The organism is Microcoleus sp. D3_18a_C4 (genome assembly GCF_036702415.1).
Taxonomy (GTDB): Bacteria; Cyanobacteriota; Cyanobacteriia; order Cyanobacteriales; family Microcoleaceae; genus Microcoleus.
In genome coordinates this window covers 1-52,753 of sequence record NZ_JAUBTI010000034.1, presented here as the reverse complement: position 1 = coordinate 52,753, position 52,753 = coordinate 1, and the positions used below count along the sequence as shown (strand labels likewise).

General features: G+C 47.1%; 69 protein-coding genes and 1 pseudogene (1 of these 70 cut by a window edge). 26 read left to right on the top strand and 44 right to left on the bottom strand.

Annotated features, from left to right (window positions below):
• The 5 genes from QUB16_RS33615 to QUB16_RS16930 all read left to right on the top strand — a co-directional run.
• Positions 1-86 carry the final stretch of a hypothetical protein gene (locus QUB16_RS33615; RefSeq protein ID WP_445251129.1) on the top strand. 277 nt of this gene lie to the left of the window's left edge, so only the last 86 of its 363 coding nucleotides appear in the window; the start codon falls outside the window, past its left edge; its stop codon occupies positions 84-86.
• Between the two features lie 96 nt (positions 87-182).
• Positions 183-584, top strand: a complete 402-nt coding sequence (locus tag QUB16_RS33610; RefSeq protein ID WP_445251128.1) for a DUF4351 domain-containing protein — start codon at positions 183-185, stop codon at positions 582-584.
• 241 nt (positions 585-825) lie between these two features.
• Entirely contained in the window at positions 826-1,632 is an 807-nt protein-coding gene (locus QUB16_RS16940) for a pentapeptide repeat-containing protein (protein WP_333317756.1), read from the top strand.
• 99 nt (positions 1,633-1,731) lie between these two features.
• Positions 1,732-2,151, top strand: a complete 420-nt coding sequence (locus QUB16_RS16935; protein ID WP_333317754.1) for a XisH family protein — start codon at positions 1,732-1,734, stop codon at positions 2,149-2,151.
• Positions 2,139-2,483, top strand: coding sequence for a XisI protein (locus QUB16_RS16930; protein WP_333317752.1), 345 nt, complete (start codon positions 2,139-2,141; stop codon positions 2,481-2,483). Before QUB16_RS16935 ends, QUB16_RS16930 begins: the two co-directional genes overlap by 13 nt.
• Positions 2,484-2,859: 376 nt before the next feature.
• Here QUB16_RS16930 and QUB16_RS16925 read toward each other — a convergent pair whose 3' ends face one another.
• From QUB16_RS16925 to QUB16_RS16915, 3 genes are all read right to left on the bottom strand, one after another.
• Positions 2,860-3,225 (bottom strand): helix-turn-helix transcriptional regulator, encoded by a 366-nt coding sequence (locus QUB16_RS16925; protein ID WP_333101794.1) that lies wholly within the window; start codon positions 3,223-3,225, stop codon positions 2,860-2,862.
• Between the two features lie 44 nt (positions 3,226-3,269).
• Positions 3,270-3,560 (bottom strand): helix-turn-helix transcriptional regulator, encoded by a 291-nt coding sequence (locus QUB16_RS16920; protein ID WP_333101795.1) that lies wholly within the window; start codon positions 3,558-3,560, stop codon positions 3,270-3,272.
• 108 nt (positions 3,561-3,668) lie between these two features.
• A complete protein-coding gene (locus QUB16_RS16915; protein WP_006634971.1) occupies positions 3,669-4,034 on the bottom strand; it encodes a helix-turn-helix domain-containing protein in 366 nt (121 codons plus the stop codon).
• A 227-nt stretch (positions 4,035-4,261) separates the two neighbouring features.
• On the opposite strand from QUB16_RS16915, the gene QUB16_RS16910 reads away from it, so the two are divergent.
• Complete coding sequence (locus tag QUB16_RS16910) at positions 4,262-4,699, top strand: hypothetical protein (RefSeq protein WP_333317750.1); 438 nt, start codon at positions 4,262-4,264, stop codon at positions 4,697-4,699.
• A 15-nt stretch (positions 4,700-4,714) separates the two neighbouring features.
• Here the strand turns inward: QUB16_RS16910 and prfA are convergent, their stop codons facing one another.
• From prfA to rplC, 31 genes are all read right to left on the bottom strand, one after another.
• The gene (gene prfA, locus QUB16_RS16905) at positions 4,715-5,809 is read right to left on the bottom strand and encodes a peptide chain release factor 1 (RefSeq protein WP_333317748.1); all 1,095 of its coding nucleotides are present in this window, start codon (positions 5,807-5,809) and stop codon (positions 4,715-4,717) included.
• A gap of 360 nt (positions 5,810-6,169) precedes the next feature.
• Positions 6,170-6,478 carry a 50S ribosomal protein L31 gene (gene rpmE, locus QUB16_RS16900; protein ID WP_333057796.1) on the bottom strand — a complete coding sequence of 103 codons (309 nt, stop codon included), beginning with the start codon at positions 6,476-6,478 and terminating at the stop codon, positions 6,170-6,172.
• Between the two features lie 198 nt (positions 6,479-6,676).
• Positions 6,677-7,090 (bottom strand): 30S ribosomal protein S9, encoded by a 414-nt coding sequence (gene rpsI / locus QUB16_RS16895; RefSeq protein ID WP_006634975.1) that lies wholly within the window; start codon positions 7,088-7,090, stop codon positions 6,677-6,679.
• On the bottom strand, positions 7,090-7,545 hold the full coding sequence (gene rplM, locus QUB16_RS16890) for a 50S ribosomal protein L13 (RefSeq protein WP_015178725.1): 456 nt from the start codon (positions 7,543-7,545) through the stop codon (positions 7,090-7,092). The genes rpsI and rplM overlap by 1 nt, the downstream gene beginning before the upstream one ends.
• 139 nt (positions 7,546-7,684) lie before the next feature.
• Positions 7,685-8,527 (bottom strand): tRNA pseudouridine(38-40) synthase TruA, encoded by an 843-nt coding sequence (gene truA / locus QUB16_RS16885; RefSeq protein WP_190745434.1) that lies wholly within the window; start codon positions 8,525-8,527, stop codon positions 7,685-7,687.
• Positions 8,528-8,556: 29 nt separating this feature from the next.
• A complete protein-coding gene (gene rplQ / locus QUB16_RS16880) occupies positions 8,557-8,907 on the bottom strand; it encodes a 50S ribosomal protein L17 (protein ID WP_190657966.1) in 351 nt (116 codons plus the stop codon).
• A gap of 125 nt (positions 8,908-9,032) precedes the next feature.
• Positions 9,033-9,977, bottom strand: a complete 945-nt coding sequence (locus tag QUB16_RS16875; protein WP_332958426.1) for a DNA-directed RNA polymerase subunit alpha — start codon at positions 9,975-9,977, stop codon at positions 9,033-9,035.
• 174 nt (positions 9,978-10,151) lie between these two features.
• The gene (gene rpsK, locus QUB16_RS16870) at positions 10,152-10,550 is read right to left on the bottom strand and encodes a 30S ribosomal protein S11 (RefSeq protein WP_332978136.1); all 399 of its coding nucleotides are present in this window, start codon (positions 10,548-10,550) and stop codon (positions 10,152-10,154) included.
• A gap of 84 nt (positions 10,551-10,634) precedes the next feature.
• Positions 10,635-11,018: a 30S ribosomal protein S13 gene (rpsM, locus tag QUB16_RS16865; protein ID WP_006634981.1), complete on the bottom strand. Its 384-nt coding sequence runs from the start codon at positions 11,016-11,018 to the stop codon at positions 10,635-10,637.
• Positions 11,019-11,100: 82 nt separating this feature from the next.
• On the bottom strand, positions 11,101-11,214 hold the full coding sequence (gene rpmJ / locus QUB16_RS16860) for a 50S ribosomal protein L36 (protein ID WP_015178722.1): 114 nt from the start codon (positions 11,212-11,214) through the stop codon (positions 11,101-11,103).
• A gap of 373 nt (positions 11,215-11,587) precedes the next feature.
• Positions 11,588-11,812: a translation initiation factor IF-1 gene (gene infA, locus QUB16_RS16855; RefSeq protein ID WP_006276978.1), complete on the bottom strand. Its 225-nt coding sequence runs from the start codon at positions 11,810-11,812 to the stop codon at positions 11,588-11,590.
• Between the two features lie 292 nt (positions 11,813-12,104).
• Positions 12,105-12,689: an adenylate kinase gene (locus QUB16_RS16850; protein ID WP_333317746.1), complete on the bottom strand. Its 585-nt coding sequence runs from the start codon at positions 12,687-12,689 to the stop codon at positions 12,105-12,107.
• 5 nt (positions 12,690-12,694) lie between these two features.
• On the bottom strand, positions 12,695-13,999 hold the full coding sequence (gene secY, locus QUB16_RS16845) for a preprotein translocase subunit SecY (protein ID WP_333281692.1): 1,305 nt from the start codon (positions 13,997-13,999) through the stop codon (positions 12,695-12,697).
• A 103-nt stretch (positions 14,000-14,102) separates the two neighbouring features.
• Positions 14,103-14,549, bottom strand: coding sequence for a 50S ribosomal protein L15 (gene rplO, locus QUB16_RS16840; protein WP_006634984.1), 447 nt, complete (start codon positions 14,547-14,549; stop codon positions 14,103-14,105).
• 146 nt (positions 14,550-14,695) lie between these two features.
• On the bottom strand, positions 14,696-15,244 hold the full coding sequence (rpsE, locus tag QUB16_RS16835; protein WP_190745441.1) for a 30S ribosomal protein S5: 549 nt from the start codon (positions 15,242-15,244) through the stop codon (positions 14,696-14,698).
• Positions 15,245-15,406: 162 nt separating this feature from the next.
• The gene (gene rplR / locus QUB16_RS16830; protein WP_333317744.1) at positions 15,407-15,769 is read right to left on the bottom strand and encodes a 50S ribosomal protein L18; all 363 of its coding nucleotides are present in this window, start codon (positions 15,767-15,769) and stop codon (positions 15,407-15,409) included.
• Positions 15,770-16,085: 316 nt separating this feature from the next.
• The gene (gene rplF, locus QUB16_RS16825) at positions 16,086-16,634 is read right to left on the bottom strand and encodes a 50S ribosomal protein L6 (protein ID WP_333039622.1); all 549 of its coding nucleotides are present in this window, start codon (positions 16,632-16,634) and stop codon (positions 16,086-16,088) included.
• A gap of 122 nt (positions 16,635-16,756) precedes the next feature.
• Positions 16,757-17,161: a 30S ribosomal protein S8 gene (rpsH, locus tag QUB16_RS16820; protein ID WP_190657976.1), complete on the bottom strand. Its 405-nt coding sequence runs from the start codon at positions 17,159-17,161 to the stop codon at positions 16,757-16,759.
• A 22-nt stretch (positions 17,162-17,183) separates the two neighbouring features.
• Positions 17,184-17,729, bottom strand: coding sequence for a 50S ribosomal protein L5 (gene rplE, locus QUB16_RS16815; RefSeq protein WP_006634989.1), 546 nt, complete (start codon positions 17,727-17,729; stop codon positions 17,184-17,186).
• A gap of 160 nt (positions 17,730-17,889) precedes the next feature.
• Positions 17,890-18,252 carry a 50S ribosomal protein L24 gene (rplX, locus tag QUB16_RS16810; RefSeq protein ID WP_333317743.1) on the bottom strand — a complete coding sequence of 121 codons (363 nt, stop codon included), beginning with the start codon at positions 18,250-18,252 and terminating at the stop codon, positions 17,890-17,892.
• 1 nt (position 18,253) lies between these two features.
• A complete protein-coding gene (gene rplN / locus QUB16_RS16805; RefSeq protein WP_333101805.1) occupies positions 18,254-18,622 on the bottom strand; it encodes a 50S ribosomal protein L14 in 369 nt (122 codons plus the stop codon).
• An 88-nt stretch (positions 18,623-18,710) separates the two neighbouring features.
• Entirely contained in the window at positions 18,711-18,959 is a 249-nt protein-coding gene (rpsQ, locus tag QUB16_RS16800) for a 30S ribosomal protein S17 (RefSeq protein ID WP_006634992.1), read from the bottom strand.
• 68 nt (positions 18,960-19,027) lie between these two features.
• Entirely contained in the window at positions 19,028-19,309 is a 282-nt protein-coding gene (gene rpmC / locus QUB16_RS16795) for a 50S ribosomal protein L29 (protein WP_333317741.1), read from the bottom strand.
• Between the two features lie 160 nt (positions 19,310-19,469).
• The gene (gene rplP / locus QUB16_RS16790) at positions 19,470-19,889 is read right to left on the bottom strand and encodes a 50S ribosomal protein L16 (protein ID WP_333057788.1); all 420 of its coding nucleotides are present in this window, start codon (positions 19,887-19,889) and stop codon (positions 19,470-19,472) included.
• 115 nt (positions 19,890-20,004) lie between these two features.
• Complete coding sequence (gene rpsC / locus QUB16_RS16785; RefSeq protein ID WP_006634995.1) at positions 20,005-20,733, bottom strand: 30S ribosomal protein S3; 729 nt, start codon at positions 20,731-20,733, stop codon at positions 20,005-20,007.
• 114 nt (positions 20,734-20,847) lie between these two features.
• A complete protein-coding gene (gene rplV / locus QUB16_RS16780; RefSeq protein ID WP_015178707.1) occupies positions 20,848-21,207 on the bottom strand; it encodes a 50S ribosomal protein L22 in 360 nt (119 codons plus the stop codon).
• Positions 21,208-21,304: 97 nt separating this feature from the next.
• Positions 21,305-21,586: a 30S ribosomal protein S19 gene (gene rpsS, locus QUB16_RS16775; protein ID WP_041623488.1), complete on the bottom strand. Its 282-nt coding sequence runs from the start codon at positions 21,584-21,586 to the stop codon at positions 21,305-21,307.
• Between the two features lie 113 nt (positions 21,587-21,699).
• Complete coding sequence (gene rplB / locus QUB16_RS16770) at positions 21,700-22,563, bottom strand: 50S ribosomal protein L2 (RefSeq protein WP_333057787.1); 864 nt, start codon at positions 22,561-22,563, stop codon at positions 21,700-21,702.
• Positions 22,564-22,738: 175 nt separating this feature from the next.
• Complete coding sequence (locus QUB16_RS16765; RefSeq protein WP_006634999.1) at positions 22,739-23,047, bottom strand: 50S ribosomal protein L23; 309 nt, start codon at positions 23,045-23,047, stop codon at positions 22,739-22,741.
• Entirely contained in the window at positions 23,040-23,672 is a 633-nt protein-coding gene (gene rplD / locus QUB16_RS16760; RefSeq protein ID WP_190657994.1) for a 50S ribosomal protein L4, read from the bottom strand. The genes QUB16_RS16765 and rplD overlap by 8 nt, the downstream gene beginning before the upstream one ends.
• Positions 23,673-23,863: 191 nt before the next feature.
• Positions 23,864-24,499: a 50S ribosomal protein L3 gene (gene rplC, locus QUB16_RS16755; RefSeq protein WP_333039608.1), complete on the bottom strand. Its 636-nt coding sequence runs from the start codon at positions 24,497-24,499 to the stop codon at positions 23,864-23,866.
• A 431-nt stretch (positions 24,500-24,930) separates the two neighbouring features.
• On the opposite strand from rplC, the gene QUB16_RS16750 reads away from it, so the two are divergent.
• The 3 genes from QUB16_RS16750 to QUB16_RS16740 all read left to right on the top strand — a co-directional run bounded on the left by QUB16_RS16750 (position 24,931) and on the right by QUB16_RS16740 (position 26,710).
• Positions 24,931-25,407: an NAD(P)H-quinone oxidoreductase subunit N gene (locus QUB16_RS16750; RefSeq protein ID WP_333317739.1), complete on the top strand. Its 477-nt coding sequence runs from the start codon at positions 24,931-24,933 to the stop codon at positions 25,405-25,407.
• Positions 25,408-25,525: 118 nt separating this feature from the next.
• The gene (locus QUB16_RS16745; protein WP_333202674.1) at positions 25,526-26,131 is read left to right on the top strand and encodes a VWA domain-containing protein; all 606 of its coding nucleotides are present in this window, start codon (positions 25,526-25,528) and stop codon (positions 26,129-26,131) included.
• A 72-nt stretch (positions 26,132-26,203) separates the two neighbouring features.
• Positions 26,204-26,710 carry a salt stress protein, Slr1339 family gene (locus QUB16_RS16740; protein WP_333317737.1) on the top strand — a complete coding sequence of 169 codons (507 nt, stop codon included), beginning with the start codon at positions 26,204-26,206 and terminating at the stop codon, positions 26,708-26,710.
• 300 nt (positions 26,711-27,010) lie between these two features.
• On the opposite strand, the gene QUB16_RS16735 is transcribed toward QUB16_RS16740, so the two are convergent.
• The 3 genes from QUB16_RS16735 to QUB16_RS16725 form a co-directional block, all read right to left on the bottom strand.
• A complete protein-coding gene (locus QUB16_RS16735; RefSeq protein ID WP_333264082.1) occupies positions 27,011-27,553 on the bottom strand; it encodes a dCMP deaminase family protein in 543 nt (180 codons plus the stop codon).
• On the bottom strand, positions 27,550-29,100 hold the full coding sequence (locus QUB16_RS16730; RefSeq protein WP_333317735.1) for a thymidylate synthase: 1,551 nt from the start codon (positions 29,098-29,100) through the stop codon (positions 27,550-27,552). The genes QUB16_RS16735 and QUB16_RS16730 overlap by 4 nt, the downstream gene beginning before the upstream one ends.
• Positions 29,101-29,176: 76 nt before the next feature.
• A complete protein-coding gene (locus tag QUB16_RS16725; protein WP_333317734.1) occupies positions 29,177-29,800 on the bottom strand; it encodes a Uma2 family endonuclease in 624 nt (207 codons plus the stop codon).
• Positions 29,801-29,945: 145 nt separating this feature from the next.
• Between QUB16_RS16725 and QUB16_RS16720 the strand changes: the two are divergent.
• From QUB16_RS16720 to QUB16_RS16710, 3 genes and pseudogenes are all read left to right on the top strand, one after another.
• A pseudogene (locus tag QUB16_RS16720) lies at positions 29,946-30,516 on the top strand (HD domain-containing protein).
• 50 nt (positions 30,517-30,566) lie between these two features.
• Positions 30,567-31,700: an ABC transporter ATP-binding protein gene (locus QUB16_RS16715; protein ID WP_333317732.1), complete on the top strand. Its 1,134-nt coding sequence runs from the start codon at positions 30,567-30,569 to the stop codon at positions 31,698-31,700.
• 491 nt (positions 31,701-32,191) lie between these two features.
• Positions 32,192-32,596, top strand: coding sequence for a hypothetical protein (locus QUB16_RS16710; RefSeq protein ID WP_333317730.1), 405 nt, complete (start codon positions 32,192-32,194; stop codon positions 32,594-32,596).
• 63 nt (positions 32,597-32,659) lie between these two features.
• Here the strand turns inward: QUB16_RS16710 and QUB16_RS16705 are convergent, their stop codons facing one another.
• The 3 genes from QUB16_RS16705 to rbfA all read right to left on the bottom strand — a co-directional run bounded on the left by QUB16_RS16705 (position 32,660) and on the right by rbfA (position 35,454).
• Positions 32,660-32,893 (bottom strand): DUF4327 family protein, encoded by a 234-nt coding sequence (locus QUB16_RS16705; protein ID WP_333057778.1) that lies wholly within the window; start codon positions 32,891-32,893, stop codon positions 32,660-32,662.
• Positions 32,894-33,258: 365 nt separating this feature from the next.
• Positions 33,259-34,881 carry a glycoside hydrolase family 3 N-terminal domain-containing protein gene (locus QUB16_RS16700; RefSeq protein WP_333317728.1) on the bottom strand — a complete coding sequence of 541 codons (1,623 nt, stop codon included), beginning with the start codon at positions 34,879-34,881 and terminating at the stop codon, positions 33,259-33,261.
• A 162-nt stretch (positions 34,882-35,043) separates the two neighbouring features.
• Positions 35,044-35,454, bottom strand: coding sequence for a 30S ribosome-binding factor RbfA (gene rbfA, locus QUB16_RS16695; protein ID WP_333317726.1), 411 nt, complete (start codon positions 35,452-35,454; stop codon positions 35,044-35,046).
• A gap of 601 nt (positions 35,455-36,055) precedes the next feature.
• On the opposite strand from rbfA, the gene QUB16_RS16690 reads away from it, so the two are divergent.
• From QUB16_RS16690 to sipA, 5 genes are all read left to right on the top strand, one after another.
• Positions 36,056-36,481 carry an NUDIX domain-containing protein gene (locus QUB16_RS16690; RefSeq protein WP_333155747.1) on the top strand — a complete coding sequence of 142 codons (426 nt, stop codon included), beginning with the start codon at positions 36,056-36,058 and terminating at the stop codon, positions 36,479-36,481.
• 427 nt (positions 36,482-36,908) lie between these two features.
• A complete protein-coding gene (locus tag QUB16_RS16685; protein WP_333317724.1) occupies positions 36,909-37,034 on the top strand; it encodes a hypothetical protein in 126 nt (41 codons plus the stop codon).
• 117 nt (positions 37,035-37,151) lie between these two features.
• Positions 37,152-37,430, top strand: a complete 279-nt coding sequence (locus tag QUB16_RS16680; protein ID WP_333317722.1) for a GIY-YIG nuclease family protein — start codon at positions 37,152-37,154, stop codon at positions 37,428-37,430.
• A complete protein-coding gene (locus QUB16_RS16675) occupies positions 37,427-37,648 on the top strand; it encodes a hypothetical protein (protein WP_333317720.1) in 222 nt (73 codons plus the stop codon). The genes QUB16_RS16680 and QUB16_RS16675 overlap by 4 nt, the downstream gene beginning before the upstream one ends.
• A 70-nt stretch (positions 37,649-37,718) precedes the next feature.
• Entirely contained in the window at positions 37,719-37,958 is a 240-nt protein-coding gene (gene sipA, locus QUB16_RS16670) for a regulatory protein SipA (RefSeq protein WP_333101820.1), read from the top strand.
• A gap of 298 nt (positions 37,959-38,256) precedes the next feature.
• On the opposite strand, the gene QUB16_RS16665 is transcribed toward sipA, so the two are convergent.
• Positions 38,257-41,622 (bottom strand): EAL domain-containing protein, encoded by a 3,366-nt coding sequence (locus QUB16_RS16665; RefSeq protein WP_333317718.1) that lies wholly within the window; start codon positions 41,620-41,622, stop codon positions 38,257-38,259.
• A gap of 111 nt (positions 41,623-41,733) precedes the next feature.
• Here QUB16_RS16665 and QUB16_RS16660 point away from each other — a divergent pair, with 111 nt between their 5' ends.
• Together QUB16_RS16660 and QUB16_RS16655 are read left to right on the top strand one after the other, a co-directional pair.
• Positions 41,734-41,985, top strand: a complete 252-nt coding sequence (locus QUB16_RS16660) for a hypothetical protein (RefSeq protein WP_333317717.1) — start codon at positions 41,734-41,736, stop codon at positions 41,983-41,985.
• A 324-nt stretch (positions 41,986-42,309) separates the two neighbouring features.
• Positions 42,310-42,750 (top strand): pentapeptide repeat-containing protein, encoded by a 441-nt coding sequence (locus tag QUB16_RS16655; protein WP_333317715.1) that lies wholly within the window; start codon positions 42,310-42,312, stop codon positions 42,748-42,750.
• A gap of 301 nt (positions 42,751-43,051) precedes the next feature.
• On the opposite strand, the gene crtH is transcribed toward QUB16_RS16655, so the two are convergent.
• Positions 43,052-44,596, bottom strand: a complete 1,545-nt coding sequence (gene crtH, locus QUB16_RS16650) for a carotenoid isomerase (protein WP_333317713.1) — start codon at positions 44,594-44,596, stop codon at positions 43,052-43,054.
• Between the two features lie 278 nt (positions 44,597-44,874).
• Positions 44,875-45,048, bottom strand: a complete 174-nt coding sequence (locus QUB16_RS16645) for a hypothetical protein (RefSeq protein ID WP_333317712.1) — start codon at positions 45,046-45,048, stop codon at positions 44,875-44,877.
• A gap of 37 nt (positions 45,049-45,085) precedes the next feature.
• Here QUB16_RS16645 and upp point away from each other — a divergent pair, with 37 nt between their 5' ends.
• From upp to QUB16_RS16630, 3 genes are all read left to right on the top strand, one after another.
• Positions 45,086-45,736, top strand: a complete 651-nt coding sequence (gene upp / locus QUB16_RS16640) for a uracil phosphoribosyltransferase (RefSeq protein ID WP_333317710.1) — start codon at positions 45,086-45,088, stop codon at positions 45,734-45,736.
• Positions 45,737-45,965: 229 nt separating this feature from the next.
• Positions 45,966-46,433 (top strand): TMEM165/GDT1 family protein, encoded by a 468-nt coding sequence (locus QUB16_RS16635; protein WP_333317708.1) that lies wholly within the window; start codon positions 45,966-45,968, stop codon positions 46,431-46,433.
• Positions 46,434-46,493: 60 nt separating this feature from the next.
• Entirely contained in the window at positions 46,494-46,787 is a 294-nt protein-coding gene (locus QUB16_RS16630; protein ID WP_333082112.1) for a TMEM165/GDT1 family protein, read from the top strand.
• 434 nt (positions 46,788-47,221) lie between these two features.
• Here QUB16_RS16630 and QUB16_RS16625 read toward each other — a convergent pair whose 3' ends face one another.
• Positions 47,222-47,728, bottom strand: coding sequence for a hypothetical protein (locus tag QUB16_RS16625; protein ID WP_333155728.1), 507 nt, complete (start codon positions 47,726-47,728; stop codon positions 47,222-47,224).
• 328 nt (positions 47,729-48,056) lie between these two features.
• Here QUB16_RS16625 and QUB16_RS16620 point away from each other — a divergent pair, with 328 nt between their 5' ends.
• From QUB16_RS16620 to QUB16_RS16605, 4 genes are all read left to right on the top strand, one after another.
• Positions 48,057-48,368: a nucleotidyltransferase domain-containing protein gene (locus QUB16_RS16620; RefSeq protein ID WP_333317706.1), complete on the top strand. Its 312-nt coding sequence runs from the start codon at positions 48,057-48,059 to the stop codon at positions 48,366-48,368.
• Positions 48,349-48,735, top strand: coding sequence for a HEPN domain-containing protein (locus tag QUB16_RS16615; protein WP_333317704.1), 387 nt, complete (start codon positions 48,349-48,351; stop codon positions 48,733-48,735). Before QUB16_RS16620 ends, QUB16_RS16615 begins: the two co-directional genes overlap by 20 nt.
• Before the next feature lie 260 nt (positions 48,736-48,995).
• Complete coding sequence (locus QUB16_RS16610) at positions 48,996-50,249, top strand: MFS transporter (protein WP_333317702.1); 1,254 nt, start codon at positions 48,996-48,998, stop codon at positions 50,247-50,249.
• A 224-nt stretch (positions 50,250-50,473) separates the two neighbouring features.
• Positions 50,474-52,597 carry an iron uptake porin gene (locus QUB16_RS16605; protein ID WP_333317700.1) on the top strand — a complete coding sequence of 708 codons (2,124 nt, stop codon included), beginning with the start codon at positions 50,474-50,476 and terminating at the stop codon, positions 52,595-52,597.
• Positions 52,598-52,753: the final 156 nt, after the last annotated feature.

Sequence of the window (52,753 nt, the reverse complement as noted above, 5' to 3'; positions counted from 1 at the left end):
AAGTAGTAATCTTTTTGCAGCAAACAGCCTCAGAACAAGTTTTTGTATCCGAGTACACAGACGCGAACACCCGACACGGCTATTGAGTTATTCGCCTGTGGGAACAAGACCCTGCTTTACTGCTGTCCGTGCCCGGCTTGCTCCCACTCGCGACACTATCCCAAACCAACTCGCCGCGAACTTTGTTAGAGCAAATAGCTACTCAGATTGCTACAATAGAAGAACCTACCCAACAAGCGGATTTACTCGCTTGCACCCAAGTGCTCGCAGGTTTGAGATTTGAAAAAGACTTAATCAGACAACTATTTAGGAAGGAAACTATGCGCGGTTCTGTGATTTACCAAGAAATTCGCGAAGATGGCCTCCTTGAAGGAAGACAACTAGGCCTCCTTGAAGGAAGGAAAGATGAGGCGCTGTCGTTCCTCAGTCGCCAGTTGACTCGACGTATCGGTTCGATCGCATCTGAAACCCGCGAGCAAATTCAGACTTTATCCGTAGAAGAATTAGAGGATTTAGGAGAGGCGCTTTTGGACTTTTCCGAAGCCTCAGATTTAACCAATTGGTTGAATGAACATCAGCCTTAATTGCTAAGATATAGCCTCTTATATTAATTTAATGGGTCGTTGCACATATCTCGATCCCCCTAAATCCCCCTTAAAAAGGGGGACTTTGAGTGCTCTTGTCCCCCCCTTATTAAGGGGGGCTAGGGGGGATCTCCGGGTTTGAAAACACACCCTAGGGGGGATCGGGTTCTATGCAGCATCATAAAAAAATGGTATTATTGTCAAAACTTCACCAAATATATACTTTAAGGAAACTTAAGCCATGACCGTTGATGAAGCAATCGCGATCGCAGAAACAGTCCTCGATGGCGAAGGCTTAAACGACGTGCAAGAGCTCATCTTCAGACAATGCTGGGAAGGCAGACATTCCTATGAGGAAATTTCTCAACTCTCTCAATATAATGATGAATACATCAAAGCGCTGGCGGCTAAACTCTGGAAACAACTCTCAGAGGCTTTTGATGAAAAAGTAAAAAAAAATAATTTACGCTCTGTTTTTAAACGATACTTGCGGCGACATCAAGTGACATTACATCGAACTCAAGTTATCGGAGTTAATCTCAGCGGTGCTGACTTAAGCGGAGCCAGAATATCATTTGCCAACTTAAGTGAATCTGATTCATCAACAGATTTACAGGGTGCAACTATATCTGATTATAATACAGTATCAGATGGAATTATTAAGCCTGAAAACGCGCACAACCAGGGAATTTTATCTAGCATAAAATCAAGCATTTATCACTGGAACGATCTGCGCTTTCACAGCCAAGAACAAGTAAAAATTGCCGAAGCGCTCGATCGCACAAACACCCTATTCTTCCCCAACTCCAAAGCCCGCCTCACAACACCTGCAGGCCGACAAAACCAAGAACCAGATTTCCTCATATTTCACCAAGGCAAATGGGGTATTCTGGAAATATGGCATCCCGACACAGAAAAAGATGAAACGCGCGATCGCCTGTTTGCATCTCACGGTATCAGCATCATCCACTATTGCGACGCTAACAGATGCACAGAAGAACCCGATCGCATTGTCCGAGAATTTTTAGACATATTGAGTCAGGGATAGGGCGATCGCATTTAGTTAAAACGTAATTCCTGTCTCGATCGGCGATCGGGCCGCACGATTCAATGGTAAAATAGAAATAGTAAAGCGTTCTCAGTGGCTATGCCTGCCAAAGAGCGATTTCATGAAGCCGTAAAAGTCGCCCTCCAAAAAGATGGCTGGACAATTACCGATGATCCACTTACAATCCCGATCGAGCGCCTCAGCAACCTCTACATTGACTTTGGAGCAGAGAAGTTACTCATTGCCGAGCGCAAGGGTCAAAAAATCGCAGTTGAGGTCAAAAGCTTTCTTGGAGCCTCTACACTTTCGGAATTTCATACGGCCTTGGGTCAGTGTCTTAACTATCGCTACGCACTCGAAGATACCGATCCCGATCGAAAACTTTACCTTGCCGTTCCTGTCAGCATTTATGACGACTTTTTTGTTGTTCCCTTCATTCAATCCGTCATTCAAAGGAGTCAAACCCGTCTCATCGTCTACGATCCTACCACGGAGGAAATCAGAGAATGGCTAACCTAGATAGTTATCGCAATGCCGTACAACAAGCCTTACTCAACTATGCTCAGATGCGTTCTGGAACTTCTAGCAATTCAGAGTTAGAACTCCAAATTCTGTTCGATCCACAGCGCGACCATTACCAATTAGTGTATGTCGGCTGGTACAAAAGTAAGCGTGTCTACGGCCCGATTTTACATCTCGATATTAAAGATGAAAAAATCTGGCTACAACTCAACACAACGGCAGACGATATCACCCTGGATTTAATGGAATTAGGTATTGCTAAAGATGATATTGTTCTGGGGTTCCATGCACCCTATATGCGCCAATTTACAGAATTTGCCGTAGGTTAATGCCATTCTGTTGGATCGATTTCTTTTCGGCAGTTTGTATCTGCTGGTATCAGTATCATCCACTATTGTGACGCCCAAAGATGCTGCGAAGAACCAGATCGCATTGTCCAAGAGTTTTTAGACATATTGAGTCAGGGATAGGGCGAGTGGTTTTTTCATAAGGGCGATCGCATAGGGGCCCAGAAACCGGGTTTTTTACGATAAGACGCGTTGTATCCCGCAGATTCGGTAAAAAACCCGGTTTCTTTGCTTGGAGTGCGTAAGTGCATAAGGGCGATCGCACTCCGTAACAAAGTAGATTTTGCCTTGACAAATTACTCGATTTGTGATATGCACGAGTGGTGGAAATTTTTAAGGGCGATCGGACAAATACCGCTCAGCTATATTTCCCTGAAGACTCAGCAGCATTAGCCAGCCGCTCCACGCCCGCTCGGACAATTACCGCCAAATCTGCGATCGGCATACATTGAATTTTTTTAAGCAAGTCGTTGGTATTGACAGGTTCTGGCATTGGCTTGCCTTCGAGATGAGCCATTAACTCTTCCATCGTAAAGCCCGCTCTTGCCGCAATCTGAGTCAAATTTTTCGTATCCGGGAGCACCTGACCCTTTTCCCAATACTGAACAGCAGCCCCAGAGACGCCCAATAGCCTACCAAAAGCGCTAAAACTCAGGTCGCCACGGGCTAGCTTCACAACTTCGCTCAGTTTTTTCTTAGCTTCTGCGTCCACAGTATTAGTCACCAGATAACCACAATTCCTAGTTTACAGATAAATCTGCCTAATACTCATTCCCCAGCAGCCTCAGCCGACGCAGCGAATCTCTCCGCGACAGCTTTACCAATTAGCGCCACCTGACTCAGAGGCAAAAACTGAATTTTTTTGACAATATCTTGAATATCTAACGGATCTGACACTGGCTTCCCATCCAAAAATCTCAGAAGTTCTTCCAGCGAATAACCAGCTCTCGCTGCGAGCTTACCCAAGTTTTCCGTCTCTGGAACCGTATCGCCTCTTTCCCAAAGCTGAACAGCAGTAGCAGAAACGCCCAAAAGCTTGCCAAAGGCTCGCTGACTCATTGTCCCGCGAGCTGTTTTGATAATTTCACTAAGTTTTTGTCTATTTTGGATGTTCACGACTCGAAGGTTACTCAACCGTATCTACCAGTCTACTTACGAAGTGATACATCAACTATATTTCCCAGACGACTCAGCCGCCGCCGCGAGTCTATCCATCACGGCTCTACCAACCACGGCTAACTCACTAATTGGTATACATTGAATTTTTTTCAGCAGATCGTTAGTATCTACCGGTTCACGCATGGGTTTGCCTTCCAGATGAGCGAGCAGCTCTTCAAGTGTAAACCCCGCCCTCACAGCAATCTGAGCCAAATTTTCTGTATCTGGGATGCTCTGACCTTTTTCCCACAACTGAACCGCAGTCGCAGAGACGCCCAGAAGCTTGCCGAATGCCCGCTGACTCATCGAACCGCGAGCTAGTTTGACAATCTCGATCAATTTTTTCTTAGCTTCTGCGTTCACAACTGCCGTCACTACTTAATCCCACATAACTCAGTTTACTTCCCAACTCCTAAATTTTCCACTTGCAATTCATAATTACACTTGACACAGGAAAGGATTGCAAGTAAACTAATAATTACAACTTAAGTTTTGATAGACCCAACGAGTCGCTAAACAAATGGTTCTGAGCGAGGAACCCAACATAAGGGGACAGCCCGATCAAACTTTAAAACCGAAGACAGACATCAGGGAAAGTAAAAATGACCAAGAGACGCAATCTAAAAACTCACAAGCCCAGCAACACCCGTCAAAGCCTCACAGCCTCCGGTTGGCTAAAACCCCAGCGCTGGCAAATCTCCAAAACGGAAGCTGCCGAAGCCCTGAAAATGCCCGTCAACCGCATAGTCAAAGTGTACCCCAAACAACATCAAGTAATAGTCGTTTACCTGAACAAGAAAGGACAAAAATGCAGTTCCTTTTTCAGCTACAGACTATTTGCCAGATGGCAACAAGAGGCGATCGCAGCAATTGCCAGTTGTCGAAACCAGCAAATCCTAGCACCCCTAGAAGTCATTGTACAATACGACCTCGAACATTTCAAATATCCAGTGGCGATCGCCGATGCAATTTGGGAAGCCCTACTCAACCATATCTCCCGCGTAACAAGGGAACTGAGGCTGAGCAAACAATGCGCCTAGTCCCCCATCACTCCATCAATTAGTAGAAGCAGCCAACTCAGCCAAACGTTCCTGCTGATCCTGAGAAATGCAAGTTTGAATAATCCCCTCAATATCCCCTTCCAAAACACTATTGAGCGAGAAATTTTCCCCCAAACGGTGGTCAGTAGCCCGATTGTCCTTATAGTTGTAGGTGCGAATCTTCTCCGATCGCGAACCAGTACCAACCTGAGCCAAACGCCGCGACTTCACCTCATCCTGCTGCTCCCGCAACTTCATCTCATAGAGCTTAGCCCGCAAAATCTGCATCGCCCGCTCCTTATTCTGCAACTGACTGCGCTCCTCAGTACAGAAAATCCGAATTCCCGTCGGCTTGTGAAACAAATCCGCAGCAGTTTCCACCTTGTTCACGTTTTGACCGCCAGCGCCGCCCGATCGAGCCGTACTCATCTCAATATCCTTCGGATCGATGTGAATCTCCACATCATCAACCTCCGGCATCACAGCCACCGTCGCCGTCGAAGTATGCACCCTGCCGCCAGCCTCAGTCACAGGCACTCGCTGCACCCGGTGTACCCCAGCCTCAAACTTCAGCTTGCTGTAAACGCTGTCGCCTGTAATTTCCAGAATCACCTCTTTAAAGCCGCCCATTTCCGCCAGCGACTCGCTCACCAACTTCACCACCCAGCCTTGAGTTTGAGCGTAGCGCGAATACAGCCGCAGCAAATCTCCCGCCCAAATACTAGCCTCATCTCCCCCAGTACCCGCCCGAATTTCCAGCATAATATTCTTGTCATCGTTCGGGTCGCGGGGGAGCAGCAAAACCTTCAAACGACTTTCCAAATTCTCCAGCTTCGCCTCAAGTTCCTCAACTTCCAGCGCAGCCATTTGCTGCATTTCTCGATCGCCCGCAGCTTCCTTGAGAACCTGTCGCGCGCCCACCAAATCTTCCTGAGTGGTTTTCCACAGAGCAAAAGTATCGACCACTTCCTCCAAGGACGATCGAGCTTTCGCTACCCGTTGAAACTCTTGATTGTCCCTAGCCACATCCGGGTCAGCCATGCGGCGAGTCAACTCATTAAAAGTTTGCTCTACCGACTTCAATTTATCCAGCAAATAAGATTCAGCCATTGTCAGTTGTCCTTTGTCAATCGATTTTAGATTTTAGATTTTAGATTTTAGATTTTAGATTTGAAGAACAGTTGGGATAGAATCTCGATCGAACTCTACTTGATCGAAATCTACTGCCTGCTTAGCAAGTCTTCAATCTAAACTCTCCAATCCGAGGGCGGATCGATTTTAGATTTTAGATTTTAGATTTTAGATTTTAGAACTCAAGAGCAGTTAGGATAGAATGTCGATCGAGCTCTACGCGATCGAACTCAACTGCCTGCCTAGCGAAGTCTTCAATCTAAAATCTAAAATCCGAGGGCGGTAAGTTGCCAGTAGAAAGAACTACTCTCAACAAACTGCGGACAAATGACAATCCGGCTACTTCTTCTTTTTGCCTTTACCAGCAGCCTTAGCAGCATCTGCTTTCGGATCTTCCATTTTCAGCGGTCCAGAGGAAGCATCTGCCTTCGGCATTTCTACCTCGGTCATGCCGTATTTCCGCATAAAGCGCTCCACACGACCTTCAGTATCAATAATCTTCTGAGTGCCAGTATAGAAAGGATGATTTCCCGACCAGACATCAACTTGAAGCTTTGGTCTTGTTGAACCCACAGTCATCACAAGTTCGCCGTTGCAATAAACCTGAGATTCGGGATACCACTCAGGGTGAATGCCTTCTTTTGCCATTGTTTTTTACTCTCTAATTTTTGACTTTACAACCATTTTAGCTGCCGCAGGACTTGTACACCAACAACAGCACGAATTTTGCCTTATATCTGTTGGAACCAGGAATCAGGAATCGGAAATAAACTTCAAAAAAAGGCAGATAAAATCTGGATAGATAATTTTTGCCTTTTCCTGGTTCCTTCTTCCTTCTTCCCTGGATTACCGCTTCGAGTATTGAGGAGCTTTGCGAGCTTTCCGCAAACCGTACTTTTTCCGTTCTTTGGCCCGCGGGTCGCGAGTCAAATAGCCCTCAGTCTTCAGAGGCTTGCGGTTGTCCGGGTCTAATTGACAAAGTGCTCTAGCGACACCCAAGCGAATCGAGTCAGCCTGACCTGTCAAGCCACCGCCTTCGACTTTTACCAAAATGTCGTACTCATTTTCCAGACCCAAAGTTTCCAGAGGGGCCTTAGCGAGAGCCAAATAAGTAGGGTTGAATTGCAGGTACAAATCCCCCTCTTTACCATTGACAGTCAGTATGCCAGTGCCGGGAACCAAGCGCACCCGCGCTACGGAACGCTTGCGGCGGCCGGTACCCCAGTACACAGCGCGACCGGATGTATCTGTTGCTTGCATTACTCATTTCCTCCCGGAATCGTGTGAACAATTAATTCTTCTGGTTTTTGAGCTTGGTGCGGGTGGTTGGGGCCAGCGTACACCTTCAGTTTAGTAAACAGTTGTCTGCCCAGAGAAGTGTGAGGCAGCATTCCTCGTATAGCTTCTTCGACAATTCTTTCGGGCAAACGTGCTTGCAATTTGGCAAAAGTTTCTGTTTTCATCCCGCCCGGTCTTCCAGAATGGCGGCGGTAGATTTTCTGGGTGCGTTTTTTGCCAGTAACAGCGATTTTGTCCGCATTGATGACAATTACGAAGTCGCCGGTATCCATAGAAGGAGTGTAAGTCGGTTTGTGTTTCCCCCGGAGGTACATGGCAACTTCAGTTGCCAGACGGCCCAGCCGCTGGTCGGCGGCATCGACCACGTACCACTTGTGCTCTAGGGAGTCTTGAGTAGGGACGTAAGTTTTGTTCATTGTTTGTTGTTAGTTGTCTATTAACTGTTAACTGTTGTTAGTTGTCAGTTGTCAGTTGTCAGTTGTCAGTTTTTAATTGTTAGTTGTCCTTAGTTTTTTATTAGTAGTTACCTAATGACTAATGACTAATGACTAATGACTAATGACTAATGACTAATTTTGGCTGAGTGTCGTACCAGACATCTGGGGGAAAGGGAAATTCTGAATAGCCAACCCGCAGCAGGCACAAACCTTGAGCGGGAGCGGCATATTTTACCATTTCTCGGCGTTCGTTGACCCAGATATCTGTGAAATTGTCGATCGGCCTTTCCCCGCGACCCACCTGCACCAGCAACCCCACCAGCAGCCGCATCATCCCGTACAGAAACCCGCTTGCCTGAACCTCTATATAGATAAGAGGCCCAGAACGCTGACACTCGGCCGCTTGCACGTCCACCCAGGAATGGGGGCGGGCTGATCCCGCGCGGTGGAAAGCTGCCAGATGATGCCGCCCGATTAGCGGTGTCAAAGCTGTCTGAATCAAAGATTCATCCACAGGGGCGTGATAGCAGTGCCAAGCAAAAGGACGCACAAACAAATTAGGGGTCGGATCTGTATAAAGGGTGTAGCGATAGCGCCGCCAACTGGCTGAGAACCGAGCGTGCCAGGTAGGTTCCACCTTTGCCGAAGCTCGAATTAAAATATCTTTTGCCAGTCGAGAGTTGAGAACGCTTGCCCAGCGGTGAGCCGGAATTGGGCCGTGGGCGTCAAAATGGGCTACTTGAGCAGCGGCGTGAACTCCCGCATCAGTTCTCCCGGCAGCGTGCAGCGTTACCGGGCGTTCCAGAACAGTCGATATTGCTGTTTCAATTTCTTCTTGTACTGTACGCTGGTTCGGCTGTCGCTGCCAACCGTGAAAGTTAGTGCCGAGGTATTGGATCACCAGAGCAACGCGCTGTATCGATTGGGGATTTTCGATTGGGGATTTTGGATTGTCAGTCATAAATCACAAATCTCCAACCCAAAATTGAATTAAACCAGTTCAACGATCGCCATTTCGGAATTGTCTCCTTGGCGGGGGACTGTTCGCACTACGCGGGTGTAGCCCCCGTTGCGCGAGCCGTACCGTTCTTGGGCTGCTTCAAACAAAGCGTGTACTAACTGTTTGTCGTAGATAAAGCCCATAGCTTGCCGGCGAGCGGCCAATGAGCCATCTTTTGCCAGGGTAATCATTCTGTCCGCCTCTGGGCGCAGCGCTTTGGCGCGGGCGAGAGTGGTAGTAATTTTACCGTGGCGGATTAATTCGGTGGTCAGCGAGCGCAGCAGGGCGCGGCGCTGGTCAGCCGGTTTGTTGAGTTGGGGAACGCGACAGCGGTGACGCATGGCAGTTGGTAATTGGTAATTGGTAATTGGGCGCCGGGATAGTCCGCGAGTTTTGAGGGGTGAATTCTTTAACTTAAAAACTCACCTACTTAAAATTCAGAACTTTTTTACCCGTTACCCGTTGATTAACTTTTAGCTGATTTTTCCTGTGGCAAGGTAATGCCCAAGCGTTTTTGTAAAGCTTCAATCACTTCTTCTGCGGACTTCTGCCCGAAATTCTTGATTTCGAGCAAGTCTTCTTGGGTATAATCCAATAAGTCTGCAACTGAGTTGATCTGAGCCCGCTTGAGACAGTTGTAAGCCCGGACGGACAACTGCAATTCTTCGATCGGAATTTGGCTAGTAGGATCGGCTTCACCTGGATACTCTGGTTTGAGAGAATCTTGGGTGATGTCTTTGAGAGGTGCAAATAAATCTACCAGGATGTGGGCAGATTGACTCAAAGCTTCTTGAGGAGTCACGCTGCCATCAGTCCAGATTTCCATAATCAGCCGGTCTTTCTCGACCGTCCCGCCTACGCGAGCATCTTCAACGCTGTAGTTGACTCTGCGAATCGGCATAAAGATGGCGTCAATTTGGAGAAAATCCAAAGCCGACCCATCATCTCGACTGCGGTCTACTGCTCGGTATCCGATGCCTTTTTCAATTCTGAATTCCATTTCCAGAACTGAGCCGGGGGAGAGAGTTGCAATGTACTGGGATCGATCGATCAATTCCACCTCTGAGGGCAAATCGAATCGATCGGCCGTTACTGTGACAGGCCCCTCAATCCGCAACCTGCCGATTTGCGGCTGCTGAGAATGAGTTTTGAGGACGACCTCTTTCATGTTCAGGAGAATTTCTAGAACATCCTCACGTACCCCTTCGATCGTGGCAAACTCGTGATTGACGCCCGCGATTCGGACTGAAGTTACTGCTGTTCCTTCCAAATTTGACAGCAGAACTCGCCGAAGCGCATTCCCAACAGTTGTTCCCTGACCGCGATCGAGCGGTTCCAGGACGAATTTTCCGTACTGACTCCGGTCTTTGTCAGTGTTAGACTCTATACATTCAATTTGAAACTGCGCCACGGAGTGACCTCCCTTTTCCACTGTGGATTTTTGATTTTGGATTTTAGATTGCAGAGCATACCCCTGAATGGATTTCGGATTTTGGATGGACGGGGCAACAGTTAGAACCATTAGTTTTTGACTTTAAGCAGTTAGCCATTATCCAAAATCTAAAATCTAAAATCTCAAATCGTTTTAGACTCTACGCCGCTTGGGAGGGCGACAGCCGTTGTGAGGAATTGGGGTAACATCTCTAATCAGGGTGATTTCCAGTCCCGCCCCTTGCAGCGCCCGAATAGCCGTTTCTCGACCTGCTCCGGGTCCGCTCACCATTACTTCTATTTGGCGCATTCCTTGGTCGTTGGCTCTGCGGGCAGCACTTTCTGCTGCTGTTTGAGCTGCAAAGGGAGTGCCCTTTTTAGCTCCTTTAAAACCGCTGGAACCTGCGGATGCCCAGGATATTACTTCGCCGTTGAGGTCGGTAATAGTTACAATCGTGTTGTTAAAGGTAGACTGGATGTAGCCTACCCCATTGGGTACATTCCGTTTCTGCTTTTTTGCACCAGATTTCTTGCCTGTTTGTGGTCGCGCCATATTAGTCTCTTTAACGTTTCTCTCAACTAATGTCCCGAAGCGCTAGGAGCCAGCAGCCCCCAGCGTATTTTTCCCAAAAAGATGTTACTTCTTGGAAGGAGCCTTTTTCTTGCCCGCAACTGTTCGGCGGACGCCACGACGGGTTCTGGCGTTGGTACGGGTTCGTTGTCCCCGCACCGGCAGACCCAAACGGTGACGCCGACCGCGATAAGTTCCGATGTCCATCAGGCGCTTGATGTTCATTGACTCCCAGCGCCGGAGGTCTCCTTCGATTTGGTATGTGGTTTCTACATGAGCCCGCAGAGCTGTCACGTCGGCCTCTGTTAAATCCTTGACGCGAGTGTCAGGATTTACGCCTGTTGCAGCGATAATTTTTTGGGCCCGCGACAAGCCTATTCCGTAAATGTATGTCAGACCTATTTCGACGCGCTTATCGCGTGGAAGGTCTACCCCGGCAATCCGTGCCACACTTTTGTCTCCCTAGTTTTCCTGTTTGGCTACAATGTTCAATTAGGATGCACCTGCGTGCATTGCCCAATCTTGCTTTTTTCTAACCTTGGCGCTGTTTGTGTTTCGGGTTAGTGCATATCACCATCACTCGACCGCGACGGCGGATGACGCGACATTTTTCACAAATTTTTTTGACAGATGCTCGAACTTTCATCTTTCTTCCTGCCTGGAGAACCCCGCTCTAGCGGAGAACAGGCACGCTGGGACTGCCCGTAGAGCGGTGGGAGGAGAGGCTGGGCAAGGTGTAGACCTCTCCTCGATTAAATTGTATAAAGTGCGGGTTGTTTCATGAAGGAGCCCGCTTGCACCCACTCCCATTGCTGGGGTAAAGTTCGCCTGCACAAAACAAAAATGTTGGCGAGCGATACTTTTACGGCGTAGCAATGACTTAACCCGGTACACCGGTGGGTTGTTGACGCCCTTCTCGGCAACACTACAAACGTAGCATTATAGCATAAATTTGAAGCTTTTTACCAAATTCTCTCTAATTAAACTTAGAATTAGTTTTTAGAAAGTTTTATCTAAGCCTATTTTTTCCGAAGGCGATAAGTAATCCTGCCTTTGGTCAAGTCGTAGGGAGTCAATTCGACTTTGACGCGATCGCCAGGCAGAATTTTGATGTAGTTGCGGCGGATCTTGCCGGAAATGTGAGCCAGCACGTTAAACCCATTATCTAGGTCAACGCGAAACATCGCATTGGGCAGGGATTCCGTCACTGTCCCTTCCATTTCAATTAAATCTTGCTTAGACAATTTGGTATTTACCTCAACTCTACATTTGATTAACTAGGAGTGTCCCGGCGTTGGCCTCAAAACCTATTTACTGGTAGGAGTCAAACGGGAACGGGGGCAAGAATTCGGGCGACTCGATCGACTTTAATACTCAACCAACCGCTTGTTTTAGCTTTACTTGAGTAAAGTTGTGGCAATTAGTATCGAGTTCAATCCGGTCTCTAGCAACCCTCACAAAACCTGATAGCACAAAAAGCTCCTAGTTAACATATCTTAGCAAAAGCTTGTGAGTAACAAGCTGTATTGAGAGGGTTCAAGAGTCGATCGAGAGAGATTGTTGCAGTTGAGCGGTGACTAATTCCATTGCTCGATCGCCATCAACCGCAACTAACTGTTGGCGGCCGCTGTAAAAATCAATCAAAGGCTCAGTTTGCTCGCGATAAACTTGCAACCGGCGGCGGATCGTCTCCTCATTGTCATCCTGCCGGCCCCGCGAGAGCAGGCGAGACACCAAAATGTCGTCAGGCACGTCAAGATTAACAGCTTTGAGACCAAATTTCGGGTTCGGTGTACTCCCCTCGGCACCGAATCGCTCGTCCAGCAGTTTGTCTAAAAAAGTTGCCTGGGCGACTGTGCGGGGAAAGCCGTCAAGAATCCAGCCCGCATTAGCGTCCGGTTCATTCAAGCGTTCCTGCACGATATCCATCAGCAATTGGTCGGGAACCAACTCACCCCTGTCCATGTAAGCTTGCGCCTTTAGACCCAAGGCAGTTTTCGCCACCACGCAGGCGCGCAGGATGTCGCCCGTAGAAATGTGGGGTATTTTCCAGAGAGCGGCTAATATCTGAGCCTGAGTTCCCTTCCCCGCCCCTGGAGGCCCCATGAAAATAAATTGCATTGCGATTACTTCACCATTCCTTCATATCGTTGGGAGATGACGTAAGTTTGAATTTGCTTAGCAGTTTCGATCGCCACACCTACTAGAATCAGTAGGGAAGTTGCGCCAAAACCTCTAAAAGTTTGCACGCCGATCGCGCTTTCTACAGCAGTTGGTACAATGGCCACCAGACCGAGAAAAATAGCTCCCAAGAAAGTCAAACGGTTCAAAACCTTCTCCACATAATCACTCGTTTTCTGACCCGGACGAATTCCAGGAATGCTGGCGCCCATTTTTTTCAAGTTCTGAGACATATCTACGGGGTTGACAATCAACGAAGCGTAGAAATAGCTGAAGAACAGAATCAAAGTCAGATAAAACAGCGCGTAAGCCCAAGGCGCCGGCCCGTTCGGACTCAAAACATTAGCAACTTGAACCAAAAACGGGTTATTGAGAGACTGAGCGAGGAAAGAAGGCACAATCAACACCGAAGATGCAAAAATAATCGGCATCACTCCGCCTTGATTCAAGCGCAGGGGCAGATAACTCCGGCTCTCCCGATAAACTTTGCGGCCGACTTGGCGGCGGGCCGAAATAATCGGAATGCGGCGAGTACCTTCCTGAACAAAAACAATCCCGACAATCGTCACCAAAAAGACCAGCAGCAGAACGACTACACGGCCGACCACTTGCGTGTCCCCACTTTGAGCCAATTCAAAAGTTTGTCCCAAAGAGCGCGGCAATACCGACACAATATTGATAAAAATCAGCAGCGACGCTCCGTTCCCGATACCTCGCTCCGTCACCACCTCCGATATCCACATCACAAACATTGAGCCGGCTGTCAGAGCCAAAGCAGTTTGTGCTATGAATAAAGGCGATGGAGATTGAGCAAAAGGGCTGACCCAAATCGCAATGCCAATACTTTGCAGAATTGCCCAGCCCAAAGAAACGTAGCGAGTAATTTGAGAAATCTTGCGCCGCCCTGCTTCTCCTTCATTTTTCTGCAAGTCTTCTAAGCTTGGCAGAGCCGCAGTTAGAAGTTGCACAATAATTGAAGCATTAATGTAGGGCAAAATCCCCAGCGCGAAAATCCCCAAAGCTGACAAGCCGCCTCCTGAGAACAAATCCAAAAAGCCAATTAAAGGGCTATTTTGGACGTTTTGGGCAAAGGCGACTCGATCGATGCCGGGGACTGGCAAGTGGACACCCAGGCGTACTAAAATCAGTAAGCCAATGGTTACGAGGATGCGGCCTCGTAAACCAGCAGCTTGAGCCATCTGCATGAACGTCTCTTGTGCAGTTGGCGCTTTCTCTCTACTAACGTCCATAGTTACGATTTGGGATTTTAGATTTGGGATTTTCGACTAAATCATTTTCTGATAGCAAGAAGAGAGGATTTGAGATTTGGACATACTCTCAAACCTCAAATCTTCACGCAACTAATTCGCAACTTCCGCCTGCGGCTTCAATTTTTGTGCGAGCACCTGCGGTAAAAGCCGAGGCGCGCACTTGCAAAGGTACATTGAGTTCACCATCTCCTAAGATTTTCAGCGGCCCATCGTCTGTGGTGACAATTTTTGCTTGGATCAAAGAGGTGAGAGTAACTTCGGTGTTTGCTGGCAGCGATGCTAATTTACTTACATTAATGGTAGTGTACTCTTTCCGGTTCACTAGAGGGAAGCTTTTCAACTTGGGGAGACGGCGGTAGAGAGGATTTTGACCTCCTTCAAAACCCGGTCTAGTGCCGCTACCGGCTCTAGATTTTTGACCGCGCATCCCTTTGCCGGAGCTCGCGCCTTGACCGGCAGAAATACCTCTGCCCAAGCGTCGGGGGCGCTTTTGGGAGCCTGCTTTGGGTCGGGCGTCTTGCAATCTCATAGTTTTAGTAATTGGTAATTGGTAATTGGTATTTAGAGAGGGGGTACGCAGTAGTTTTGAGTGCGTGAGTTTTAAGTTGCGGATTTTTTTATTTTCACCGCAAGCACTTAACACTCAAAACTTACAGTTTCCCATTCTCGCGTGCCCTAACCGTAGAGGTTTTCTACTGGAATTCCGCGCTCTTGAGCAACTTCGGACAAGGTGCGGAGGGTGGAGAGGGCATTGACTGCGGCTCGGGCGTTGTTTAAGGGATTTCCAGAACCTAGCTGTTTGGCTAAGATGTTGCGGACTCCTGCTAGTTCGAGAACAGTTCGCACTGCTCCCCCTGCAATTACCCCGGTTCCCGGAGCGGCCGGCCGCATCATGACTTTAGCTCCGCCACCGTCACCGTTGATGGGGTGAGGGATGGAGTTAGATTTGGTGAGGGGGACTTCAATTAGGTGCTTTTTGCCGTCAGCGACGCCTTTTTTAACGGCACCGATTACGTCGCTAGCTTTGCCGACTCCTACTCCAACTTGACCGCGTTCGTTGCCGATAATGACTATGGCGCGGAAGCTGAGTTTTTTACCGCCTTTGACTACTTTGGTAACGCGCCGAATCTGAACAACCCGTTCTTGCCATTCGGATTCTTTTTCGCGCCCTTTGTTGTTGCTGCTGCTTTTTTTCTTGTTGCGCTGTTCTTTTTGTTCTGCCATAGTTTTGTCCTGTGGGAATTAGTAATTGGTGAAAGGCGATCGGCAAGTGGTAATTGTTTGAGTAAAAAGTAAAAATAGAAGAAATCTGGATTTGGCCTTTTAACTTTCAACTTTTGACTTTTTACTTTTTAATTACTCATTACCCGCTACCCATTACCCCCTCTAGAAGTCTAACCCCGCTTCGCGAGCTGCTTCTGCGAGGGCTTTAACACGACCGTGATAGAGGTTGCCTCCCCGATCGAATACGACTTTGACTATGCCAGCGCTGGAACAGCGTTTGGCAATCAACTGACCGACTTGCACGCTCGCGGAGCAGTTGCCACCAGAACTGAGAGATGACTTCAATTCGGGATCGAGGGTTGACGCAGCAGCCAAAGTGTGCTGTGCCGTGTCGTCGATTACTTGAGCGTAGATGTGCTGATCTGAGCGAAATACCGCTAGTCTGGGACGTTCGGAGGTGCCGAACACCTTGCGCCGCACCCGGCGGTGTCTGCGCTGGACTGATTCTTTGCGAGTAAGCTTCATATAAATACTCGGTAAATGGGAAACGAGCGAGTCTTTAGACCTGAGAGAGAAATGACACTTCGGATTTGCTCCTCGGAGCCTCCCTTGCGGGGTGATGTTAGCTTCGCCAATGTTTTAAGAGCTTTTTAGACTTGCAACACTATCTCAGTGACCTTAAGACTGTTTAGTTGCAAATGACAGAGCAGGGAACTAGCTACGCATTCTCCCGGTGTCGTGACTCCAAAAACGTAGACCTCGAAAGTCTTAGGCCCGTCAGTATGGCTTGCGGGAATTGCCCCTACAAGCGAGCGTGTCTTTAGACCTGGGTTACTGACGGTTACTTCTTACCTGTTTTGCCTGTTTTACCAGCTTTGCGACGGACAACTTCGCCACTGTAGCGAATGCCTTTGCCCTTATAGACTTCGGGCGGACGCACCGCGCGGATGCGGGCTGCTGTATTGCCTACGAGTTCTTTGTCAATGCCGGAGACAATGACGTTGGTGTTGCCTTCAACTGCCATTGTGATGCCTTCTGGAGGGGGCATTTCAACGGGTTTGCTGTAACCGACGTTTAAAATCAGGTTCCGTCCTTGAACCTGTGCCCGATAACCTGTGCCGATGATTTCGAGACGCCGCTGAAAACCTTGAGATACACCTTCGACCATGTTGGCGACTAGGGTGCGGCACAAGCCGTGCAGTTGTCTGGCGACGCGAGATTCGTCTCGGCGGGTAACGAGTAAAGTCTCGCCTTCAATTCCCATGAGGATTTCGGCTGGAATAACTCGGGAAAGTTCACCTTTAGGGCCTTTGACGGCTACTTTTTGACCGTCTAGGGTGACGGTGACTTTCGTGGGGATGCTAATCGGACGCTTGCCAATTCGCGACATAGTTTTTTGTCCTTTGTTTTTAGTTATTAGTCCTTGATTATTAGTGCTTAGTTATTAGTCCTTAGTGATTGATTTTTGAGTCTGTTGCCAACGACCAGTGACTAATGACTAATGACTAATGACTACCAAACATAACAAAGCACTTCACCGCCCAAACCTTGGCGTCGAGCTTCTCGATCGGTCATAATGCCGCTGGAGGTAGAAATAATGGCTATGCCAATTCCGCCTAACACTCTGGGCAATTCTTTACGGTTCGAGTAAACGCGCAGTCCTGGTTTGCTGACTCGCTTAAGTGCCGTGATAATGGGCTTGCGAGTTTTACCTTTGTACTTTAGAGAAAGCACTAAATGTCGCTTGACCCCTTCTGCTTCTGCTTCTTCAAATTCGCCGATGAAGCCTTCACTTTTGAGGACTTGGGCGATGCTGCGGGTCATTTTTGTAGCTGGAATTTGCGTTGTTTGGTGGCGCGCCATGCAAGAATTGCGAATGCGCGTCAACATATCTGCTATGGTATCGTTAGCTGCCATCTTTTGCTTCTTACTCTAGTGCTTAGTTGTCCCGGAACGGCATTCCCATTTCTTTAAGCAAGGCGCGTCCTTCTTCGTCGGTGTTTGCTGTGGTGATAATTGAAATGTCCATGCCTCGAATTTGATCGATGCGGTCATATTCTATTTCTGGAAAAATTAGCTGTTCTCTCAGACCCAAGCTGTAATTGCCGCGCCCGTCAAAGCTTTTGGGGCTGATGCCGCGGAAGTCGCGGATGCGGGGGAGTGCGAGGTTGATCAGCCGATCGAGAAAATCGTACATCCGATCGCCGCGCAGCGTCACCATTACGCCGACGGGTACTCCTTTGCGGATTTTGAAGCCTGCGATCGCTTTTTTCGCCCGCGTCACCACTGGTTTTTGCCCGGTGATGATGCCAATTTCGTTGATCGACGAATCCAGTGCCTTAGCGTTTTGAGATGCTTCTCCCAAACCGCGGTTCACTGTGACTTTGACGAGTTTGGGAACCTGATGGATATTAGTATATTTAAACTGATCCATCAGTGTGGGAACGATTTTTCCTTGATAAAGAACCTTGAGTTTGTCCGGCATAGTTTTTGTGTTTCGTTAACTGTCCCTGGGCTTGGTCAGGGAATTATTAGTTGTCAGTTGACTGTTGTCAGTTGTCAGTTGTCAGTTGTCCGTTGACTGTTGTCAGGAAAGCATTTGTCTAATGACTAATGACTAATGACTAATGACTAATGACTAATGACTAATTATCGAGGATTTCTCCTGTTTTTTTGAGTTGTCGCAGTTTCCGGCCATCTTCGCTAAATGTATAGCAAACGCGGCTGGCTATTTTCTCTTTTTCGGAATAGTGCATGACATTTGAGCTGTGAATGGGAGCCTCAAACGTGACTATTTTGCCTGATTCTCCCTCTTGCTGGGGCTTGACGTGCTTGGTTCTGATATTTACACCTTTAACAATTACTTTGCTGACTTTAGGATATGTCTTTAAGATTTGTCCGACTTTTCCTTTCTCTTTGCCAGTAATTATTTGCACGGTGTCGCCTGCTTTGACGTGCATTCTGTAGCGCTGCAGTTCGCTAGTTGCTTTACCCTTTTTTCCGTACATTTTAAAGTACCTCCGGGGCTAAGGAAACGATTTTAGTAAAGTTTTTGTCGCGCAGTTCGCGGGCGACGGGGCCGAAGACGCGAGTGCCTTTGGGGTTGCCATCTACGTTGATAATAACGGCGGCGTTATCGTCAAAACGAATGCTCATGCCACTGTCGCGGCGCAAACCTTTGCGGGTTCTGACAACGACGGCCCGAACGACATCTGATTTTTTGACGGCCATATTGGGGATGGCGTCTTTGACGACGGCAATGATAACATCGCCGACTCCGCCGTAGCGACGGTTGCCGCCTCCCAATACGCGGATGCACATCAGTTTGCGGGCTCCGCTATTGTCGGCGACATTGAGGTATGTCTGGGGTTGAATCATGGTGATTGTTGACTGTTAACTGTTGACTGTTGACGGCTAATTGATTAATCAAGTACCGATCGGGCGATCGCGAGATCGCAATTAACTGTTAGCCGTTTTTTGTCCCGAAAATCTCAGCAACCGTCCAACGTTTGGTTTTGCTCAGGGGTCTAGTTTCAGTGATGCGGACGCGATCGCCCGATTTGCACTGATTTTCTTCGTCATGAGCTTTGTAGCGCTTGGTGCGGACTACGATTTTGCCGTATTTGGTGTGGGAGGAGCGGTTTTCGATTGCTACCACGACGGTTTTATCCATCTTGTCGCTGACTACTACGCCAACTCGTTCTTTAATTGCCATAGCTACCTATTTTTGTTGTGCAATTGACTTTTTTTTAGCTACTGTGCGAGCCGAGGCTAGGCTGCTGCTCACTCTGGGCTGACTTCTGGGCTGGGAGCAGAATCTGCAGTTTCTTTAGCTGCGGCTGATTTTTCGGCCGCTTCTTTCTCAGCAACGATTTGGCGCTCGCGTTCAACTGTCATCAATTGAGCTAGCCGGTGTTTGGCGTGCTTGAACAGGTGAGGCTTTTCCATGCGGCCGGTAGCTTGCTGGAGCCGCAATTCCATTAGTTGGCGCTTGACTGCTAAAATTTGCTCTGCTACTGCAGCATCGCTTAATTCTCTAGCTTCTTTAATCTTGGTCAAAGACATAATTGTGTGCTTTCTCGTTAGCGATCGGTAGGACAGAAGACATAATTGTCTCGCTTGGCTGAAGGTCGAAGGAAAGAAAAGTTATGAAAGCCAGATTTTAAAATGCTGTAGCCGTTTAAAATGCTGATTAATACAGACCTAATTCTACCTTCGCTCTTCGCTATGACTGGTCTTCTTCGCGAGTGATGAACTTGGTTTTAATTGGTAATTTGAAAGATGCCAAACGCATTGCTTCGCGGGCAGTTTCTTCACTTACGCCGCCAATTTCAAACATTACCCGGCCCGGTTTGACCACGGCAACCCAAAACTCAGGTGAGCCTTTACCGGAACCCATCCGGGTTTCTGCTGCGCGCTGGGTGACTGGTTTGTCGGGAAAAATGCGAATCCAGATTTTGCCGCCCCGGCGGATATAGCGGGTCATGGCGCGCCGTCCGGCTTCTATTTGGCGGGAAGTGATCCAGGCGGGTTCGACGGCTTGGAGCGCGAAGTCGCCAAAGCTAACTGTGTTGCCGCGGGTGGCAACACCGCTCATTCGCCCGCGCTGTTGTTTGCGGAATTTGGTTCTTTTAGGGCTTAACATGGCGAAAGGGAGTTGGGTAATTGGTAATTGGTAATTGGTAATTGGTGATTGCTAATTGCTAATTGGTTTGGAACAACTGACAATTAACAAGTGACAACTAACAGTTAACAATTAGCTAGCCTTCGTTCGATCGATCTTCAAAGTTCTGGCGGCGGCGCTTTTGTTTGGTACGGGGCACTGCTGCATTTGGTGCAGCCTCTTGTTCCTGTCCGGGAATAATTTCGCCTTTGAAAACCCAAACTTTAATGCCCAGAATACCGTAGATGGTTTGAGCAGTGCAGTAGGAGTAGTCGATGTCTGCCCGCAGCGTGTGCAAGGGGACTCTTCCTTCCCGTGTCCATTCGGTACGGGCAATTTCTGCACCGTTGAGGCGTCCGCTGACTTGAATTTTGATGCCTTGGATGCCGACTTTTTGGGCGCGGGTGATTGCTTGGCGGACTACTCGGCGGAAGGATACGCGCCGTTCTAGTTGCTGAGCGATGTATTCCGCGATCAGTGTGGCATCGGCATCTACTCGCTGGACTTCGACGACGTTGATGCGGATTTGGCGATTGCTACCGAGTTGCTGCTGCAAACCGACGCGCAAGGTTTCGATGCCTGCTCCGCCGCGGCCTACGACAACGCCTGGTCGGGCGGTGAAGACTTCTAGGTCGATTTGATCGGCTTTCCGCTCAATTTTGACCGAGGAAATCCCAGCATTGCTGAGGGTTTTACGAACGTACTTGCGAATTTTATAGTCTTCTTGCAAGAGTTCTGGATAGTTTTTGGGATCGGCAAACCAGCGAGAGCGGTGCTCTTGGGTAATGCCGAGGCGAAAACCAATTGGATGTATTTTTTGGCCCATAATAGTTGATGAGTTAATTGGTAATTGGTAATTGGTAATTGGTAATTGGTAATTGGTGATTACCCATTTTTTTCAACTTTAAGCTGTTTATTACCTCTTACGTTTTTCCCTGGTTTAGTTTTCTAAGAGCGGAGCTACTACTACGGTTATGTGACAGGTTGGCTTGCGGATTTGGTAGGCGCGACCTTGAGCGCGGGGTCTAAAGCGTTTGAGGACTGGGCCTTGGTCTGCGTAAGCTTGAGAAACTACCAGCTTGGATTTATCCAATCCTGCATTGTGTTCGGCGTTGGCTACTGCCGAGCGCAAAACTTTGACGATTGGTTCGCAGGCGCGGTAGGGCATGAATTCGAGTAAAATCAGCGCTTCTTGATAGCTTTTGCCGCGAATTTGGTCGAGGACTCGGCGCACTTTGAAGGGGGATGTTCTGATGTAACGGGCGATCGCCTTAATTTCGGATGTGGTATCTATAGCCATTTCGATTTCGGTAATTGGTAATTGGTAATTGGGCAAAAGGTAATTGGTAATTGGTAATTTTTTTTTCCGACTACCTATTACCTGTCACCTAATTCGGCTATCTTTTCGCCTTTTTATCACCACTTTTCGCGTGACCTCTAAAGGTGCGAGTGGGGGAAAATTCTCCGAGTTTGTGACCTACCATTTGGTCTGTGAGGTAGACGGGTACGTGCTGTCTGCCGTTGTGAACGGCGATCGTGTGACCTACCATTTGGGGCAGGATTGTGGAAGAGCGCGACCAAGTTTTAATTACTTGTTTTTGGCCGGCGGCGTTGAGTTTTTCGATTTTTGTCATCAGATGATCTGCGACAAACGGGCCTTTTTTTAGCGATCGAGACATGATTTTTTTAGTAATTCAGGAGTCATTAGTCAGAAGTCAGCAGTCATTGGTCATCAGTCCTCAGTCATTAGTTAGCAGTTAATAACTAAGCACTGAAGACTGCTGACTGATGACTAGCTTTGTCTGCCGCCCTTGCCGCGCTTGGAAGCTTTGCGGCGGCGCCGGACGATTAAAGCGTCGCTGCGCTTGTTTTTGCGTCGAGTTTTTGCACCCAATGCTGGTTTACCCCAAGGAGTGACAGGCCCCGGACGCCCGATGGGAGCTCTGCCTTCGCCACCGCCGTGCGGGTGGTCTACGGGGTTCATGACGCTACCGCGAACGGTGGGTCTGCGACCTTTCCAGCGGGTGCGGCCGGCTTTACCCAGGCTGATGTTTCTGGCGTCGGTGTTGCCGACTTGACCGATGGTGGCGTAGCAGTCGGCGCGGACTTTGCGCTGTTCCCCGGATGGCAGTTTGAGGGTGACGTAGCTACCTTCTTTTGCCATTAGCTGAGCGCTGGAGCCGGCGGAGCGAACGATTTGTCCGCCTTTTCCGGGTACTAGCTCGACGTTGTGGATGCTGGTACCGAGGGGAATGTTCTTCAGGGGGAGGGCGTTACCGATTTCGATCGGCGCGTCTGGGCCTGAGACAATTACTGTACCGACGTTTAAGTTGAGCGGGTGCAGGATGTACCGTTTTTCGCCGTCTTTGTAGAACAGGAGGGCGATGCGGGCGTTGCGATTGGGGTCGTATTCGATCGCCTTGACGGTAGCGGGAATGCTGTGTTTGTCGCGGCGGAAGTCGATGTCTCTATAAAGCCGTTTGTGACCGCCTCCCCGGTGGCGACAGGTGATGACGCCTCGGTTGTTGCGGCCTTGTTTGGTGTGCTTATTGCTGGTTAGAGACTTTTCTGGCTCTGATCTGGTAATTTCAGCAAAGTCCGAGACGGTTTGTTCTCGGGTGCTGGAGGTATAAGGTCGGTAAGAACGGATGCCCATAATCGATCTATTTTAGATTTTGGATTTTGGATTTTGGATTTGACGTTTATCGATTTTAGATTTTAGGTTGAAGATTGGCGATCTTTGGTTAACTTACGAGTCTTCTGGTTCGAGAATTCCCACCAGTTAACCGCAATTTAAAATCTAAAATCTAAAATCTAAAATCCAAAATCGTCTAGACTTCTGGGAATAGGAGTTTGCGGATCGAGTCTCCGTCGGTCAGAGTTACGGTTGCTCGCTTGTAACAAGGTTTAAAGCCGACGAATTTGCCAACTCGACGCTTTTTGCGCGGCGGGTTTTGGGTGTTGACGCCGATGACTTTGACCTTAAATAGTTCTTCGATTGCAGCTTTGATTTGAGGCTTGGTCGCTTTGGGGGCTACGTCGAATGTGAATTGATTTAATTCCATCATTCGGGTAGCTTTCTCGGTGAGAATCGGACGCTGGATCAAATCTGCGTAGTCGCGGGGGTCGATTTTACTCACCGTAAATCTCCTGAATTTTAGCTATGGCTGTAGATGTGACGATAATTTTGTCAGCCGCGAGAACGTCGTAAACATTCAGGGATGTTGCCAAGATGACGTTTACTAATTCGATGTTGCGTCCTGATAAGTAGACGTTTGGTTGCGGTTCTGGCAAGATTAACAGAACTTTTGTATCGGGTTCGATGCCCCAGCGGGCGATCGCACTCAGCAATTCTTTGCTTTTCGGTCTCGGAAATTGCTCTGCAAATTCTTCAACCACAATGATGTCTTCGGTGCGACTTTGGAATGCTGTCCGCAAAGCGAGACGGCGTTCCTTTTTGTTCATTTTGACTTCAAAGTCTCTCGGTTTTGGCCCGAAGATGACACCGCCGCCCCGCCACAGCGGAGAACGGATAGAACCTGCTCTGGCTCGACCCGTGCCTTTTTGACGCCAGGGTTTGCGGCCACCGCCTCTAACTTCCGATCGAGTTTTGGTGCAAGCATTTCCTTGACGAGCGTTATTTAGTTGCCGCGTCAATGCTCTGTGAACGATGTGAGAGGCATTTTCTTCTTTGGCTACGCGCAGTTCTAAAGTTGTTTCCCCAACTTCTTCGCCTTGCCAATTTCGCACTACACAGTTAACCATATCTTTTGTCCTTTGTCTGTTGTTAGTTGTCTGTTGATTAGTTGTCTGTTGTCTGTTGTCTGTTGTCTGTTGTCTGTTCTCAGGTCTTAGTTTTGGGTTCTTAGTTTTCAGCTTTTAGTTCTTAGTTATTGCTTGCTACTAACGACCAACCACTATCTACTGACTGCTGACTACTGACTAATGACTACTGACTAACGTCCTACTTTTTTCTCAGGCACAACATTGACTAAGGCGCCAGCTTTGCCGGGAACTGCTCCCTTAATTAGCAGCAAATTCTGCTCTGTATCCACCCGGACAATTGTTAGTTTGCGGACGGTGACTTGAACGTTGCCCATACGTCCTGCCATTCTTTTACCGGGATAAACGCGACCAGGAGTAGTTCCAGGCCCGATCGATCCAGGCTCGCGGTGGTTCTTGGAACCGTGAGACATGGGGCCTCGTTTAAAGTTGTGGCGCTTTTGAAAACCTGCAAAACCTTTACCGATGCTTGTACCGATGACATCTACTATTTGTCCCGGTGTAAAGGTATCTGCTTTTAGTTGTTGACCTAATTCAAATGAACTGGTGTCTTCCAATCGGTATTCCTGCAAGTGGCGCAATGGATTCGCCCCCGACTTGGCAAGGTGTCCTAGTTCTGGCTTGTTGAGAGCCTTTGGTTTGACTTCGTTGTATCCAACTTGAACGGCACCGTAGCCGTCAGTTTGTTTTGTTTTGATTTGAGTTACTGTACAAGGCCCTGCTTGTATGACGGTGACGGGGATGGCTCTCCCTTCGGCGTCAAACACTTGAGTCATGCCTAGTTTAGTGCCAAGAATGCCTACAGACACGGATTTTCTTCCTTTTATTTACGCAAGAGGTTTCGGATTGCGAAGTTTTCGTCAATCCGCTTGCTCTTGTGCAGAAACATTTATTTCAGTGTTCCTGCAATTAACTGTTATCAACCAACAGCCTTCCTCGGTGTTTAAAATTTGAGTTTTAAATTTGGGAGCGAGCTTGTGGAAGTCTTGCAAGGGTTGAGATTCGCGGCTTTTTACCGGCTTTATCTCCGAGTTTTGTCTCGGTCTTGCTTGTTTGCGCCAGGACTTGAGCAGCAAACTACTCAGTATCCTTTACGGCGACAATTCACAATAGTACATGAAGTGTTTGGCGTTTGTCAAGGCCGGGATGAGAATTTTTCGGCTCAACTTTAGGATTTATAATATTTCCAGCTCGCAAGCAGCGATCGACCAAATTTTGATACAGCAGGAAACACAAATTTATGGGACTGATTACGACGGGATCTGATCTGATTCGGGATTTGGAAAAGTCGGGGTCGCTGGCCCTGTACGTTCCTTTAGAAGGAGGATTTGAGGGGCGCTACCTCCGCAGGCTGAGGGCTGCGGGCTACGGTGGGTACACGATTTCGGCGCGGGGTTTGGGTGATTTGGCGATGTATTTGACGGGGATTCACGGGGTGCGGCCGCCGCATTTGGGCAAGAAAACTACTGGCAATGAAGCGGCTGTGGGTTATACGTACTACGTGCCGCCGATGTTGCAAACTCAATTAGACAATTTGCCACCTAAAGCAAAAGGACTGGTGCTGTGGATTATTGAAGGGCAGATTTTGTCGAGTCAGGAGATTGAGTATTTGACTGTTTTGCCGACGTTAGAACCGCGAGTTAAAATAGCAGTTGAGATGGGGGGCGATCGAGCTTTTAGCTGGAAGCCACTTAAAGATGCTTTAGTTGCAGCTTAAATTCCGGTATTTGCGATCGCAAATCAACTAAAAAACGCAGCGAGCAACTAAAGCTCAACAGCTTCTGCTCGCTGGTTTTGATATTTTTGGGAACTACTTAATTAACAGGAAAAATCTTATGCTTCAGAACCGCGATTATACCATCATTATTGACAAAAGCGGCAGTATGTACACCAAAGACCAGATGGGCGGTAAAAGTCGGTGGGCGCTCATGCAAGAATCGACGATCGCATTGGCTAATAAATGCGAAGAACTCGATCCTGATGGCATAACAGTTTATGTGTTTTCCGGTCGCTTCAAGCGCTACGATAACGTAACAGCAGCTAAAGTCGTGCAAATTTTCCAAGAAAACGAACCTTCGGGAACTACGAATTTAGCTGCTGTTCTGCAAGACGCCCTGAACAGTTATTTTCAGCGCAAAGCATCCGGTAAGACCAAGCAAAATGGGGAAACATTATTAGTGGTGACGGACGGGGAACCTGACGATCGCAAAGAAGTGATGAAAACCATTATAGAGGCTTCGCGGAAGCTCGATCGAGATGAAGAGCTGGCGATTTCTTTCATTCAAGTAGGGAATGCGCCGGAAGCTACTAAGTTTCTCAAGATATTGGATGACGAACTGCAAAGCGCCGGGGCTAAATTCGATATCGTTGATACTGTCACGATGGATGATATTGAAGGAATGACCCTGACAGAGGTATTGCTGAATGCAATAACTGATTGAGGAGGCGGGCGAAGTTCACGCGATTATATTTGGGCCAGTTTGCCCAGCAGCATTTTTTAGGGGGTTTAAGTTATGGAATCTATCGATCGCCTGTTAGGTGAACTTAAGGCAGAGTATCAAGCATCTCAAAAAAATGCTGAGTTGAAAAGTCAGACACCGGTGCAAGCACAAGCGCCTGTGCCGCAAGCTGCAGTGCCGTCAAATCCAACATTTAAAACATCAGATATAAATTTGTATGCTGGTTCTTTAGATAAGGATTTAGCTCAAATTAAGGCTGAGTACGAAGGGCAAAATAAAGCTCAGGAAGTGGCTTCACAGCAACCGCTTAAGGCTGAACACGAAGCACAAAATCAAGCTCAGGAAGTAGCTTTACAGCAACAGCAGCCAGCAGAAAAAGTCGCGGGGCCGCAGTTGGACGTACAAACGCACAGACAGAAAGTTAGGCAAGCTCAGGTTTGGCTGAAAAAGTTGGATAAAAATTCCGATGAGGGATATTGGTTCGATCAGTTTGCTTTTAAGTATTCTTCGAGGATAGATGCGGCGATCGACTATTTGCAAGCTGTGAATGAGTTTGATTGAATGTTGATTGTTGGCCTTTGGCGGTTGACGGTTGAGGATTTACTGTTAAACTATCATTCCACAATAGACCTCTTGCAAAAGTCCTTTTCATAAATTTATTGGACGGGCAAGATGCCCATCCCACAAGAAAAAATAACTCTTGTGGGATGGGCATCTTGCCCGTCCTAGTTATTTTTGCAAGAGGTTTAATGTAAAAAATATGAAGTAAAAGCAGAAGTAAAAGTAGTAGGTTGGGTTGAGGTTACGAACCCAACCTACATATTGGGGATTTCACTTAATTAAGAACCGCTGTAGCTATTTTCAACTAATAGCATCTTTGAGGACGGAAGTAGGATGCAATAAAAACAAAGCCGCCTTTTTTGCTGTATCTTCAGATAGCTGAATTTGTTTTAACTCAACAATACCTTCACTGATAAAAGTATCTCTCAAAGCAGCTTTTTCTCCGCTGTTAAAACTCGTTTCGTAAAACACTTCTCGAATTCCAGCCGCAATGACTAATTTCAAACAATAAATGCAGGGTTCTAAGGTGACATAAATACTAGCCCCAGCAGTAGATATACCGTGTTTAGCAGCTTTGGCGATCGCATTTGCTTCCGCGTGAACCGCCCTTGATGGCAAAGTTTTACTGGCGTCGCAACTACTCAAACCAGGATAGCAGAAGCCTTGAGTAGTACAGTGTGCCGAACCTGACGGCGAACCGTTGTAGCCCGTTGCTAAAACTTGCCTGTTTTTAGTTATCACTGCGCCTACAGGAAAAGCCAGACAAGTCGATCGAGTAGCGGCCAATTTTGCTAACATTAAGAAGTATTCGTCCCAACTCGGTCTTTCTTCTTCTAAATTCATCGTCTATCCTGGATGTATTGCTTGCTCGTTTTCAGACACTCGGCAGCCTTCTGCAATTCTATTCCCAAATAACCAATATGCTCGCCTTTGATGGCAGGGGAAGCCGCACAAATTTCTCGGACTAACTTGAGAGGGTTTTTTCCAGAATAACAGGTGACAACTTCGCCGCTGCCGGGGGTGGTTTGCGTGACAACTATTTGATTGTCGGCTACTTCAACTAAAAAATTGCCTGCTGCATCGAAAAAGTCTCGATCTTCGCAGATTTTAGCATATTGGGTTTGAATTAGTCGATCGGCATTTTCAAAGGTATCGTCATACAAGTGAGCCGATTGACTCAGCGTTACCAACGGGCCCATCGTCAAATTATAATCGGAACGCCTCGCAATTTCATCTCGAATGTGCTGCTGCAAAGCCCGCAAACCCATTGCATTTGCCGGCCAAGCCGCAAACATATCGTTACTGCGGAGAGTTGCAGTTAGCGATATTTCCTCATCCACAACTCGCACCCAAATGTGATTTAAACAAGGACTGCCGCTGTGCTGGTGGTCGGAGGAACCGTCAGGTCTTCTGTTAATATTTCCGCCGGCATCCCACAAACTAATTACAGCACTTGCCGCGTCAATTTCCTTAATGAGTTTGGCAATAACTTCTTCAATTTGATCGCGGCCAAACCACGACCGCATCCGCTGGGCGTAAGTATATTTAATGCCTTCGTTATACGGGGCATCTTCGAGCATTTGCGGTTTGTACTGTTCTAGGAAATCACGGTCTATTGGTAAGTAATTCGGTTCAGGAAAATAGAACTCCGCAGGTTCATCTGTAATGACTGCCATTAAGTCGATTAATTCTTGCCACTGTCCGTCGTAACCAGTCGGCCGCAAGGTGCCCGTGGTCTTAATTCGGTGGATGATTTTTACCCAAGTTTCGGCGATAGTTTTGCCTTCGATTCTGTGTCCGTATTTCTGGCCGGGGAGTACAGTCGGGACGATTTCAACTAGCGGAAATGTTACGGGTTCTCCCCAAGGTTCCACAGATTCTTTTTGGGCAAAAGACTTGACAAATGTCACTGTTTCTGCTATATTTGGGGCTTCTTTCCATTCTATTGAATTACGCAATATTTCTAAGGCTTCTGCTGCTATTTCAATATCAATGTAGCCAAATATTGAAGATTTAATTAACCAGCAATCTCTGCCAGTATCGCTTTTGCCGGCTTCAAAGCCGTTGCGAAAAAAGTCGATTAGGCACGCTGCTGCACCGGAGTTGCGGTCTTCTTTGGTAGCGTTGAGAATTACTAAAAAGCGGACGTGGGGATTGCACAGCAAGTTTCTAATTAAGAAGTTGATGCCGCGAGTAGGAGAGTACAGTTGTCCGATGACAGCAAACTCGTTGGGTTGTAATTTTTTGCCGTTAGCGCAGCCCTTGGAAAGGATCGCACTTTTTACTGTCCAGCCGCTGACAATGGCTGTTTGCCCCGTTCCACAAATTAATTGATTTGGTTTGTATAGGGGTTTGTACTCAAATTTATTGACGAGATTTGTGGCTGTCATGGTTTACCGTTTTTTGCACCGCGTACTACTATATCAATACTGCAGAATCTTTGATAATTTTGTTTTAACAAATTCCTCAAGCCAACAATTCACTGACGGCTAGGCTAAAACCTGCAAGTACCCTTTGAGTATTAACAACTTCATCGGCATTAAACAACCGCCAGCGTTGCCCTGCATTCACAAATATTAATCTAGCTTCAGGAAACAACAACCAAACTTCTAAACATCCCGATTCCAAATATTCTAGAGCTTTCGCAAATAACTCTTCGCCGCTATCTTCCGGGGAAGCAACTTCCGCTATCAAAGGAAAACTTTGGGAAAATGCTGTAAAATTGCCTGATTCTGGCAGCAGTTCAGGAGTAATGTAAGCAACATCGGGACGGCGACCCTGCTTGCTAGTGCGGCAAAGGACTTCTGTAAGAACTTCTCCTCCCTGTCCGCTGGAATTTTTGTAATTTCTCCAGGATGTAGATAATTTAGATTGAGCTAGACCGTGCTTGAATGTCATTCCTGTTTTCTCCACTAAGTTGCCGTCAACCCATTCCATTCTATCAGGAGGCTTGACTAAAAACTCTTCGAGAAATATGACTTTTTCTGGCTGAGATTCGGGGGAAATTTCTGGTAGATTTTCTAATTTTGGATGTGATTCTAGCTCGGAGTTTTGGTCGGAATTTTTGGGTATAATTATAGTAGCTGTCATGCTAGCAACCTCTCTTTAACGATTATAATTGTACAAGCGATCGCTCTCGATCGCATCTTTACGATCTTATTGAACTTGGTAGATTTTGTCTTTTCAACTTAGCCCGACAATTTATATATCATAGCAATTGACAAAGGTGACTTTCATGATTCTCTCAAACCGTTTTTCGGAAGCCCTCACCTATGTCGCCGAATTGCACGCTACCCAAGTTCGCAAAGGTTCCGGCGTGCCCTACATTGCCCATTTGTTGGGCACTGCTAGTATAGCTTTAGAATATGGGGCAAATGAAGATGAGGCGATCGCAGCTTTGCTTCACTCCGGCGATCGAAGATCGAGGTGGCGCTACCACCCGCGAAGCCATCCGCCGCCGCTTTGGCGATACCGTCACAGCGATTGTAGACGGCTGTACCGACAGTGACGCGACGCCGAAACCCCCTTGGCGACAGCGAAAACAAGCTTATATCGATCGCATTTCTACAGCTTCTGCCTCGGTCAGATTAGTCTCGGCTGCTGATAAACTTTATAATGCTCGATCGATCCTGAAAGATTCCCGTCAATTAGGAAATACTGTTTGGGAACGATTCAAAGGTGGCAAAGACGGTTCTCTCTGGTATTATCGTTCTTTAGTATAATCATTCCGCAAAGCTGAGTTAACGCCTATAGTGAAAGAATTAGACCGCACAGTTTTAGAATTGGAACAGTTTTATGAACGCTGAACGCTGAAGGTAAAAAGCACTAATTATCAATTACCAATTACAATTAAAAAATGGCAAATGTTCGCTTAGAAAATATTACCAGACGCTACCAAAACGTCACCGCGATCGAAAACATCAGCTTCAAAATCCCGGACGGGGAATTTTGGGTATTAGTCGGGCCCTCCGGCTGCGGAAAATCGACAATTATGCGGACAATTGCAGGTTTAGAAACCGCCACTTCCGGCAATCTTTACATCGGAGATAATTTAGTTAACAACATTCCGGCGAGACAGCGCGATGTAGCAATGGTGTTTCAAAATTACGCGCTTTATCCGCACATGACTGTCGGCGAAAACCTGGCTTTTGGATTGCGGATGCGGAATGTTGACCCGACTAAAATTCAAGAACGAGTCGAAACAGTAGCCCGATCGCTATCGATAGACCACCTCCTCAAGCGCAAGCCCAAACAGCTATCAGGCGGACAGCAGCAGCGGGTAGCACTGGGAAGGGCGATCGCCCGCGAACCGAAAGTATTTCTTTTAGATGAACCGCTTTCTAACCTCGATGCTCAACTGCGAGACGACACTAGAGCAGAGCTCAAACAACTGCATCAACGGCTGGGAATTACCACAATTTACGTCACCCACGACCAAGTGGAAGCGATGACTTTAGCTGATAAGATTGTAGTCTTAAATGGGGGAAAAATTCAACAAATTGGAGACCCGCAAAGCATTTATGCGAAACCAGCTAACCGCATGGTTGCCACATTTTTAGGCAATCCCGCCATGAACATTTTGCCGGCAATTTATACTAACGAATTTTTTCAAGTAGGAGATCAAGCTTTAGCCTGTCCGCCCTCGATTCAGAAAAAATTGCAGGCGAGAGAAGGACAAGGATTTGATTTGGGCATCCGTCCAGAAAATATAGAAATCTTTACGCCAAAAACAGTAGAAGAGGATGATTTGAAAACCGATGTTTGGGCCTTAGAAAAAGTCCCCCTCGATCTAGAGGTAAAAGTAGTGGAACCTCTGGGGCGAGAAACTTTAATTCGGGCGAGTTTGCCTTTGGTGGGCGCTGAAACTACTGTACAGGTGCAAGTACCTGCGAGTGTTCGCTTGCGATCGGGCGATCGGCTGACGGTACAGCTTGACTTCGATCGACTATTTATATTTGACCCTTCCACCGGTGAAGCGCTGTATCCTTAACGGGCTTGAACTTATATCTTGCACCATTGTCGATTAGCCTTTTAGGAACAGGCTTTCCGGCCTGTTCCACAAGAAAATCTACTCTTTGTGGAACGGGCCGAAGAGCCCGTTCTTGAGAATGGTGCAAGATGTGAGTTGAACAGGACTTACGCACGGGTAATCAGCCACCGGGGTTTTTGAGTCGCAGTGCCTAAGTCCTGTTCAATCTAAAATCTAAAATCTAAAATCTAAAATAGACTGAGCCTTCGAGTGGGAAAGTCTCGATTCGTAGTTACAAAAATTTACACTTGACATTTATTAATTTACCAAGTAATGATACGATTAGTATTGGCACAACGACAAAACGTCCCCCCAAAAACTGATATTTCCTGAATCGGGGCGATCGCGACCCACAACGCAAGCATCTTCCCGCTAAGAAGCGGCTTGACGCCCCGACTTGGGAGCAACTCGCGAACCAAAAACTCAGAAAAACGTTCTAGCGGCATTTTTAGATGAATCCCGACAACCTGCCTCAAATGCTGCACACAGGATTTCACCTAACTTTAGGTGCAACTTCCTTTTTAATTGAGACATTGCAAGATCCCCTGAAGCGAGAAGAAAATCTTGACAAACTGAAGTCAGATTTTGGCCAGCTAGCCGACGATCTGCTGGAAAAAGGAGAAATGACTGAGCGAGAAGCCCGGAATTTTGTAGATACTATTTTCTCTCAACCGGGCGATCGGGAGAATGCAGACAGCGAATCTGTCTCGCCCAAGCAATCAGATGCAGCGACTGATGCTCCTCCCGAGTCGGTTGTACAGCCTAACGTAAAGCTAGAGATTCAAGAATTAACAGCACAGATGGCAGCGCTCAGGGTCGAGTTGGAAAATTTGCGCGCCGAAAATTCCCAGTATTAAAGAATCAAGAGTCTTTAACACAGCCGGAGTTTACTTGCCAACTTAATTTAACAGAACCAAACTTTAGTCATTGTCCCATTTTTCAGAACCGATCAGGTCGGCGATACGATCGCGCAGCAAGAAGTCGCATTTTTCTAATTCGCACTCTACACAAGCCCATTCCCGAGGGGGAATGAATTGGCACAGCGTGTAGATAGGCTGTTGGCGGCTCAGCACGCCCTCGTGGACGAGGTGACGCGCTTCATCTTGGATCACATCTAAAGAGTATTGGATTTGGGGAATAGTGGAGTGAATCATAATGCGCCCTCAATGTTTTACTAAAAAAATTTATGGCCCTGGTAATAATATAGTCCAAACTTACGAATATGGAAGTTAAATTTTGTCCGTATACAGCTATACAATTCACTGCCGTCAATTTAAAAAAATTATAGGAACGATCGGTAAGTGATGGGATCTGTCTTAGGATGTGGAGAAGCAGCACATTTTCCCCACAAGCAGGCGGATCTGCTGGAAAGTTCTATTGAGAACTTAGGAACCCGCGTCCAATTCCCGGTTTCTTGATACTTCGCCACCAAAGGCAGAATTTCTCGCGAGAAACCGGGTTGATGAATTTAACTCCTAACGCAGCAAGCAACAAAGGAAAGATTCACAAGTCCGCCAACTCAAGCATTGCCCTTTGCGTCAATGCCGAATAGCACTTCTAGAACGAGAGATTGCGCTGCCGGCATCTGCCCAAAACAAAATACATAAGGAATACTCGGAGGCAAGTGTGGCAAAAATTGCTCTAAAACGTAGGGACTGCCGTAAATTAACACAGCTTGCAGTTCTCCCGTTTTTAATAATTTCTTAAACCAATCTTGAGCTGCTTCGGTCAAACCAGCACTGCCTCGGAAGCAATTGCCGCGAATGAAAATTTGCAGCAGTGTCGGAGAAAAATGCTCTGCACCTGTATTATCAGCGATCGCCCCTGTGCGATCGTCAATCAGTTGCAATTCGTAACCAAACTGTTCGGGAAGGGCGATCGCCGGAGTGTGGTTTCCCAAAAACTCGCACCCCAAAACATCATCTACAACAATCAAATTCCGCAAAAGCTGGTTTTCTGGTGGTTTTGCAACCTGCAAAGGTAGATTGCCGCCAAATTTCAAAGAATCTCGCAAAATATCGGCAGCAGTTGACCTTGCCTGTGGATTTGCCAGCAAACTTAAGTCGATCGAGTCGATCGATGTTGAATTTACTGCTTTTTCCTTTTCCTTTACTAACAAACCGACTTTAGCTTTAGCCGACCAAATTCGCTTGACAGATTCCTTGATTTGTGATAATGGAATCCTCCCTTGAGTGACAGCTTCGCAGACAGCCAGAATCGCGCCTTCCGGGTCAAGCGGCATCAGCAAAACATCAGCACCAGCCTCAGCAGCCAAAACAGCAGCTTCATTAGCGCCGTACTTATTAGCGATCGCACCCATCACCAAAGCATCCGTCACAATCAAACCTTCAAATCCCAACTCTTCTCGCAGCTTCCCGATCAAAATTTTGCGAGAAAGAGTAGCAGGAAACTCCGCATCCCAAGCCGGAATCAGTAAGTGAGCACTCATCACACCATCGACCCCAGCAGCGATCGCCTCAACAAAAGGAGGCAACTCAACCTGGGCTAATCTCGCGGGCGAATGCGGCAAAACCGGCAACTCCAAGTGAGAATCAACCGCCGTGTCTCCGTGACCCGGAAAATGCTTAGCTGTAGTCAAAACCGGGTGATCGCCTGCGCCGCGAATAAAAGCAGCGGCTAATTTCCCGACAATTTCCGGTGTCTCGCCAAAAGCGCGGACGTTAATCACAGGATTGTCGGGATTGTTGTTAACATCAACCACTGGTGCAAGAATCCAATTTAGACCGATCGCCCTAGCTTCCATCGCAGTGACAGCGCCCATTTGTTCAGCATATCGATCGGCCGCTTCTGCATCGTGGCGCGCCACTTCGGCAATTGCCATCGGCGGCCCAAACCAAGTCGCCCCCGCGAACCGCTGGCCGACACCTTCCTCAATATCAGCCGCCAGAAGTAGCGGAAACTTAGCCCAAGACTGCAATTGGTGCGATCGAACTGCCAACTCCGCAGCACTTCCCCCGACCAAAATCACCCCACCGACGCCCAAATTTTCCAGATAATAGCGGAGTTTGCTAGCAGTTGGTTCCCATTCCCGATAGCGAATTTGGTGGTCGAACAAGCAGCCAGAAGCGCGCACCACGAACATCTGGGCCACCAGTTCTGGTAAGGAAAGATTGTCAATCATTCGATTTTAGATTTTAGATTTTAGATTTTAGATTTGGGCATCGGCCAAACAGGGCATCGGGCATCGGCCAAACAGGGCATCGGGCATCGGCCAAACAGGGAATTGGGAATTTTCCCTATCTCCTTCTCTTCCCCTCTTCCTTCTTCCCTCTTCCTTCTTGCTTCAATCGGGACTTTCATCCTCAGTGAATTCTTCCTCGGGATCTAGAAGATCCGGTTTGCGATCGGCAGAAAGCTGATTCAGCAGTATCAACATTTTATCGCCCCGTTCCAAAGAACGGTCTTCGAGAAAAATCACTTCCGGCGTCCGGCGCAGTTGCACCCGTTGACCCAACTGGTTGCGGACGTAGCTAGTAGCAGATTTCAAGCCCTCCATAGTCTCGGCCTTTGCCTCATCAGTACCGTAGATGCTGACAAAAATTTTTGTATGCTGAAGGTCTCCCGAAACAATTACGTCGGTAACGCTAACCATACCAGCACCTACACGGTCGTCCTTGATTCCATTCAGCAACATCAGGCTGACTTCCCGTTTAATCAGTGAAGCTACACGCTCAATGCGACGATTTGTAGCCATAGAAACTATCCCCTACTTTTAGATCAGCCATTTTCATCCCGATTGACAATTGTAGCGCGATCGGTATCGGGTGTTATGTGCGATCGGGGGAAAAAATGAGAATCAGCACGACACGGATGAACACGAATACACGGAGGATATTGACACTCCCCAACCTAAAGGTGTGGGGATTCTTGCTTCATCCGTCCTCTCGCTTGATTATTGCTAATCCCCTGTTTGGATACGTCCACAAGCGCACACGGATTGCCCGACCGCATTTGAAATGATTTACTTAATTGTTTGTTCCTCTTTCCTACACTATGTCGCACGTAGCTGAGCATTGTAGACGGGGAGAACCCAATATTGGCTATCTAGGCGTTTTATCGCGTTGCCATTTCTCTCTTAACATAGTATTCCAGAATGTGTCAAGAGAAAGCCGTCATAAAATGACGGGGCTTGTACCCAAAATTTTGGTCAAGTTAGCCAATTGTGCAAACAGTCAGATGACTCAAGTCATCCGTGTATCCGTGTTCATCCGTGTTATGCTCTACTTTTTCCCGGCGAGGGGACTGAAACAAAGTAGACCAAGTTTAACTACACTATACATTTTAAAACATCTAATATGAATATTCCTAAGTCAATTGTTCGCATTTTTCTAATTCTCCCCAACGGTCAGATTGTGGCACAACTGCGAGATAATATTGTAGGTATTGCAAGTCAAGGGATGCTTTCTACTTTTGGTGGTGGCGTGGACGTTGGAGAAAGTCCAAAGCAGGCAGCGGTGCGAGAACTGGAGGAAGAAACTTGCCTCGAAACCAATTACACAATAGAATTTATCACAACCTTTCTACACCAAAAAACCCAAAATAATCAAAAAGTTATACAGGAAAATCACTTATTTTTGGCTAGGATTAGGAATTGTGAGCAAATAGAAATCAAAGAAGGTGTGGGTTTTGTAGTTTTGAGAAAAGATGTAGATTTTGGGAAAGTCAACGCCGGCGAGGGTACTCAAATGGCTTGGAAATTCTTGCAGGAATATTTAAAATAAAAAGTCATACACAATATTTTTCCTGTGCTGGGACTGAAACATGGAGCAACCCTGCGTTATTATTAGAGCTAGAAGCCATTATTCACAGAGCAACTGAGCCGCCCTACAACGTTCAAATCCCACCGAAAAACTAGACTCATACAATCAACAACTCTGGAACAACTATCTGCTGCTGATGCCGAAGCCATCCTAAAATACCTTCCAGAACGAATTCGTGCGGCCCTCATCGCCCGTGCTGCGGAAATTGAATATCAGATCGAAATTGTTGTGTCCATGGCAATTGCTAATTTCCTCGATAGCCAAGCACTTGGTTTTGCCGATTGCCAACCGGGGCGAGGCAACTAAATAATCTGAATTTGAAGTTAATGTCGGTAATTAATGGGCGATCTTTCAATATAAAATCTGGCAAATACGATCGCTTGTCATCATGCCCGATTCTATCCAACAAGAAGCCCGCCAAATTCTCGATACCCTCGCCTTCACCCCATTCGAGCAATGCCAACCCCTCAGCCACAACTTTAATACCATTCCTACCAGAGTAGGTTTATACTGAGATGTTGCACCATTCTCAATAAGCTTTTTATGAACGGGCTTTCCGGCCTGTTCCACAACAAAATTCACTCTTTGTGGAACAGGCCGGAAAGCCTGTTAAGCGAGAATGGTGCAAGATGTGAGTTTATACGCATTTCGGCATTCCTCCGAAGGATTGCTTTACATTGGCAAAGCCAAAAACTTGCGAGACAGACTTCGCAACGGACATAAAGCCTTTCTGTGGGGCTGGCTCGTAGGCGTAGCCAGCCGCAGGCATCGCTACAATCCAGACGACGTGAGGATTGCCTTCGTCACTCTCAACCAATGGCAAAGACCGGGGTTATCATATGAATTAGAAACCCTCATCCTCCAAGCCAGCAACCCTCCCTACAACGTTAAAATCCCCAGAGAGTTATGAATCAAACTATCACCACGCACCACCTTTCTCCAGAAGCTATTCATCAGTTGGTCGATTATTTGCCTGACTATATAAAAGCTGCCCTCTTGTCCAAGTCCGCTGAACTTGAATGTTCTCTCGAAGCCGCCATCGAAATGGCAATCTCCAGCTTTTTAGACGAAGAATCCTTTAGCTTTGAGGATTGTTTGTTGGCTAAACGCATGAAAGATACTGTCTGAAATTTCATCGCTCTCGATCGCACTCCCAGTTACGATTAGATTATGCCGATCGCCAAAAGGAATAAAACTCATGGAAAAAGAATTTACGATCGGTCAAAAAGTCAGAGTTGTGGCGATGCCGCCTTACGTCAAAACTGCCGAACCGATGCCCATGCTGCGGCCTGCGAATTTAATTGCGATCGGCGCTGAAGGCGTTGTGATCGATCGCCGTCCCGGCAATTATTGGGGAATTCGCTTTGAAAAAGGTGCTTTTCTCTTAGACAGTCAGTACATTGAAGCAGCGGAAACTACTGTAGAAGGTAATGGGTAATGGAAAAGGGGGAATGGGGAAAATTAATCTGATAGAGCAATCCTCCCATCATTTGTGAATTTCTTACGGACTCCCAGGGGGTTCGGGGAGGGTTGGGATGGGGTAAACAAATCACGAGTCCTGCAAGGATTGCTATAAAATCCGTTAGTATCAGAATTATTCATCTCTCTCTTCTCTTCCTCTGCGCCCTCTGCGGTCTCTGCGGTTAAATCATTCCGATCCCTTTTTCTTGTTCCCTCAACATCCCTCCCTTAAATCCGTTAAATCCCATTGCTTGCTCGTTGCCCAAGGTCCCTCTTCAAGAAACCAGCTTAGCCTCAAAAACCAAAGAATTAACAGGAAACTCCCCCAAGAATTCCTCTAAAATGGGAGAGGTGAAGTTACAAGGTTGAGGCTTGCCCAAATGATAACCTTGAGCGTAATCTACCCCAAGTTCATTGAGTTTATCCATAATTGTTTGATTTTCCACATACTCGGCAATAGTTTTAATTCCCATGACGTGAGCGATTTTGGTAATAGCTTCCACCATTGCAACATCAATAGGATTCTCGACAATATTCTTAATAAAATTGCCGTCTATTTTGAGATAATCAACCGGCAAGCTTTTCAGGTAAGCAAAGGAAGACATCCCGCTGCCGAAGTCGTCCAAGGCAAACTGGCAGCCTAGTTCCTTGAGTTGCCAAATCAAGCTGGCTGCCTTGCTGAGATTACCGATCGCCACGGTTTCAGTAATTTCAAAACAAATTATTTGCGGCGGTATTTGATGGATGGAAAACTGTTCCTGAATAAACTCGATAAACTTTTCTTCGTTGAGGCTGTCCCCAGAAAGGTTGATTGAATAAATGCTGGGATATTTGCCAAATGACGATTGCAGATCAGACAAAAGAGAGCAAGCAGGGAAGGTAACTATTTTATCGCTGTCTACATCGGGGTCTTGGACGAATAAATTGGCCGTGAAAATTTTAGATAAATTGCTAAATAAAGTGCGAATTACCCAGCGGTCGATCGCGTGCATCAAGTTGTAGCGTTCTGCAGCCGGAATAAACGCCATCGGCGACACCAACTCACCAGTTTCCAACTGGAGGCGCAGGAGGATTTCGCAGTGGGTGCCGGTGGTTGAAGAGTTGAGCAAAGGTACGATCGGCTGAGAGTACAAGCAAAAGCGATTCTCTTCTAAAGCTTGATGAATTTGCACCACCCACTCGGTTTCGCCATGCTGTTTGATTAATTCTCGATCGCCTGCTTGATAAACCTGTACCCGGTTGCGACCTTTATTTTTAGCAGCGTAGCAGGCCATATCGGCCGCGCTCAAAATCGCAGATGTCGAGGCTGTTTTGGGATTGATTGCTACCAAACCGATACTGACGCCGATCGAAAAAGTTTTGTCCTGCCACGCAAAGCGGAATCCCTGAATGCTTCGCAGCAGCGTTTCAGCAACATTCAATCCTCGTTCGACGGGACGATTATACAGGAGTACGGCAAATTCATCGCCGCCGAGACGGGCCAAAATATCGGTTTTGTGGATATTGGTTTTAAATAGCTGGCTGACTTGGCGCAGCAGTTCGTCCCCTGCAGCATGACCGCAGGTGTCGTTAACTATTTTGAAGCGATCGAGATCCAGGTAAAGCATCACGTGTTCTTGCCCGTAACCTTGAGCCCCGTGTAGGGCGTGCTCTAGCTGGTACTCAAATTCCCGGCGGTTGACTAATTGCGTCAGGGGGTCATGAGTTGCCTGCCAGGTGAGTTGCCGCGCTTGAGTTCGCACTTGGGTGACATCTCGGAACACAACGACGGCCCCGACAATTTTGCCGCTGCTGGCGTGGATGGGGGCGACGCAGTGGTCGATCGCAAATTCGGTGTGGTTGCGGGCAATCAGCAAGCTGTTGTGTCCCTGGTCAACAATCCGACCTTCGCACAAAGCGATTTCGGCGATATTTTCGATCGGCCGCCTGGTAGTTTCGTCAACTATTCTCAGTACGCTGGCGAGGGGCAAACCTTTAGCTTCCGAGGTAGACCAACCCGTGAGTGTTTCGGCAACTGGATTAAGGGTGGAAATGCAGCCGTCGGCGTCTGTCGCGATTACGGCATCGCCGATCGATTGTAGAGTAACAAACGCGAGTTCTTTTTCTTCAAAAAATGCTTGTTCCATGCGCTTGCGATCGCTAATATCCCGCTGCACCGACACCCAGTGGGTAACGTTCCCGGAGGTGTCGGCAATAGGTACGCTGTTGAGTTCCACCCAATAAGTTGAACCGTCTTTGCGGTAGTTAATCAATTCTAGGCGTAGGGGTTCTCGGCGAGAGAAAGCACGGCGAATTTTATCGACTTGGGTGGGGTCGCTTTCTGGGCCGCGCAAGCAACTGGGGGTTTGTCCGATGATTTCTTCGGGTAGGTAGCCCGTCATTTGGGTAAAAGCTTCGTTGGCATAGATGATGGTGGGGTCGGAGATATCGCTGTCTCCGGCATCCATAATCACGATTGCGTCGTTAGCGTTCACTACAGCAGATTCTAAAAGGTGGAGTCTGGCCTCGGCCCTAACGCGGGTAGCAATTTCGCTTTCTAGTCTGGCGTTAGTCAAGCTGAGGGATGCGATCGCTTTTTGCAATTCCCTAGTCCTTTCTGCCACTGAATCGTGCAGAACATCTATCGCCCCGGACATTTCCATCGGGTCAAGTACGCGCAGTATGTTGGTTTGAGTAACTATTCCCAGGAGTTCTCCCTGTTCCCCCGTTACTACCAACCTGCGGACTAAACGCTGGTGCATTTCCTGATGAGCTACCCACAGCGAGTCTTCTTGCTTGAGGCTAAATAAGGGGGTACTCATCACAGTTTGGGCGATCGTTTGCGACAAATCTATATCTAAAGCTTGAAATTCCACAATATCCCGTTCTGTGACGATACCTACTGGAATTGGGAACGGTAAATCCCTCGATAATTCTGTGGATTCGGTAATTACCACGCAGCTAACGCGGTGCTGGGCCATCAACTCGGCTAAACTCATAACTGACGCGGAGCGAGGTGCTTGAATGACTTGTGCGGTCATTACTTCTTTCACGCGGCGCATTTTTAAGATATTTGCCGGTTTCAGCATGGCTTGGCGAATGCTTTCCGGCGTAATTACTCCTAAGAGTTGACCTTCACTATCCAATATTGGCAAGTGCTTAATTCTTCGTGGCCCCAGCAGAATTAGGGCGCTGAAAATGTCTTGAGTCTCGGATTTTGTCAGAGTTGCTGCCGGCTGCCTCATCACTTCTGCGATGGTGACACCTTTTAAGTTTTTGCCCGAGGCAATCAAATCGACAAGATCCCTTTCGGTGAAGATTCCTTGCAAGTGAGAATGTGGAGCCGAGGGCGAGGATAATTTTAAGAGTGATTTTTCCACGACAAAGACGCAGATACCTGTCGCGTCTCTGAATGCACTCTTAGTGGGGGAATTTGCGATTTCTGTTAGTGGCTGATAGATATCGGTTGGTGGAATGTCTGCGTTTAGAGAGCAACTTGGGCGCCGTTGGCCCATCAGGGTAATTACTTCTGCTAGTGGGGTATCGGGCGCAACTGTCAAGGGGTAGCGGTCTATTACTTGAGCTAAGGTTGGCAGATACTTGGAGGAATCGTTTTTGAGCATATTTAATTGAGTTTTGCGATCGCGTTGATTTTGCGACATTCCAAAAAAGTGCTGATTTCCAAGCACTAGGTGGATTTTTACGGCGCTGCTGAGACCTAATTAAAATTTATTGTTAAAAATGCAGCCGAGCTTGGGCTGGGGATCGGGCCTGTGACTGCTTTTCCTCTACCTATAAAGTTAGAAGCTTATCTTTATTTTAAATTAAATTTTCTGTCTCGTGACACTTTTATTAAAAACAAGGTATATTTTGTAAACTTTTTGGGGAGCATCTCACCTTTGCAGCCCTCCGCTAGAAATTGGAGTTTTGAGGCAGGAGGCAGAAGGAAAGATGAAGAAGGAAAGAGGAAGAAGGAAGGAGCCAGAAGAAGGAAGGAGCCAGAAGAAGTATTTTTACAAATATGAGATGCTCCCACTTTTTGCGATAAGATCGCAGCTAAAATCATCCATAGCATTGCGAATCATATCCATCTTCAGAAAGACGCATCTGTTGGCGATCCTAGCTAACCTAGAAAAGGTTACTACAAAAAGGCACTGTATTAAGTTCGGCAGTGTTAAGTTTTGCGAAATAAAGTTTTGCAAGCTGGTCGAGACCATGTATGCGTTGTTGAGGGCAATCGATGTCACAGCCAAGCTGTGAATTAGAGCGCAACTTGCGAAAACAACCGTGGTAAGATTGTAGATATCAAGACAAGAACTTGAATACAGAGTCTGTGAGGAAAAGGGATTATGAAACGCAATCTATTAGCCGCTACTTTTTTAATTACTCCCCTACTGTTGGCGGGCCCGGCTCGCGCTGAAAATCCCGCTCACGTCCAACAGTTATTGTCAACCGGGCAATGTTTTAAGTGCGACTTGTCAGGAGCAGATTTAATGGGAGCCCATTTAATTGGTGCTGACTTGAGAGAAGCAAATTTACGAGGAGCAAACCTATCTCATGCCAACCTCGAAGGCGCGGACTTGACAGGTGCTAACTTGACGGGTGCTAACTTAACCCAAGTTTTCCTGACTAATGCCAGTTTAAATGACGCAGACCTCGATCGGGCAAATCTGACCGCGGCCATCATTAACACCGCTGACGTATCCGGCGCATCAATGGAAGATATGACCATCACTAATGCCACAATCTACAATACCCAAATCGGCGTCGGCGGCAGCTACGACCAGTAAACTCGTTAAAAGAATGGAAAACGCCAATTTTGAGGTTAAAAACCCGGTTTCTCCCCAGAAACCGGGTTTTTAGTCTTTTTGTAGACTGCCCGGGAACCTCACATTTTCTCTCGTATTTCAAGCGAACAATCTGACCACGAATTTCAAAGGTGGTATCCGCCACGTGATTTATCCGTGGAATCAATCCAAAATCGAAAATCGAAAATCACTTATTGCCCCCGCATTTATCTCGCGCAAGTCAATCTAAAATCTAAAATCTAAAATCTAAAATCGATTGACGCACCCTACCCTACCACTACCACTAAAAACCCAAATCAACCGCAATTCGGTGCGCGCAAGCAAACCCAGAAAACGCCACCGCATTTAAACCCTGTCCGGGAAACGTACTGTCGCCCACACAATACAAACCAGGCATAGAAGTTCGATTAAACGGCATTCCCAGCAAACCCATTAGCTTCTGTCGCGGAATCGGCCCGTAAGTTCCGTCGTCGCGCCCCAAAAAGCGGCGGTGAGAGCGCGCTGTCCCAACTTCCATATAATCCAAACCGGCATCTAAACCGGGAAAAATCTTTTCTAATCTTTCAATAATTCTCCCTCCAGCCTCTTCCTTTTTATCTTCGTATTCCTGCTGCGAAAGTCCTTCCCACTGTTCCATCCAACTCGAAGTAAAAGCGTGAACGATGTGATATCCTGCGGGAGCTAAATCCGGGTCGAGCACGGTCGGAATGGACACCAAAACAGTTCCCTCCGGCGCTTCCATTTTGTCCCAATCTTCTAACAAAATGTGGTGGCAGGCAGTACCGACAGGGATTACGCCTGCTTCCACTCCCAAATGCAAACTCAAGAAACTGGGGGCTTTTTGATAGCGCTGCTGCCATTTCTTTTCGCTAGCCGGCATCTCTTCTGCGGGCAGCAATTTCTCAAAAGTATCCCACCGCGTGGCGTTAGAAACTATCCGATGAGCCCGGTAAACTTCGCCGGTTGCTAGCTCGACTCCGACAGCGCGGCCGTTTTGTGTAATAATTTTTTTCGCCTTAGCTTTGTATTGAATTTTGCCGCCGCATTTTTCTAATCCTTCTACTAATTTTTGGGCGATTTGACCGACTCCGCCTTTGGGATAATTTATGCCGCCGTAATGTCTGTCGGAAAATACCATTCCGGCATTAATCATCGGCGTCAAGTCTGCGGGTACTACAGACCAGTAGTAGCATTCCATGTCGATAAATTTCAGCAAAGTAGGGTCTTTTATGTAGCGCCGCGCAATGTCGCCAGTATTTTGAGGCAGATATTTTACTAATCCCAAACAGGCTAAAGGATTCTGAAAAAAGACTCGAACCAAATATCCGGGTTCTTCTAGGGATAGCAATTCCATCCCGTTGAGGCAGTTGAAGACGCTCCAGCATTCGCCGTAAAATTTGTGGATTCCTTCGCGTTCGTGAGGGAACCTGTCAGTTAATTCTTGCAAGTATTTGTCATAAGCCTGGGGAACTTCAAGTTCCAAGCCGCTGGGTAAGTGATAGTGAAGCTGTACGGGGTCGGGAATGGTTTCTAAGGTGACGTTGACTGCTTTCAGGGCGCGGGTGAGGAGGTTGGTGGTGCCGCGCTGTCCGAAGCCAAAAATCATGGAGGCGCCGACATCGAATCTGTAGCCTTCTCGATCGAAATATCCCGCGCTACCTCCCGGAATTGTATAGCTTTCGAGCACTAAAACTTTGGCTTTCTTAGCCGCTAGCTGGGTGGCTGTCACGAGTCCACCAATGCCGGAACCGATGACAATTACATCAAACTCTTGCTCTGTAGGGCGGGAGTTGGGAGAAAATAACTGGGATTGGGTAGGAGCTGACATTGGGTTAAAAATCTTAATATTTCTATGATTTTACAGTCGATCGCTCCAGAAGCAAGAAGTTCGGCAACGGATTATGTAGCGGATGTAGCGGATGTCAGGAAGACCGAAGTTCGGCAATGCTCAATGCCCTGTTTGGCCGATGCCCTGTTTGGCCGATGCCCTGTTTGGCCGATGCCCCAGCTTCCAAAAAAAAATGCGGGAACAGTCTACCATTGCCGACTGCCCCCGTCTGCCGATCCTTTGAGAGGAGAACACTAAAAATTACTATAGCCTTGTTGCTAATTAATGTCAATACTATTGGAAAAATATTTCAATAAGCTGATGGAGGTCGATCGGCGAATGGGTTCTAACTCAATCTCTGGCTTGTATGCGCCCTCAAGGATGTGATAAGTTGCACAGAGCGATCGATCGCCGGTTGGGGAAGCCCTCGAAGAAGATCGATCGCACGGCATAAAATCCCTCAAACCTAGCAATCTCCCCAATTTCCTAATGTCCCTGCAACTGCGCGTTTACGTTCCTCCACATCCATTAATTAAACACTGGCTGGCTGTTGCCCGCGACGCCGCCACCCCATCCGTACTTTTTCGTTCTGCGATGACAGAATTGGGAAGGTGGCTGGCTTACGAGGCGATTCGAGAATGGCTGCCGACAGTGGAAACCACAGTGCAGACGCCTTTGGCAGAATGTCCGGCGGCTTTTATCAACCCGGAAGCTCCGTTAGTTGTGGTACCGATTTTGCGGGCGGGTTTGGCACTGCTAGAAGGAATTCAGACGGTTGTGCCGCTGGCGTCGGTTTACCACCTCGGCATGGCAAGAAATGAGGAGACGCTGCAACCGACTTGTTATTTGAACAAATTGCCGGCGCAGTTTAACCCGGAAACGCGGGTGATAATTAGCGAGCCGATGCTGGCGACTGGCGGGACGATTATAGCGACTATGCAGGAATTGACTGCACGGGGAATTGATCCGAGCTTGATTCGGATTATCTCTGTGGTGGCTGCTCCTCCGGCTTTGAAGAGGCTGAGTGCAGAGTACCCGAGTTTGACTATTTATACGGCAACGATCGACGAAATAGTCAACGAACAGGGCTTTATTGTACCTGGTTTGGGAGACGCGGGCGATCGAACTTACGGCACATGAACCAGTCAGTCAGTCAATCAATTTTAGATTTTAGATTTTAGATTTTAGATTGACTCGACAGATAAATCTGGGGGCTTGTAGGCCTTTTTGGGTGCGGTGAGTGCTTCCAGGAATCAGTTGCTGAAATCTCCGGGGAAAAAGATGACCCTGGTTTGGTAAAAGCAGGCACAGAGAAAGTTACAATCAAAAGTACAAGTAAAAAATAAATAGCGTTTAGCACTCATTGCCCGTGAAACTTGATTCTGTTCCGCCAAGCTTGTCTGCTTCTGACTCAGTAAACCTCAATTACGATTTGCCACAACAGCTACAACTACAAATAAAAGAGGCTTCTGAGATTTGTGCTGCTTTAACCCCGGAGCCCGCTGAACTCTCAGTGACTGTAAATCCCGATATTTGTCAGGAACAAAAGAAACTGAAGCCAAAGCACTGGGCAATTTTTGCTTCGACTTTTGCAACTATTTTTTTAGCTGAAATTGGAGACAAAACTCAGCTCGCGATTTTGCTGATGACGGCTGAATCTCGAAATCCTTGGATCGTTTTTGCGGGTGCGGGTTCGGCTTTGATAGCAACCAGTTTGCTGGGGGTGTTGCTGGGAAGGTGGCTGGCTAGTCGGATTGCTCCGAGAATTTTGGAGAGAGCAGCCGGAGTGATTTTACTGGCGATTTCGGCAGTTCTGCTGTGGGAAGTGCTGGGTTAATTGTCTGCCTGTCGGTAAGTCGTAGATTTCTACAATAGCTAACTAAGAAGCGAAAAAAATATGGACTGGCAACTTTTGGGAATCAGTTTTATTACAGTGTTTTTGTCAGAATTGGGAGACAAAAGTCAATTAGCTGCGATCGCCCTGGGCAGCAGTTGTAACTCGCCACGGGCTGTATTTTTCGGTACGGCGTCGGCGCTGCTGCTGGCGAGTTTAATCGGCGTGGGTATTGGCTTCAGCACGGCAGAGGTGTTGCCGGAACGACTGGTAAAGGGACTCGCGGCGATCGGATTTGCGGTGATGGGCTTGCGCCTGCTGTGGCCAAAAGCCGATTTACCGGAAGCATCCGAATAGGGCGTGCCGTCAGTCGATTTTAGATTTTAGATTTTAGATTTTAGATTTACTCTACAGATGAATCTGGGAGTTTGAAAAAGAGTCTAAAATTTTGATTTCTCCACCACAGGAGTAGTTCGCAAGTATCGGTTTTTGCGCGGGTTCAGGAAACTTGACAGTATAGTTATATCAAATCTGTTAGCATCGGAGATTATTCATATCTCTCTTCTCTTCATCTGCGTGAATCAGCGTCAATCCATTGTCCGGGGCGGTTAATAAATTATCTTTTTTTAACCGCAGATACAGGCAGATAAACACAGATTAACGCCGATGAATATCAAATCCGGTGTTTACGATCGCGTTAAAATTTAAAAAATTAGCGGGGGGCGTGAATTCACGCCCCCCGCTGCAGGGTGAGTTTTTTTTCTCAACTCAACCTCTTAGCCTTCTGTCGATTAAACTTGGTTTTGGTAGCACCAGCCCAGCAGCGTACCGGCGACAGCCAACTTCAGCGCTTCCAATGCAAAATAGCCTTGGTGCAGTAGATTCATCCCGGCGGGTACTTCTGCTGCGGAATCGAACAGATTTAGCTGCATTCCCAAGGCGCTCATTTGGGGTGTCAGGGCGTAGGTGTCAATCAGGGCGATCGTCAGAAGTACCAATGATAATAAAATTGCTGTGCGGCTGCGCTTGCCGAAGTCACCGACTAAATTGCTCAAAACCATCAAACCCGTTGCCACCAGGCCCGAACAGATTAACTCAACGCGGTTGAATCCCCAGAACATTAAATTCCCGGCTGTTGCAAACTCCGGTGATGTCGTCATGCCAGATACGTAGAGACTGGGCATAATTACTAGATCCAAAATCAGGCTAACGCTGAGCCAGAAAATTAGGGCAACCATGACAATTGCTTGCCAGCGCGGTTTGATTGATTCCACTCTTGATGTTGTAATAGCTGTCATATAATTGAGCCTCTAAAATTTTCTTCTGCCTTTTCTAGAGTTTAACTAACTTTTTTATAAAATCGTGTTAAGTATTTTTAAATTAATGGTAACTTTTGTGTAACTAACTGAGAAGAATTGTTAAGCTTGCGGGTGATCCTCTTCGATGGCTTTCCTTCGGATCGCTTCGCTAACGCCAACGGGCGAGCCAACAGCAACAGTTTAAAATTTATGGCGATCGTCAAAAATCTATTGATAATTACTCATTGGAGGGAGAGACTCCAGAAATTTCATGTGTTATTATTACAGTTGAATTGAAAAATATTAAAAATGTTAGCAAATGATTGAAATGAACACAATCATGGAATTGAGTCGGGCAATAGCCAATAAATTCCAACCGCAAAAAATATTTTTTTTCGGCTCTTACGCCTATGGAAATCCCACAGAAGATTCGGACGTTGATATGTTGGTAGTTTTATCTTCGGATGGTAATAATCTTCGTAAAACTTGGGAAATTTTAAATCAAACTCAGCCAAACTTTGCTGTAGATTTGTTAGTGCGAACTCCTTCGGAAATTGAACAACGTCTAGCTTGGAATGATTTATTTTTGCGGGAAATCATCGAGAAAGGAAAGGTGATTTATGAATCCGCTCACACTTGAATGGGTTGATAAAGCTGAGGGCGCTTTTACTACAGCTTTGCGGGAATTGCGAGCGCGAAAATCTCCGAATTATGATGCGGCGTGTTTTCACGCTCAACAGTGTGCCGAGAAATATCTAAAAGCGCGTTTGCAGGAAGCAGTAATTGCTTTCAGCAGAACGCATAATTTGACGGTTTTGTTAGATTTGCTGTTGCCCGTTGAGCCTGGGTGGGATAAGCTTCGCACAAAACTTTTAGCGTTAACTGCTTTCTCCGTTGCCTATCGCTATCCGGGGGCTTCGGCTGATAAAGATACAGCCCGCGAAGCATTAAATTTTTGTCGCGAAGTTCGCGAACAAGTAAGGTTAAGTTTGGGTTTGACTCCATAATACCAAATCCTGCTTTAATACCTGCTTAATTCTTGAGTCCGCGAAGGCGGACTTCGTTTGTGTAGAGGCGGTTTCAACCGCCGACTGTTCATTAGTTTAGACGCGGTTTCAACCGCCGACTATTATAAATAATATAAGCTGTGTTGCATCTAGATTGCCTATGGTACTAGAGAGGAAGAGGGGGGGAAGGGGAGAGGGGGAGAGGATTTGACGATTTTTGATCGGGACTCGAAATATACAATTTAAATGCACAACAGCTTATGCCTAAATTTCAATTATCCTCTTGGTTGCCCCGTCTCCCCTCTCAAGTCTGGATTCTTGCCGCCGGCAGATTCCTTTCCCAAAGCGGCACCGGTTTTACTTTATTTTACGCGCCGATATTTTTTGTCGATCGCGTCGGTTTATCTGCTACTGCTGTTGGAATTGGTTTGGGTAGCGGTTCAGTTTCGGGAATATTCGGCAGAATTTTGGGCGGTTCTTTTTGCGATTCCAAATTTTGGGGAAGGCGGCGAACTTTATTGCTGGCGACAATTATTTCGGCTGCCGCTTCTTTTGTACTGGCGGGGACTAATGATTTCGCTGGCTTAATTGCGGGCAATTTACTGATGGGTTTTGGTGTGGGTTTGTATTGGCCTCCAACCGAGACGATGGTGGCAGATTTAACCGAGGGCGAACAGCGACAGGAGGCTTTTGCTTTGACGCGGCTGGCTGATAATTTGGGTTTGCAAGTTGGGATTATTTTGGGCGGTTTGTTGATTGCTGTAACGGGGAATTATCGATCGCTCTTTATTATTGATGGTATCTCGTTTTTAGTGCTGTTTGCAGTAGTTGCGATCGCGATCGCCGAAACCTACAAACCAGTTAATTCAGGGGATAGAGGCAAAAAAAATCGGGAAAATGGTTGGATGGTGGCGCTGAGCGATCGCAGTCTTCTAGTTTATGCTTTAGTAAATACTCTGTTCACATTATATATTTCCCAAATCCAAACCACAATGCCGCTGTACTTTAGCAAGTTTGTCGCGGTGGGGACATCGGGGAAAGGCTTTTCAACAGGTACAATTACCGTTTTGTTTGCTTTTAGCACGTTTTTAACTGTGGCTTTGCAACTGCCGGTTGTTAAAGCTTTGAGGCGGTTTTCCCACTCGAAAGCTTTGATGATTTCGGCGCTGCTATGGGGAATGGGATTTATCGCGATCGGCTTGACGGGAATGGCTGCAACTGGCAATCTATTTTTAGCTGTTTTAGGCTTGAGCTTTTTGTCGATGGCGACTGTTGCTTATACGCCTTTTGCTTCTGCTTTGGTGGTGGATTTAGCGCCGGAGTCTTTACGCGGCGTGTATTTGGCGGTTAGTTCTCAGTGTTGGGCGATCGGCTATTTAATCGGGCCGCCGCTGGGGGGTTTGGCTTTGGATGGAGGTAAATGGGCGGCGGATAATTTTTGGTTGGGTTTGGCTCTTAGTGTGATTGCGGCTGTGGTTATTTTGCAAAAGCTCGATCGAATGTTGAAAAATTAATTGCTAAAATACAACTTTTGTGATAATCTCATTCACCCGATAGATAAATAACTCGCAAAAAATGCCTAGCGGTCTTAAGCTCTTATAGCAGGCGGTTGTTTTACTTATTTTATTAAACCTATAAAAAATATTAACTCAAAACTTTGTGGTTGGCGATACCAAATAGTTTTACAATTCCTAGAAAGCTAATAGCAATTTTACAATCTAATTTGTGAGGAGTTCTAGTGAAAGCACATCTACTATTTAGTGCTGGCGCAGTAGGTTTACTGTATATACTTGCCAGTTCTTTACCATTGGCAGCCATGCCTCCCGCCGAAAAAAAGACATTAGGTACTGAAGAGTTAAAAGAGTCAGAGGCTAAAATTAGCCTGAATACAACTGTTGAAAATCAGGTCAAAGCACCTGAAACATCCGACTTAAAATTAGTTGAGGGGCTGCAAGTTGACAACACCGTCTCAACAACCAATCAACTCGCCAATCTCCCCCAAGAAACTGCCAACCTGAATCGGCCCGAAACAGCAGCATTAACCGCAGAAAATCCCGGGGAAAACTCATTAAACTTAGCCGAAAAACCAGCAAACCCAGCCCCAGCAAAAGTCACAGAACAAGTATCTGTTGCCCCTTCCCACAACTCGCAGACACCAGCAGAAGTCACAGAAAAAACATCTGTCATTCCCACCCCTAACCCTGCACCAGTAATTGCCCAAACAGAAACTTCTACTTCCGAAAAGTTAGCTGAAATCGAAAACAGCGCTTCCTTAGAACCCGCAGCAGCCAACAGCGAAACTTCAGAATCCAGCGAACTCCAGCAAGTAACATCTGTATCTCAACTCTCCGACGTGCGCCCGACGGACTGGGCATTTCAAGCCCTGCAATCTCTAGTAGAAAGATACGGCTGCATAGCAGGATATCCAGACGGCACATTCCGAGGCAATCGGGCAATGACTCGGTACGAATTTGCCGCCGGTTTAAACGCTTGCTTGGATAAAGTTACTGAGCTAATTAAAACAGGTACAACCAACTTAGCAACCAAGGAAGACTTAGCCGCATTGCAAAGATTGCAAGAAGAATTTGCAGCAGAATTAGCCACTTTGCGGGGTCGAGTCGATGCTTTAGAATCCCGTACCGCCGAACTAGAAGCCAATCAATTTTCGACAACAACTAAACTCAGCGGCGAAGCAATTTTTAGCGTTGCCGACACTACTAAAAACAATAACAGCGATACTCAGACAGTCTTAAACTACCGAGTGCGCTTGAATCTGCTGACCAGTTTTACAGGCAAAGATACCCTAATAACTGGCTTGCAAGCTTACAACATTCGCAGCTTCGGGCCTAATTTAGGTTTGTCAACAGGGGCATTTAGCGGTTTGTCTGATAGTCAAGCAAAACTGAGTTTTGAACCGCAATTTCCCGGAATTAATCCTCAGACTCTATCTAGCATTGACGCCAATGCTGTTGAACTTTACAAGCTGCTTTACGTCTTTCCAGTTTCTAACAGCATCACTTTATTTGCCGGCCCGAAAGCCGAAACTTCCGACGCTTTTCAAGCAATTACTCCTTTTGCTGGAGAAGGGCAAGAAGCCGTCTCTAGATTTGCAGGTTACAACCCTGTTGTCCGCGTATCCGGTGGCACTTCTGGCAGCGGTTTGGCATCGGCAGGCGGGTTTATTTGGAACATTTCCAAAAAGCTCAATTTGACAGCTTTGTACGGCAGTGTAAATGCAGCCTTGCCCAATGATTTAGGCTTTCCAGCCACGCCTTTAGGAGCTGGTGCATTTGAGGGAAGTACCGTGGCTGCGGCGCAGTTAACTATTAAACCTACCAGCAGTATCGACATAGGTTTAAATTACGCTTACAGTCGCCACAAATTGAATATTCTTGCTACAGGATTAGGTGATGCCGATTTGGGTTCTATTTTGGGATCAGATAGAGAACCTGTTAGCGGTGGCGTGAGGATGAATTCGTTTGGCGGTACTTTAACTTGGCGTCTTTCTCCGAAAATTGCTGTTTCTACCTATGGAGGTTGGATAATTGCTGATGCTGAAAGAAGCAATGCTTCTACAACTTTCAACAGTTGGATGGTAGGTTTCCATTTCCGAGATTTGTTCGCACAGGGTAATAATGCAGGTATTCTGTTTGGACAGCCGCTCGATCGCGATTCGGTAAGTGGCGGTGCTCGTTTTCAGCAAAACAAAGCAACTCCTTACCATTTAGAAGCTTATTACCGCTTCAAAGTCAACGATAATATCAGCATTACACCCGGAGCTTTTGTGCTGTTCAATCCAGAAGGAACTAAGGATAATGACACAGTAGGAGTGGGTGTCCTCCGCACAACTTTTACTTTCTAAAGGAAGTGCTAACCTACATAGAACTTACGGACGAGTGACCAGAAACCGCGTTGTTAAACCTTTATACTTGGTTAAACTCGTGACATACTCCCACATCAAGCTGAGTACAGCTATGATGTGGGCGTCTTTGCAGCCCGATGAAGGGTATACAAAATT

Bases quoted from the DNA above. Each gene is read 5' to 3' on its own strand.
- QUB16_RS16940 (WP_333317756.1), top strand. From the start codon at position 826: ATGACCGTTGATGAAGCAATCGCGATCGCAGAAACAGTCCTCGATGGC.
- QUB16_RS16935 (WP_333317754.1), top strand. From the start codon at position 1,732: ATGCCTGCCAAAGAGCGATTTCATGAAGCCGTAAAAGTCGCCCTCCAA.
- QUB16_RS16930 (WP_333317752.1), top strand. From the start codon at position 2,139: ATGGCTAACCTAGATAGTTATCGCAATGCCGTACAACAAGCCTTACTC.
- QUB16_RS16920 (WP_333101795.1), bottom strand. From the start codon at position 3,560: ATGAGTCAGCGAGCCTTTGGCAAGCTTTTGGGCGTTTCTGCTACTGCT.
- QUB16_RS16910 (WP_333317750.1), top strand. From the start codon at position 4,262: ATGACCAAGAGACGCAATCTAAAAACTCACAAGCCCAGCAACACCCGT.
- prfA (WP_333317748.1), bottom strand. From the start codon at position 5,809: ATGGCTGAATCTTATTTGCTGGATAAATTGAAGTCGGTAGAGCAAACT.
- rpmE (WP_333057796.1), bottom strand. From the start codon at position 6,478: ATGGCAAAAGAAGGCATTCACCCTGAGTGGTATCCCGAATCTCAGGTT.
- rpsI (WP_006634975.1), bottom strand. From the start codon at position 7,090: ATGCAAGCAACAGATACATCCGGTCGCGCTGTGTACTGGGGTACCGGC.
- rplM (WP_015178725.1), bottom strand. From the start codon at position 7,545: ATGAACAAAACTTACGTCCCTACTCAAGACTCCCTAGAGCACAAGTGG.
- truA (WP_190745434.1), bottom strand. From the start codon at position 8,527: ATGACTGACAATCCAAAATCCCCAATCGAAAATCCCCAATCGATACAG.
- rplQ (WP_190657966.1), bottom strand. From the start codon at position 8,907: ATGCGTCACCGCTGTCGCGTTCCCCAACTCAACAAACCGGCTGACCAG.
- rpsK (WP_332978136.1), bottom strand. From the start codon at position 10,550: ATGGCGCGACCACAAACAGGCAAGAAATCTGGTGCAAAAAAGCAGAAA.
- rpmJ (WP_015178722.1), bottom strand. From the start codon at position 11,214: ATGAAAGTTCGAGCATCTGTCAAAAAAATTTGTGAAAAATGTCGCGTC.
- QUB16_RS16850 (WP_333317746.1), bottom strand. From the start codon at position 12,689: ATGCAATTTATTTTCATGGGGCCTCCAGGGGCGGGGAAGGGAACTCAG.
- secY (WP_333281692.1), bottom strand. From the start codon at position 13,999: ATGGACGTTAGTAGAGAGAAAGCGCCAACTGCACAAGAGACGTTCATG.
- rplO (WP_006634984.1), bottom strand. From the start codon at position 14,549: ATGAGATTGCAAGACGCCCGACCCAAAGCAGGCTCCCAAAAGCGCCCC.
- rpsE (WP_190745441.1), bottom strand. From the start codon at position 15,244: ATGGCAGAACAAAAAGAACAGCGCAACAAGAAAAAAAGCAGCAGCAAC.
- rplR (WP_333317744.1), bottom strand. From the start codon at position 15,769: ATGAAGCTTACTCGCAAAGAATCAGTCCAGCGCAGACACCGCCGGGTG.
- rplF (WP_333039622.1), bottom strand. From the start codon at position 16,634: ATGTCGCGAATTGGCAAGCGTCCGATTAGCATCCCCACGAAAGTCACC.
- rpsH (WP_190657976.1), bottom strand. From the start codon at position 17,161: ATGGCAGCTAACGATACCATAGCAGATATGTTGACGCGCATTCGCAAT.
- rplE (WP_006634989.1), bottom strand. From the start codon at position 17,729: ATGCCGGACAAACTCAAGGTTCTTTATCAAGGAAAAATCGTTCCCACA.
- rplX (WP_333317743.1), bottom strand. From the start codon at position 18,252: ATGTACGGAAAAAAGGGTAAAGCAACTAGCGAACTGCAGCGCTACAGA.
- rplN (WP_333101805.1), bottom strand. From the start codon at position 18,622: ATGATTCAACCCCAGACATACCTCAATGTCGCCGACAATAGCGGAGCC.
- rpsQ (WP_006634992.1), bottom strand. From the start codon at position 18,959: ATGGCAATTAAAGAACGAGTTGGCGTAGTAGTCAGCGACAAGATGGAT.
- rpmC (WP_333317741.1), bottom strand. From the start codon at position 19,309: ATGTCTTTGACCAAGATTAAAGAAGCTAGAGAATTAAGCGATGCTGCA.
- rplP (WP_333057788.1), bottom strand. From the start codon at position 19,889: ATGTTAAGCCCTAAAAGAACCAAATTCCGCAAACAACAGCGCGGGCGA.
- rpsC (WP_006634995.1), bottom strand. From the start codon at position 20,733: ATGGGCCAAAAAATACATCCAATTGGTTTTCGCCTCGGCATTACCCAA.
- rplV (WP_015178707.1), bottom strand. From the start codon at position 21,207: ATGGCTATAGATACCACATCCGAAATTAAGGCGATCGCCCGTTACATC.
- rpsS (WP_041623488.1), bottom strand. From the start codon at position 21,586: ATGTCTCGATCGCTAAAAAAAGGCCCGTTTGTCGCAGATCATCTGATG.
- rplB (WP_333057787.1), bottom strand. From the start codon at position 22,563: ATGGGCATCCGTTCTTACCGACCTTATACCTCCAGCACCCGAGAACAA.
- rplD (WP_190657994.1), bottom strand. From the start codon at position 23,672: ATGGTTAACTGTGTAGTGCGAAATTGGCAAGGCGAAGAAGTTGGGGAA.
- QUB16_RS16750 (WP_333317739.1), top strand. From the start codon at position 24,931: ATGGGACTGATTACGACGGGATCTGATCTGATTCGGGATTTGGAAAAG.
- QUB16_RS16745 (WP_333202674.1), top strand. From the start codon at position 25,526: ATGCTTCAGAACCGCGATTATACCATCATTATTGACAAAAGCGGCAGT.
- QUB16_RS16740 (WP_333317737.1), top strand. From the start codon at position 26,204: ATGGAATCTATCGATCGCCTGTTAGGTGAACTTAAGGCAGAGTATCAA.
- QUB16_RS16735 (WP_333264082.1), bottom strand. From the start codon at position 27,553: ATGAATTTAGAAGAAGAAAGACCGAGTTGGGACGAATACTTCTTAATG.
- QUB16_RS16730 (WP_333317735.1), bottom strand. From the start codon at position 29,100: ATGACAGCCACAAATCTCGTCAATAAATTTGAGTACAAACCCCTATAC.
- QUB16_RS16725 (WP_333317734.1), bottom strand. From the start codon at position 29,800: ATGACAGCTACTATAATTATACCCAAAAATTCCGACCAAAACTCCGAG.
- QUB16_RS16715 (WP_333317732.1), top strand. From the start codon at position 30,567: ATGGCAAATGTTCGCTTAGAAAATATTACCAGACGCTACCAAAACGTC.
- QUB16_RS16710 (WP_333317730.1), top strand. From the start codon at position 32,192: ATGAATCCCGACAACCTGCCTCAAATGCTGCACACAGGATTTCACCTA.
- QUB16_RS16705 (WP_333057778.1), bottom strand. From the start codon at position 32,893: ATGATTCACTCCACTATTCCCCAAATCCAATACTCTTTAGATGTGATC.
- QUB16_RS16700 (WP_333317728.1), bottom strand. From the start codon at position 34,881: ATGATTGACAATCTTTCCTTACCAGAACTGGTGGCCCAGATGTTCGTG.
- rbfA (WP_333317726.1), bottom strand. From the start codon at position 35,454: ATGGCTACAAATCGTCGCATTGAGCGTGTAGCTTCACTGATTAAACGG.
- QUB16_RS16690 (WP_333155747.1), top strand. From the start codon at position 36,056: ATGAATATTCCTAAGTCAATTGTTCGCATTTTTCTAATTCTCCCCAAC.
- QUB16_RS16685 (WP_333317724.1), top strand. From the start codon at position 36,909: ATGCCCGATTCTATCCAACAAGAAGCCCGCCAAATTCTCGATACCCTC.
- QUB16_RS16675 (WP_333317720.1), top strand. From the start codon at position 37,427: ATGAATCAAACTATCACCACGCACCACCTTTCTCCAGAAGCTATTCAT.
- sipA (WP_333101820.1), top strand. From the start codon at position 37,719: ATGGAAAAAGAATTTACGATCGGTCAAAAAGTCAGAGTTGTGGCGATG.
- QUB16_RS16665 (WP_333317718.1), bottom strand. From the start codon at position 41,622: ATGTCGCAAAATCAACGCGATCGCAAAACTCAATTAAATATGCTCAAA.
- QUB16_RS16655 (WP_333317715.1), top strand. From the start codon at position 42,310: ATGAAACGCAATCTATTAGCCGCTACTTTTTTAATTACTCCCCTACTG.
- crtH (WP_333317713.1), bottom strand. From the start codon at position 44,596: ATGTCAGCTCCTACCCAATCCCAGTTATTTTCTCCCAACTCCCGCCCT.
- QUB16_RS16645 (WP_333317712.1), bottom strand. From the start codon at position 45,048: ATGCCGTGCGATCGATCTTCTTCGAGGGCTTCCCCAACCGGCGATCGA.
- upp (WP_333317710.1), top strand. From the start codon at position 45,086: ATGTCCCTGCAACTGCGCGTTTACGTTCCTCCACATCCATTAATTAAA.
- QUB16_RS16630 (WP_333082112.1), top strand. From the start codon at position 46,494: ATGGACTGGCAACTTTTGGGAATCAGTTTTATTACAGTGTTTTTGTCA.
- QUB16_RS16625 (WP_333155728.1), bottom strand. From the start codon at position 47,728: ATGACAGCTATTACAACATCAAGAGTGGAATCAATCAAACCGCGCTGG.
- QUB16_RS16620 (WP_333317706.1), top strand. From the start codon at position 48,057: ATGAACACAATCATGGAATTGAGTCGGGCAATAGCCAATAAATTCCAA.
- QUB16_RS16615 (WP_333317704.1), top strand. From the start codon at position 48,349: ATGAATCCGCTCACACTTGAATGGGTTGATAAAGCTGAGGGCGCTTTT.
- QUB16_RS16610 (WP_333317702.1), top strand. From the start codon at position 48,996: ATGCCTAAATTTCAATTATCCTCTTGGTTGCCCCGTCTCCCCTCTCAA.